Below are 55,752 nucleotides of genomic sequence, written 5' to 3'. Positions count from 1 at the left end.
CGTCCAGGTGGTGGCCGGACGGGAGGCCCGGCGCTGCTCCGGCGCGCCGGCTGCGGCCCGACGGCGCCGCGCGGTGGCGACCTGGTGCAGCTGCGCGAGCACCGCGGCGGAGCCGCCGACCGCGACGAGTCCGGCGACGGCGAGGATCCAGGCACCGGGTGCGGCGACGAGGACGACGATCGCCGTGAGGAGTCCGAGCGCGCCGAGGGTCGTGGCGCCGAGGCGCGAGCGACGCATCCGCATCGCGGTGAGTGCGGGCACGGACGACACCTGCTCGAGCACGGGCGCCTGCGCGGCCAGACGACGGGTGATCTCCCGCTGTCGTGCGGCTTCGTGGGCGCGGACGATGGCGGCGCGCTTGGCCTCTTCCGACCGGGCGACGCGCTGCGCCTCGGCGAGGGACTTCGCGTTCATCTCCACGCGGACCTCGTCGGGCAGTTCGGCGGTCTGCGCCAGGATGCGGAGGGTCTGCTGCAGGCGGATCGCGTTCCGCTCGGTCGCCAGGTACTGACGTCGCGCAGCCCATGCGGGCATCAGGTACACGACCCAGAGCACTGCCGCCACGAGCAGCACGACGCCGCCGCCCCAGGTCCCGAATCCCATGGGGCAACGGTAGGGGGAGCGCACCGCCGGGACGCCCATTGCCGGGAGCGTGTCGAGCGAGTCGCGACGGATCCGTCGAACGGGGGACGGGCCTCCTGCCCGGCAGCGGCGCGACGCGGACCGTCGGCCGCAGGCCCGGTCAGCCGCGCGGGGAGATGGGCAGCGGCACGGCCGCTTCGTCCCAGGCCTCGTCCGGCACACGGCCCGCGCCGAGCGGGACCTGCCCACGGACCCAGCGGTCCAGGACGCCGTCGCGGACCTCTTCGGCGACCAGGCCGAAACAGAAGTGGTCACGCCAGTCGCCGTTGATGTGGATGTACCGGCGGCGCAGGCCCTCGTAACGGAAGCCGAGCTTCTCGACGACCCGGAGGCTCGGGGCGTTCTCCGGCCGGATGCAGATCTCGAGGCGGTGGATGCCGACGACGCGGAAGCAGTGGTCGGTCGCGAGGGCGACCGCGGTCGGGGTCACGTTGTGACCGGCCGCGTCCTGCACGACCCAGTACCCGATCGACGCGCTCGCGAGCGAGCCGTACGTGATCCCGGACACGTTGAGCTGGCCGACGAAGCGACCGTCCAACTCCATGGCGAACGGGAGGCCCAACCCGGCCCGGGCGTTCGCCTGCAGTGCGCGGATGCTCCCCCGGACGTCGGAGGACGCCATGCCGGAGGGGTTCGTAGCCTCCCAGGTGCGGAGCCAGGAGCGGTTGCCGGCGAGCGCGAGGTCGAGGTCGCGGGAGTCACGGACCCGGAGGGGGCGGATGGTGACCCGCCCGTGGGTGAGGGTCGGGATCGTCGTCATCGCTTCTGGTTCCTCCGGGGTCCCGATCTGGTCGGGACGGGTGTCCCGTACGGGTCCGGGTGCACCGGCCCCGTACGGGATGGGTCGACTCATTCGCCCGCGTTGAACTCCTTGAGCCAGGACTTGAGGTCCGGCCCGAGGTCCTCGCGGTCCGAGGCGAGCTGCACGATCGCCTTGATGTAGTCGAGTTTGTCACCGGTGTCGTAGCGGCGTCCACGGAACACGACGCCGTACACGCCACCTGTCCATTCCTCGGCGCTCGCCATCTTCATGAGCGCGTCGGTGAGCTGGATCTCGCCGCCCTTGCCGGGCTCCTGCTTCTCGAGGACGTCGAAGACCTCGGGGCGGATGACGTAGCGGCCGATGATGGCCAGGTTCGACGGGGCCTCACCCTGCGCCGGCTTCTCGACCAGGCCGGTGATCTTCACGACGTCGTCGGTGTCGGTCGGCTCGACCGTGGCGATGCCGTAGAGGTGGGTCTGCGACTCCGGGACCTCGAGGAGCGCCACGATCGTCGCGTTCTTCTCACCCTGGACCTCGATCATGCGCTTGAGGAGCGGGTCACGGGCGTCGATGATGTCGTCGCCGAGGAGCACGGCGAACGGTTCGCGGCCGACGTGCATCTTCGCGCGGAGCACCGCGTGGCCGAGGCCGAGCGGGTCGCCCTGGCGGACGTAGTGCATGTCCGCGAGGTCGGTCGACTGGTTGACCTTCTGCAGCTTCTCGTGGTCGCCCTTCTTGCGGAGGGTCTCCTCGAGCTCCGACACGTGGTCGAAGTGGTTCTCGAGCGCGTTCTTGTTGCGCCCGGTGATCATCAGGACGTCGGTGAGACCCGCATCGACGGCCTCTTCCACGACGTACTGGATGGCCGGCTTGTCGACGACGGGAAGCATCTCCTTCGGCATCGCCTTGGTCGCGGGGAGGAAGCGCGTGCCCAGCCCTGCAGCGGGGATCACGGCCTTCGAAATCTGGAAGCCCATGCAGCGACCGTATCCGATCCCCATTTCCAGGGCATGTCAACGGATAGGGGGACAGCGAGATCGGCGGGAAACCGCATCGCCCGCGATCGCTACAATCGTCGCCATGACCGCCGATCTCGGGAACGAGAAGCGTGCCCTGCGAGCCGACCTCCGGCAGCGGCGGCGCAGCCGGACCTCGACCGAACGGGACGCCGACTCGCTGTCCCTGACCGCGACGTTGCAGCGGTTCGTCGAGGAGCGCCAGATCACCTCGGTCGCCGTGTACCTCTCCGCGCCCGACGAACCCGACGTGCGCCCCTTCCTCAACTGGGCGTTCGACCGGGGCCTCCGCGTGCTGCTCCCGGTCACCCGCGAGGACGGGCTGCTCGACTGGGCGGTCGGCGACGGCTCCTCCGAGCGCGAAGGGCTGTTCGGCATGCCCGAGGTCGTCGGCGAGGTGCTCTCCCCCCTGGCGATCAACGACGTCGACGCGATCCTCACCCCCGCGGCCGCGGTCGGCCACGACGGGGTCCGGATGGGATGGGGTCGCGGGTACTACGACAAGACCCTCGGGTCCATGGCGAAGCGCCCGCCCGTCTATGCTGTGGTGTTCGATGCGGAGTACCTCGACGAGGTCCCGCGCGAAGCCCACGACGAACCCGTGGACGGCATCATCACGCCGTCACGCATCATCACGTTCCGGAGCTGACGTGCCCACCTACTCGTACCGCTGCACCGAGTGCGGCAACGCGTTCGACATCAAGCAGTCGTTCTCCGACGACACCCTGACCGAGTGCCCGGTCTGCGGCGGAGTCCTGCGCAAGGTCTTCTCGCCGGTCGGCGTGACCTTCAACGGGGGCGGCTTCTACCGGACGGACTCGCGGCCGACGCCGAAGAGCGAGGGCGGGTCCGGGTCGAGTTCGTCCGGGTCCGGGTCAGGCGCGGGCTCGTCGGGCTCCGGCTCCGGCTCCTCCGGCTCCTCCGGCTCCGGCTCGTCCGGCTCCGGCTCGTCGGGCTCCGGCTCGTCCACGAGCACGTCGAGTTCCGGCTCCTCGGGGTCGTCGACCTCCGGATCCTGACCGACGCCGCGCCCCCTGGATAGGTTGGAGCGGGCCGCTGCACGGTGGTCGTCCACGACAGAAGGGGGCCCGCGTGAAGGGCTTCAGGGAGTTCCTGCTCCGCGGGAACGTCATCGACCTCGCGGTCGCGGTGGTCATCGGCGCCGCGTTCACCGCGATCGTCACGACGATCGTGAACTCGCTCATCAACCCGCTCATCGGTGCCGTGTTCAACGCGTCGAGTCTCGACAAGGCGTTGGTCTGGGAGATCCCGACCGTCTCCGGGGGTAGCGCGCCGATCCTGTTCGGCGCGATCATCGGCGCGGTCCTGAACTTCGTCATCGTCGCCGCCGTCGTGTACTTCGCACTCGTGGTCCCGGTGAACCACCTGAAGAAGGTGGCCTTCGACCGGGTGAAGAACAACGAGGAGCAGACGCCGCAGGACGTCCCGCCGACCGACGTCGAGGTGCTGCTCGAGATTCGCGACCTGCTCCGCCGTCAGGGTGGCGACGACGCAGCGGTCCCGACCGGCGGCGGCACACACGTCGCACCGTCCGACACCTCCGAGGGTGCCGGCATCGCCGGCTCGACGAAGCTGTAGGACTCAGCCGCTCCCGCCGAGCGGTCACGACACCCCGCGGGCCCGTCGCCGACCGGTCACGACACCCCGTTCCGCCGGAAGGTGAACAGGGTGTTGTGACCACTCGAGGGTGGGCGCGCGGTGTGGCGGGCGTCAGCCGGACCTCCCGTGGGTCACACGACAGGCCGTAGCCACCCCCGCCGAGCGGTCACGACGCCCCGCCAGCGTTGCGCCGAGCGGTCGCGACAGCCCGCCGAGCCGGAAGATGAACGGGGCGTCGTGACCGCCTGGTGGAGGGACGCCGGGCGCGCCGGGAAGCCGGGCCGACGGCCAAGGGCCAACGCCTACGCCGGAGCGCGCTGGGTCCGGTGCTTCCGGGACATCTCGGCCGCGTACTGCAGCCCGGCCAGGACGTGGCCGATCGTCCCGAGCCAGACGAACACGAGCGCCACGTTCCGGATCCAGTGGTGGTCCACCGCGACCGACGTCGACGAGAACAGCAGCACCGGCAGCCCGACGAACAGCAGCGCCGACCGGATCTTGCCGGTCCACGTCACGCGCAGGTCCGGGTTGCCGCGGAACCACGCGCTCGACAGGGCGAGGAGCGCCAGGTCGACGGCCACCACGATCGCGACGACGATCCACGGCAGCAGCCCGACGAGCACGAGCGAGAGCACGATCGCGACGATCGCCAGCCGGTCGGCGATCGGGTCGAGGGCCTTGCCGAGCGCCGACTCCTGGTGCAGCCGGCGGGCCAGGAACCCGTCCGCCCAGTCGCTGACGCCGAGGACGACGAGCGAGGTCAGCGCCCATCCGGGGTGGCCGGCGACGACGAGCGCCACGTAGACCGGGATGAGGACGAACCGCACCATCGTGATGAGGTTCGGCCACGTCTGCCAGTCGGGCCGGGTCCGCCGGGAGGGCTCCGTCATCACACGCTTCCGTTCGGGGTTCGCTGACCCTCAGCGTACCGGTCAGCCCCAGTGCGGCGGTCGGTCGCGGAGGAGACGGTCGTCGTTCTCCCCCGTCCCGTGCCGCGGGGGCTCGGGTGACGGCGTCGGGTCACTGCCCGGGACGGGCGTCGTGGTGACGCGACGGCCGGACCGGACGAGACCACGGGTCGGTGCCGATGCGGTGTCGACCGCCACCCGCGGGACGGGAGGCTCGGCTGCGGTCGGCTGCGTGCCTCCCGTCCGCGAACTGGTCGCCTCGGGCGTCCACGCGCCGGTCAGCTGTTCCGTGGTCGGCGTGACCGGACCAGCGGGCCGGGCGGCCCGACGTGCGGGCCGCGATCGCCGATCGGTCATCGGCGTGCGGGCACCGGGGGGATCGAGATCTCCTGCGTGGCGCCGCGGTCGACGCCGAGCACCTGCGCGACCGTGTTCGCGACCCGGTCCGGGTCGGAGAACAGCTGGAACGCGTGCACGCGGACGTAGTGCCAGCCGAGTCGGCGGAGCACCTCGGGGCGGAGGCGCAGCGACTCGCGGAGCGACCCCTTCACCAGGGACGCGTCCGTCTCGATCGTCACGCAGACGCCGCCGTGCGCGGCGACCAGGCCGAGCTTGCCGCGGTGCCCGAGCGCGACCGGGATGCCGCGCATCTCGAGCCGACGGGCCAGGTCGACGAGCAGCGGGTCGGAGTCGTCCGGCACGTACTCGGCGGTGGTGCGGGCGCGGACCTCGGCCAGGATCTCGGCGAGGGCGACCGTGCCGTGGCCCATCCGCTCCGCTTCGATGTCGGACGGCTGGAAGCAGGTGACGATGACCATCGAGCGACGAGCGCGGGTCATCGCGACGGCGAGCAGGCGCTCCCCGCCGGGCTTGCCGAGCGGACCGAAGTCGCGGAGAACGCGGCCGTGCGGGGTGCGCCCGTAGCCGATCGAGAACACGACGCGGTCGCGGCTCTGCGCCACGGACTGCTCGAGCGTGGCGACGATGAACGGCTCGGGACGGTCACCGATGACGAACTCGGTGAGGTCCTTGTGACCCTGTGCTGCGGCGAGGACGGCCTGCTCGACCCGGACCGCGTGCTTCGCCGAGGCCGTGATGACCATGAGCGACTCGGTCGGTCGGGTACGGGCGTGTTCGATGACGTGGCGGACGACACGGTCCACCTCGGCGTCGACGCTCTCGACGGCACCGGACTCGGGGTCCGGCACGGCCTTGCCCTCGCTGACGTAGTCGAGCGCGATCGACCCGTGACCGAGGAACGACCCGGCCCACGGCAGGGACTCGATCCGGCCGCCGTAGAAACGACGGTTGACCAGTTCGGCCAGGTCCTCACCGCCAGCCCGGTACGAGCGGGTGAGCGACAGGGTCGGCAACAGCGTGGACAGCTTCGCCAGGGCGGAGTCGGCGTGCAGGGCGTCGAGGGTCTCCTCGTCGACCTGCAGGGCGCGGTGCTCCGGGTCGACGGCGATGCGGAACGGCGACGGCGTCTGGGTGACCGGGTCGCCGAACACGACCGTCTGGCGGGCCCGGCGGACGGCGCCGACGGTCTCGGCGATGGTGACGGCTCCGGCGTCGACGAGGATCACCGTGTCGAACGGCATGGTGTCCGCGATCTGTGCGACCTCGTACGGCGAGGCAAGCCAGACCGGTGCGATGGCGCGGGACAGGTGCGGTGCGGAGTCGTGGAGCAGGCGCGAGGTGATCGCGCCGTCCCGGAGCTGGCTCTTCAGCGCGGCGGACTCCTCCGGCCAGTCCACGAGCCCGACCTTCCAGTTCTCGGCGAGCTGCCACGCCAGGCCCTGGGAGACCCCGGCCGCGTGCGCGTCGTCGACGAGTCGGAAGTCGGCCTCGACCCGGTCGAGCATGTCGGTGTTCGCGCCGAGGAGCGCACGGTCGGACTCGAGCATGGTCTCGAGCGCGGACTGCCACCAGGCGAGCTCGAGCTCGGCGGGCACCTGCACGTCGGGGACGTGCCGGTTCGCCAGGTCGGTGAGGAGCGGCTCGAGCTGCAGGTCGCGGAGCGTCTGCATGAGCTCGGTGCGCTCCTGCAGGTTGTGCAGGACGTCGGACTCGGCGGCCAGCTCGGCGATCGTCGGTACGAGCCGCTCGATCGGCAGGTTCGCGAGCTGCTGGTCACGGCTGGTGCGGCCGAGCGGTTCGTCGAGGCGCGCGAGGTCCTCCACCACGTTCGAGAACAGCACCTGGACGTCCGCGATGCCGGTGGGCACCTCGGGGTTCACACCGGCGGCGACGTAGCGCTGCCAGAGGACGCGCTGCTGCTGGACGCGGGTGAGCGCTTCGTGCAGGTCGGACACGTGGACACCCGGACGGACGTACTCCCGCGCGAGCTTCTTCAGGCGGCGTCGGTTGGTGCTGGACATCGGCGCGCCCTCGCCCCGGGGTGCGGTGGCGGCGACGAGCTCGGACACCGACCGGTCGAAGACGATCGGCAGGAAGCGGTCGAGGGTGTCGCGGATCTCGGTGAGCAGGCGCAGGTAGATGCCGAGCTCGTTGATCGTCGTGAACTGCCGCATGTGCGTCGAGGCGACCAGGTCGTGCGCACGCTGCAGGAGGGCCGGCAGTGATCCGCCGTCGAGCTCCTGCGCCGTCGCGTGGGCGCGCTGGGCGCCGTCGCTCGAGCTGAACTTCGCGCCGTACCAGGGCGAGTCGTCCGGCCCGTAGCGGAACTCGCCCAGGTTGGCGGCGCTGACCATGGTCTCGGCGACGCGGGCACGGCCGGACACCATCGACACGACGGACTGCTTCGAGAGCCGGGCCGTGGTGGAGGGGGCGACGGGCAGCAGGGACAGCCGCGAGAGCTCGACCAGGCAGTCGAGCACGCTGACGCCGAAGTCCGGGTCGGTGCGGGTGAGGGCGCCGCGGTAGTCGGTGAGGACCTTGCGGAGCCGGACCAGGGCGTCGTCGACCTCGCGGAGGTTCGGACGGCTCGACTTCTCGTTGCGGGCGATGGCCCGGACGACGTCTCGGCGCAGGGTGCCCGGCGTGACGGCGACGCCCGGCAGGTGCACCTCGCCGAAGCGGGCGGCGATGCCACGGAGCGTGGCGCGACGGGGGCTGACCACCAGGACGCGCTTGTTCGCGGCGACCAGGCCACCGAGGGCGTTCACGATCGTCTGCGTGCCACCGGTCCCGGGCAGCGTCTTCACGACGATGGAGTTGCCGGCCGTGATCTGTGCGATCACGTTCTCCTGCTCGTCGTCGGCGTCGAGCAGCAGGGTGTCGGTCTCCGGCGAGCGCTCGTCCGACGGGGTCTGCTCGACCGGGTGGTACGACTGCTCGACCTGCCACTTGGCGCTGGGGTTGCCGGCGAGGGCGTCGAGCACGGGGTGGGCCAGGTCGTCGGTGTCCTCGACGAGTCCGGTGGCGACCTCGGCGAACGTCGACACGACGAGCCGGGCGTGCACGGTGAAACCGGGGATGTGTGCGGTGAGGCCGCGGAGGCGGTCGATCACCGGGTTGGGGGTGAACGAGCCGTCCTGCTGCGCGAGGGCGACGAAGGACTGCGCGTCGAGTGTCACACCGAACTGCTCGCGGAGCGCGTCGGACAGCCCGGGGTTGAGCACGGGTTCACCGAGCAGGCGGACCTCGAAGTCCCGGCCGTGGCGGCGGATCGCCAGCGGGCGGAGCAACACGGGTCCGCGGAAGTGCTCGTCCCCGTGCTGCCAGTCGGCGATGCCGATGCCGAGCTTCACCGCGTCGATCCCACGGACCGTGGCGAGCTCGGTGCCCTTCGCCTCGACGTGCCCGGCGGCGACGCGAGCGGCTCGGAGTGCCACCTCGTCGCGGATCAGGCTCGACAGCAGGGTCGTCTTGCCGGTGATGAACTGCGCCAGACCGCCGGGATGGGTCGTCGAGAGCTCGATGCGCCCGCGCGGGTGGTCGGTGAAGTGCACGAGCGGGCTGGTGCCACCGACGCCGGCGAGCTGCTCGCGCCAGGCGTCCCACGCGGGCTCGGCCGCGTTGCCCGCGGTCAGGCGCGGGTCGCCGAGGCTGATCGCGTGCGGGCTGGTGACCTGGAGTTCGGGGCGCAGTGCGGACCGTTCGTCGGGCAGGTCCGTGCCCTCCGCCGCTCCGCCGTCGACCGAGGCGTCGTCGTTCGTCACGTCGTCCTCATCGCCGGTCGTCCTGTCCACTCGCCACACACGCCCACTGTAGGCGGAAGCGCAGTGGCACTCCGGCAATGAGCCCGCGGTTCCGGGTTTTCGCCCGGTCACACCGTCGGCCACACCGAGCCCGGACGCCAGCGTGTGGTACCAACGGTGCATGGCCACCGACGACCGCCCCGCTCCGTCCACCCCTGCCGTCTCCCGGCGTCGATCGGTCCCCGCCGAGATCTCGCGTTCGTGGCTGCTCGTCGCCGGCACCGCCGAGGACCGGTTCGACGGTGCCACCCGCTCCCGCGCCGACCAGGTGATCCTGGACATCGAGGACGCCGTCGACCCTGCGGTGAAGCCCGCTGCCCGCGCCACGGTCGCCGCGTGGCTGGCGGGCTCCGGGGAGGCCTGGGTGCGCGTGAACGACGTCACGACCGACTTCTGGGAGGACGACCTCGAGGCGCTCCGCGGCCTGCCTGGCCTGCAGGGTGTGATGCTCGCGAAGACCGAGAGCCCTGCCCAGGTCACCGACACCTGGCACCGCCTCGGCGGCCACACGCCGGTGATCGCCCTGGTCGAGTCCGCGGTGGGGATCGAGGAGGCCACGAGCATCGCCAAGGCGCAGGGCGCCTTCCGCCTGGCGTTCGGCAGCGGGGACTACCGCCGCGACACCGGCGCCAGCGCGGACACCCTGGCGATGGCGTACCCCCGCTCGCGTCTGGTCGTGGCGTCCCGCGTCGGTGACCTGCCCGGCCCGATCGACGGCCCCACGGTCGGGTCGTCGCACCCGATCCTCCGCGAGCAGTCGCAGGTCGCGGTGTCGCTCGGCCTGACCGGCAAGCTCTGCCTGGACACCGAGCAGCTGCCCGTCATCAACGAGGTCATCTCCCCGACGCCGACCGACGTCGCGTGGGCGCAGGACTTCCTCGACGACTTCGAGGCCCGTGGGCGGGTCATCCGTGACGGATCCGACCTGCCGCGCCTCGGTCGCGCGCAGAAGATCCAGCGCCTCGCCCAGGCGTTCGGGGTGGAGCCCCGGTAGGACGGACACATGACCTGGTCGAACGTCCCCGGAACCGGACCGCAGCGGCACTCTGAGGCAGAGCGTGTGGCGTGGGAGCAGGGTGCCACGTCGCTGTTCCCGCCGGGCAGGATCGCCGACCGCGTGTCGACCGTCCTCCTGCTGGCCGCCGGCGCGGTCCTCACCGTGGTCGCGGCCGTCGCCGGCGTCATCGCGGTCGCGTCCGCGGCGACCTCCTGCGGCTCGTCCGGGGTCTCCTGTGCGCCCGGCGGGTTCATCGGCGGTGCCGTCCTGGCCGTCGGCGGGGCCTTCGTCGTCGGCGTGGTCACCCTGGTGTTCGCGATCCGGGCCTGGATCCGTCGTCGCACGTCCTGGTGGATCGCCGGCATCGGGTTCGTCCTCACCGTCGCCGTCGTCACCTGGGGCACGGTGCTGTTCGCACAGGCCCTCGACCAGCAGGGCTCCGGCCGTGACGGAGGCGCCGGGACTGCGGAACTGCGGACCTCCTGACCTCGAGCGGTGAGCCCGCTGGACGCCGGATCCGCCGGCCGGCGCATGCTGGGCGGATGAAGCAACGAGTCATTGGAGACACGTCCGTCAGCGCCATCGGACTCGGCGGCATGCCGATGTCCATCGAGGGGCGGCCGGACGAACGGCGCTCCGTCGCCACCATCCACGCCGCCCTCGAGGCCGGCGTCACCCTCATCGACACCGCGGACGCCTACCACCTGGCCGCCCACGACGAGGTCGGGCACAACGAGGAGCTCATCGCGAAGGCCGTCCGGGAGTACTCGGGCGACACCTCCGCGGTCCTCATCGCGACCAAGGGCGGGCACCTCCGACCCGAGGCGGGCGCCTGGGCCCAGAACGGCGACCCGGCGTACCTCAAGGAGGCGGCGAAGGCCTCCGCGAAGCGCATCGGCGTCGACGCGATCGGCCTCTACCAGTTCCACCGCCCGGACCCCGCCGTGCCGTACGCGGACTCGGTCGGGGCGCTCGCCGAGTTGCTCGACGAGGGCGTCATCCGCATGGCGGGCATCTCGAACGCCACCGTCGACCAGATCCGGGAGGCGAACGAGGTCCTCGGCGGTCGGCTCGCCTCGGTCCAGAACCGGTTCTCCCCCGTGTTCCGCTCGAGCGAGCCGGAACTCGAGCTCTGCGACGAGCTCGGCATCGCGTTCCTGCCGTGGAGCCCCCTCGGCGGCATCGGCGGCGCGGCGGACCTCGGCACGACGGCGGAGGAGTTCGCCGTCCTCGCCCGCGAACGCGACGTCACCCCGCAGGTGATCGCCCTGGCGTGGGAGCTGGCGAAGAGCGACGTCGTCGTCCCGATCCCGGGAGCGTCGCGTCCGCAGTCGATCCTCGACTCCGTCACGGCGGCCACCGTCAAGCTGCGGCCGGAGGACGTCGCCCGTCTCGACGCGTCGCGACCGGACCAGGCGGCGTAGTCGGCCGGTCCACCGGACGCACCACGGGCCTCCAGGCTGCTCGGCCTGGAGGCCCGTAATGCGTCACCGACGTGCGTCGCGGCTCAGGACGCGCAGGTCGAGTCGAAGTCGGTACCGGCGGTCTGGACCGCGGTCGCGGAGTCCTGGAACGCCGACAGGTCGGCGGACTTCGGGTCCTTCGTGATCGCCTCGAGACGGGTCACCATGTCGCCGTAGGCGCTCTGGAACGCCTCGGCCTTGCCCTTCACCTCCGTGTTCGTCACCGCGTCGACACCGTCGTCGATGCTCGAGTCGAGCTCCTTGAGCTTCGCGACCGCGGCCGCCGGGTCGGACTGCAGCTTCGCGGCCTGGGACTGCAGCCCCTCGGCGGCGGACCGGACCTTGCTCTCGAAGGCCTGGCACGCGTCCGCCTTCGACTGACCACCCGAGGCACCGGCGGCCTTCGTCGGGGCGCTCGACGACCCGCCCGAGCTCGCACCGGTCGTCGCCCCCTGCGACGACGAACCCGTCCCCGTCGTGCTGCCGCCACCGGAACAGCCGGTGAGCAGGACCGCGGCGAGTGCGGCGGTCGCGAGGACGGTGAGGTGCTTCGTGGACATGGGATCCCCCTGGGTTCGCGACGTGTCCCTGATCGGACACGTTCGCGACCGACAGTACCGACGGCTCCCTCCGGGCGGCCGGTCGCGCGACGGGAGCCGGACGGGCGGGCGCGTACGGTCGAGGGATGCGTGCGATCACGATCACCAAGCCCGGCGACGTCGACGTCCTGACCCTCGGCGAACTGCCCGACCCGGTCCCCGGTGACGGCGAGGTCCTCGTCGAGGTCGCCGCCGCCGGCGTCAACAACGCCGACCTGCAGCAGCGACAGGGGAACTACCCGCCGCCGCCCGGAGCCTCGGACGTGCTCGGGCTCGAGGTGTCCGGCACCGTCCGTGCCCTCGGCGTGGGCGTCACCGAGTGGGCGGTCGGCGACCGGGTCTGCGCGCTCCTCAGCGGCGGCGGGTACGCCTCGCTCGCCGTCGTCCCGCAGGCGCAGCTGCTGCCGGTGCCGGACGACCTGGACCTGGTGTCCGCGGCCGGGCTGCCCGAGGCGGCCTGCACCGTCTACTCGAACATCGGGATGCTCGCCGGACTCCGGCCGGGTCAGACCCTGCTGGTGCACGGCGGGACCGGTGGGATGGGGTCACACGCGGTGCTCTGGGCGAAGGCCCTCGGCGCCCGGGTGGTCGCGACCTCCGGTGGCGAGCGGAAGGTCCGGGCCTCCCGCGAGCTCGGCGCGGACCTCGTCGTCGACCACCGGGAGGAGGACTTCGTCGAGCGGGCGCTGGCCTTCACGGACGGTGTCGGCGTGGACGTCGTCCTCGATGTCGTCGGCCCGTCCTACCTGCACCGGAACCTCGAGGTCCTCGCGCCGAACGGCCACCTGGCGATCATCGCCGCGGGTGCCGGACCGGACGCGACGCTGCCGATCGGGCCGCTGATGCGGAAGCGCGCGACCGTCAGCGGCACGACGCTCCGGGCACGTCCCGCTGCCGAGAAGGCGGAGATCGTCGCCGCCGTCCGTCGGGACGTGTGGCCGTTCGTGGCGGACGGTCGGGTGCGACCGGTCGTCGACGCGGTGCTGCCGATCGGCGACGCGGCCGAGGCGCACCGCCGACTGGCGTCCGGCGACGTCATCGGCAAGCTGCTGCTCGCGCTGTAGCGGGGCGGCGGCGGTTCCGGGGAGGTCGGCGAGGCCGCCCCGCTACGCCCGGACCCGCGCCAGGAACGTGCGGAGCGCCGGGTGCTGCGGGTCGTCGAGGACCGCCGCGGGAGCGCCCTGCTCGACGACCTCGCCACGGTGCAGGAACACGATCCGGTCGGCGACGTCCCGGGCGAAGTGCATCTCGTGCGTCGTCATGAGGATCGTCGAGCCCTGCTGCTTGAGTTCGGTGACGAGGTCGAGCACCTCGCCCACGAGCTGCGGGTCGAGCGCACTCGTGACCTCGTCGAGCAGGAGCAGCTCCGGGTCCGACGCGATGGCGCGGACGATCGCCACGCGCTGCTGCTGCCCGCCGGACAACCGGTCGGGGAACGCGCCGGCGAAGTCACCGAGTCCGATCCGGTCGAGCAGGCGGCGCGCGTTCGCCTCGGCCTCCGGACGGGAGGCCCGGTGCACCTTCCGCGAGGCCAGGGTCACGTTGTCGAGGACGCTCATGTGCGGGAACAGGTTGAACTGCTGGAAGACGACGCCGATCCGGGCACGGGTGGCGTCCACGTCGACGCGGGGGTCGGAGACGTCCTCGCCCTGCAGGAGCACCTGGCCGTCGTCGATCCCCTCGAGCAGGTTCACGGTCTTCAGCAGCGTCGACTTGCCCGAGCCTGATGCCCCGATGACGCAGATCACCTCGTGGCGGTGCACGGACAGGTCGATCCCGCGCAGGACCTCCTGGCCGCCGAAGGACTTGCGGAGGCCCCGCAGTTCGAGGACGGGAGCGGTCTCGTCGGTCACACCGCGCCTCCGATCTGTTCGCGCTGCTGCTGCTTCCGGGCGATCGCATCGGTGACCCGGATGAGCGGCAGGCTGATGAGGACGAAGAGCAGGCCGGCGACCAGGTAGGGCGTGAAGTTCGTCTGCTCCGCCTGGGCGATCTGCGCGCTGCGGACCGCGTCCACGGCACCGAGGATCGAGACGAGCCCGACGTCCTTCTGCATCGACACGAAGTCGTTCATCAGCGCGGGCGTGACCTTGCGGATCGCCTGCGGCAGCACGACCAACCGCAGCGTCTGGGCGTGGGACAAGCCGAGCGACCGGGCGGCCAGGCGCTGGGACGGGTGCACCGCCTCCATGCCGGCACGGAGCACCTCGGCGACGTACGACGAGTAGGTCAGCACGATCGCGATCGTGCCCCAGAACTCCGGTGCCAGGCGCGGGAAGACCCCGAGCCCGGGCAGGCCGAAGCCGACCAGGTAGAGCACGATGATGAGCGGCAGTCCGCGGAACAGGTCCGTGTAGCCGGTGGCGAGCATCCGCAGCGGGAAGAACACCGGGTTCCGCAGACCACGGACGACCGCGAGCAGGGTGCCGAGGACGGCGACGCCGATGCTCGCGAAGAACAGGATCCGGACGTTCAGCCAGAGCCCGAGCAGGACCTCCGGCAGGGTCTCCCACGCCACCTGCGGGTCGAAGAAGGACTGCTGCACCGCCGCCCACCCAGGGGTGTTGACGACGCCGAACCAGACCAGCGCGACGACGACCAGCGTCGAGACGACGGAGACGGTGACCGATCGGCGACCACGCTGCCGACGGTAGAGCTGGCGTTCGCGCTCGACCTGGCTCGGCGCCGGCATGACCAGCGGTGTGCCGGCCCCTGCGGAAGAGGTCATGCCCGCGTCACTTCAGGACCGGGGTGTTCGTCTCGGAGGACAGCCACTTCGTCTGCAGGTCCTGCAGCGTGCCGGCGTCGTCGAGCGAGTCGAGCGCCTCGTCGACCTTGCTGGTGAGATTCGAGCCCTTCGGCAGCACGATGCCGAACTGGTCGCCCTCGCCGTCGGCGGGGAACTGTGCCGACACGGTGCCGCCGTCGACCTGCGAGGCGGCGATGTAGAAGGCCGTCGGCAGGTCCGTGACGATGGCGTCGATCTGACCGGACTTGAGGGCGAGGACGGCGTCGTCGTTGGAGTTGAAGACCTGCGGCGTCACGCCGAGGACGTCCTTGACGCTCTGGATGCTCGTCGACCCGGCGGCCACGCCGATGGTGTCCTTCTTCAGGGCGGCGACGGTGGTGTCCCCGGCGGCGGCGGACGACTTCTTCGTCACGACCGCCTGCGTGGTCGTGTAGTACGCGGAGGACATGTCGACGGCCTTCTTGCGCTTTGCGTCGATCGAGAACTGCTGCAGGTTCAGGTCCCAGTCCTTCGCACCCGGTGCGATGGCGCTGTCGAAGGTGCTGCGCTTCCAGACCACGTCGCCCTTGCTGTAGCCCATCTCCTTCGCGACGGCGTACGCCAGGGCGGCCTCGAAGCCCTTGCCGGACTGCGGCTCGTCGTCCTCGACCCAGGGCGAGTACGCGGGCTGGCCGGTGGCGATCGTGAGCTTGCCGTCGGTGACGGTGCCGGCTGCGTTGTCACCACCGCCGGACGAGCAGCCGGCGAGGGCGGTCGCGGCGACGAGGGCCGTGGCGAGGGCGATGGTCAGGCGGAGGGGTCGGGTCACGGTCTGGCCTTCGTCAGGGGGAACAGGGCAGGACCCGAGTGTACGGGCTTTGGGATACCAGCCGTTTGTCACACTCGGGTCCCGCGTCACTTCCGAGCCGGACAGGATCGCCTCACCGACGTCGCCGATCGTCGATCGACGCGCCGGTGTACACGATGGCGAGGAACAGCGCCACGGCCCCCACCAGACCACTCGCCCAATGCCTACCGGTCGGCGGACTGGTCATGGTCACGACACTGAACGCGACCAACGCGGCGCTGACGGGGACAGCGACTCGGAGGCTCAGGAGCAGGTTCCAGCGGTCACGCACAGCGAGGGGACCGAGAGCCGTTGAACGGGTAGACCCGGAGCGACTTCGATCCACAACGGATCCCGTTCGTGCTCACCGCGAAAGTGGCAGCAGCGAGGATCGCTCCGGCCACGACACAGAAGGTTCCTGCGCTGACCGCGCAGAGACCGGCTCCCAGCGCCCACCCGGCACCGTTGATGATGGCTGCCTGGTCCGTGGCGTTGAACGAGACATAGGCACCGTACTTGTCAGAGCCTGCTCCGAGTCGCGCTCCGGCTGGCTCCTGCACCACGTCGAACCGTACATCGTGACCGAGGTCGATGGTGGTCGTACGAGTGCCCGAAGCATCGGTCCTCCGGCCAGCGACGTACCCGAGTGCAGTCGCTTCTGCGAGCGCTTCATCAAGTTGCTGCGGCGTGATGGATGTGAGGTCGGTGGCCTGCGTCGTCGGCTGCGCGGTGGTCGGCGCAGCTCCGGCCCCAGCCGTGGTTGCGGACGCCGGCGAACCGACGGCGATTCCGGCGACGACGAGTGCTCCTGTTGCGAGGACGGCGCTTGCCGCCCGGGTTCTCGACACGATCTGGTCCCTTCGTTGTTGGGTCGGCCGCGCGTTCAGCCGACGCCATCATCTTAGGAACCCACATTCCAGATCACAATGGTGATGTATCAGTCTGCGAGGGTGAAGTCGTCGAACGAGAACCCGGGCGACACCAGGCAGCTGAGGAGCACCTCGCCCTCGTGCGGGATCGTCCGCTGCCAGACACCGCCGCGGACGAACGCCTGTGCGTCGTTCACCCGGTCGCGCCCGGCATCCGGCCCGAGGGTGATCCGTGCGCCCGGCTCCGGCTGGTCCCCCGACCCGCCGAGTTCGAGCTCGACCGAGTCCGGCCCGTGCCACATCCAGATCTCGTCGCTCGTGACCCGGTGCCAGGCAGAGGCCTCGCCCGGGGGCAGGAGGAAGTGGATGAGCGTCGCCGCGGGTCGCTCCCCCGCCGCGGTCTGCACGTTTGCGGGCGAGGTCCACGTCCGGACGTACCAGCCGCCCTCGGGGTGCGGCTCCATGCCGAGCGCTCGCGCCCGCTGCGGGACGTCGAGCCACTCGATGAGCTCCCCCGAGACGGTGCGGCGGGCGACCATGCCGGGGCGGGGTGCGGTGTCGGTCATCGGGACTCCTTGCTGGGGGTGGTGGAGGGGCCCGGGGCGACCCGGGCAGAGTCGGCTGTCCGGACGACCCCGCGGATGACGGTCGCGACGGCACGACCGGCACCGTCCTCGACGAGTTCGGCGAGCGCGTCGGGCACCGTGCGCGAGTCGACGTCGAACACGGCCAGGTCGGCACGGGCACCGACGGCCAGGTGCCCGATCCGGTCCGGTCCCACCGCCAGACCCATCGCGTGCGCCCCGCCGAGCGTCGCCGCCGCGAGCAGTCGCTCGTGCAGGTCCCGCCCGGAGTACCCCTGGGCGCGGGCGATGCGGTGCAGGGCGGTGACGTCGGCCATCGGGTCGAGGGATGGCGACGACGACAGGGAGTCAGTACCGACGGCGATCGGGCTGCCCTCCCGCAGGTAGTCCGCGACGGGCGGCGGATCGAGCCCGATGACGGCGTTCGACCGTGGGCAGAGCGCGACCGCGGTGCCGCGGGCCCGGAGCAGCGCCCGGTCGACCGCGGTCATGTAGACGCCGTGCGCGATGTGGCAGTCGGGGCCGAGCACGCCGAGCCGGTCGACGAACGAGGTCGCACTCGCCCCGAACCCGAGTGCCCGCATCGCCCGGAAGGACGGCACGTTCGCCAGGTGCCAGTCCGCGCCGTGGCCGACCCCGACGACGCCCTCGAACCCGGGGACCGGCTCGACGGCGGCACGCTCCCCCTCGAACGCTGCTTCACCGAGGTGCAGATGCAGACGGAGTCCCCGCTGCCGGACGATATCGGGCAGTTCCAGGAGCGGCGCCACGTCGAGCGAGTAGGGCGCGTGCGGGGACAGCCCGGCGCCGGGGGTGGTCGGCATGCGTGCGAGTTCGCCGAGCACCTGGTCGCGGCCGTGCTGCTGCCAGGCCGCGTTCTCCCAGTCCATCACCTCCCAGTAGGCGATGCCGCCGAGGCCGGCGTCCTGGAGGGCGCTCGCCGCTTCGAGGTCGGTGACGACGTCGGCGATGCTCGTCACACCGGCGGCGATGGACTGCACGGCACCGGCCGCGGCTTCGGCCCGCCAGTCGTGCGGCTCGGCGTAGACGGTGTTGAACGCGGACGCCCAGTCCTCGAATCCGTCGTACTGGGCTCGCCCAACACTGGCCATGCCGGTGTACTGCAGGTGTGCGTGCGCGTTGACGAGTCCGGGCAGCAGCGCCCCACGCCAGCGCCGCTCGGTGAACGGGGTGCCGTCGAGCTGGTCGACCACCCAGGACCGTTCACCAACGTGCAGGATCCGCCCGTCGCGCACGGCCACCGCCCCGTCGGCGATCGGCGGTGCGGTCATCGGCACGACGATCCGCGCCGAGTGCACGGTCGTCGTCGAGTCGGCCACGACCGGCGTGCCCACCCGCTGGTCGGTCACGCCGGGTCCCCGAACCGTCGGGTCCGGACGTCCGGCGCACGGTCCACGGGCTGCGCCGTGGGCCAGGTCGTGCCGACCGGACTGCCGGGAGGCTCGACCACCGTCCCGAACGCGGCGAGCGCCGCGCGGGCGGTCACCGCGTCCACCTCGGGGTCGATCGGCACGACGGCCCGCTCGAGTTCGTCCCCGCGTTCGACGAGCATCCGCACCGCCCCGAGCTGTGCCGCGAAGGACAGGTCCATGATCTCGATCGGGTTGCCCTCGGCAGCGGTGATGTTGATGCAGCCTCCGCCGTCGAGCAGCAGCACGTGCGCGCCGTCCGGCAGGCTGACCCGCTCGACCTTCCGCCCGATCTGCGTCCGGACGGCTCCCGCGGCGACGGCGTCGCCGATGGCGACCTCCTGGTCCACCCCGCCGGCGACCGCGACGACCGTTCCGGGAGCGCACGCCTGCAGAACGGCGAGGCTGATCGTGTCCGGCACCCCGGAGGCGCTCATCACCAGGTCGGCGTCGCGCACGGCCTCGGTGAGCGGGGCCACGGTGTACCCGGCGAACAGGGCCTGCAACGCCCGGACCGGGTCGGGGTCCGCGACGGTGACCCGGAACCCGAGTGCGCGGAGCACCAGGGCGACCCCCTCACCGACGTGGCCGTACCCGGCGACGACGGCCGAGCCTCTCCCCACCGGCACGGCCGGCCCGTCGCTGACGCGTCGGTCCGGAACCGGCGGCGTGGGCCCAGGCACGAGCGCCCGCACCGTCATGTCGAGGCCGTCGAGCAGGTCGAGCGCGGCGAACACCGTCGATTGTCCGGTGCCGTACCGGTTGTCGAAGAACGTCTTGGTGCGGGCGTCGTTCACAGCGACGACGGGGATCCCGAGTTCGCCACCCGACGCCATGACGCGCAGCGGGCGGAGGCCGCTCGTGGTCTCCTCGGCGGCCCCGAGCATCGTCGGCAGCAGCTCCGGTCGTTCCTGGTGCACCAGCCGGATGACGTGCGACCCGTCGTCGAGGAGCACGTGTGGGCGGGTGTCGAGCATCGCGAGCGCCAGGTCCCGCTGTTCCGACACGGACGCCGTGCTGCTCGCGTGCACCGGGATGCCGGTGCGGCGGAGGACGTCCGCGACGGCGTCGTCGGTCTCGTCCGCGTGGGCGTAGGCGACGACCTCGGCGCCGGCGTCCTGCAGGAGCAGGGCGAGCACCGCGGTCTTCGGCTCGAGGAACAGGCTGACACCGATGCGGGTGCCGCGGAGCAGGCCGCCCTGCCGGAGGTCGTCCGCGACCGCGCGCGAGACGGGCATGGAGCGGCGGGCCCAGCGGATGCGGGCCTCGGCGGCGGGGTCGTCCTCGGGGTCCCGGCCGGTGGAGACGAGGAACACGTCGTCCGAGGTCGTCGGCACGCCGAGCACGCCGGGTCGGGCGAGCGCGGTCGGGCCGAAGGCGTCCTCGTCGACCGCGGGTACGTGGCGGCCGGCGTCGATGACGAGCAGCGTCGAACGGCGCGGGCGGTCAGCGGTGGCCTGCTCGACGGCCGTGACCGACTCTTCCGGGGTGCCGAGGCACCAGAGCTGGTCCACGCCCGTCGCGTCGTCAGCAGGACGGGCGCCGAGCCCCGTCAGCAGGTCGTGCAGGACGGCCACGTCCCGCGGGTCACCGCCGACGATGCGGAAGCGCCGGGCCGCGAGGAGCATGTTCGTCACCCGGGCGGTGTGCCTGACGGCAGCGGAGGCCCAGGCCAGCACGGCCGGGTCGACGCGGGCTGTCGGGTCGGCGCGCGGCATGCGCCCATCGTAGGGCGCTGCGGGCCCCTCAGCGGAGCGGGTGCGGCGGCGGCGACCCGGCCCAGGCACCCAGCTTCGCGTACTGCCGGGCGTCGAGGCGTCGAGCCTGCCGCCGGTAGTGCAGCAGCACGCCGACGAGCACGCCGACGCCGATGACGGACACGACGGCGAGCCCGGCGATGTACAGCGTCGTCACGACGCCGGCGAGCGACGACGGCACGTACCCGTTCTGCGCCGCCGAGAACGGCGTCCCGGTGAACACGAACGCCAGCAGGGTCGAGATCGTCGAGTTCGAGTCCCACAGCCCGTGCAGCACCGACACGACCACGTACGCGACGAGCACCGACCACGTCCACCGGAACTTCGGCCGCCCGTGCGCCACCCCGAACAGGACGGCCCCGAGGATCGCGGTCCAGAGGACGTGGCCGACCGGGGACAGCACGGCGCGGGCGACCTCGGTCTGCAACAGGGACGACAGGTCGATGCCGCGGGTGGTGATCGCGGCGTTGAAGGCGTAGCCGGCGGACTCGAACGCCGAGAACCCGGCCCCGACGGTCGCACCGAGGAGCGCCCCCTGCCGAGCGGTCTTCGGGCGGACCCGCCACCCGACGATGACGAGCAGCACGCCCTTGACCAGTTCTTCGACGAAGCCGACGAGCAGGTAGAGCCCGGCCCCCGGTCGCAGGTCGGACTCCAGCAGCGACGCCCCGAGCACCCCGAGGACCCCGCCGACGAAGAACGCGGTGATCAACTGCATGGTGCTGACCGTGCCGGTGACCCGTTCGATGACGAACAGCACCACCGTGAACGGCACCAGGAAGCTGCCGATCAGGATGATCGTCGGCACCAGGTTCGTGTTCTCGGTGGCGATGGTGACGATGATCGTCACCACCCACAGCAGGAACCCGCCGAGAAGGGTCTTCCACCACCAGCCGTGCCGGTGGTGCGGGTGTGCGACGACGTGCACATCGGTCTCGAGCGTCATGGACCCCATCGTGCTCCCGCGCACACGGAGCCGGTCACCGGGAATACGGAAGGCGCGGTGGACGTAGTGACCGACATGACTGACGAGACGTTCGACAAGGTGACCATGTTCGGCGCGGACTGGTGCCGCGACTGCCGTCGTTCGAAGGCGCTGCTCGACCGCCTGGGCGTGGACTACGAGTACGTCGACGTCGAGGCCGACCTCTCGGCGGCCGACCGTGCCGAGGCGATCAGCGGCCGCAAGAACATCCCCGTCGTGGTCCTGCCGAACGGCAAGCACTTCGTCGAGCCGTCGGACGCGGAGTTGCAGGGCGAACTCGAGGCGTCCGGCGCGCTCTGACCCGGCCGGCGGCTTCCCTGGGAGGCCGCCGAGCCGAGCCCGTGTTGACTCGGGCCTCGGCCCTGAGCTCGGCGAACTGTCGCAGCATCGGACCGGCCGCAGAACAAGGAGAACAACATGGGTGTACTCGGCACCATCATCGGCCTCATCGTCGTCGGCCTCATCGCCGGCGCCATCGCACGGCTGGTCATCCCGGGTCGGCAGCACATGTCGATCCTGATGACCATCATCCTCGGCATCGTCGGTTCGTTCGTCGGCGGCTTGCTCGGCTTCCTGATCTTCCGCCATGACCTGGCGGACGGCTTCTTCCAGCCGTCCGGCCTCATCGGGTCGATCATCGGCGCGATCATCGTGGTGCTCATCTACACGCGCGTCGCAGGTCGCGGCAACCGGCGCTGACCAGCGGCACGCCGGCGCTGACGCGCTGACCACACGACGGGAGGCCCGGTACCAACTGGTACCGGGCCTCCCGTCGTCATGTGCACCGGTAGTCCGGAACGCGCGCAGGCGCCGAGCGTACGGTCCACCACATGACTGACGCGAACGACACCCGTCGCCCGGAGCAGGACGCCGCACAGCTCGGCCTCGTCGTGGTCGGTGAAGCCGCCGCGCTCCAGTCCGGTGACGGAGCCGCGATGGACGCGAGCGAGGCGAACATCCGGGAGACCATCGACGAGCTCGTCGACGTGCCCCTGACCGACCGTCAGGAGGAGGTCATCGAGCGGCTCGCACAGGCCGGTGGCACACTGACGGCCGGACTCAGCGGCGCACTCGCCGCCCGGACCGGCAACAGCGTCGACGACGTCCTCGAGGGCGCTGCCCGGAGCATCCTCCGGCAGGAGCGCCTCGCCGAGGAGCGCGAGGACGCCGGCCCGCAGGACATCGGCCGACAAGACACCGGTCGCGACGACCAGGACGACCATCCGTCCGCCTGACGCCCGGACCGCCGATGGACGGACGGGAGGCCCGTCACCAGCTGGTGACGGGCCTCCCGTGTTTCCCCGGTCGTCTCCGCGACCGCGGCGCGAGGTCAGCGGCGCCACCACTCATCGAACGGTGTCGCCGGCACCTGACGCTTGTGCTCCGTGGCGCGGTAACGGGCCTCGATCGCCTCGGCGACCTCGACGGGGACGTCGTGGCCCTGCAGGTAGGCGTCGAGCTCGGCGTAGGTGAGGCCGAGGTTCGCCTCGTCCGTCTGGCCCGGCAGGTCGTCGAGCAGGTCGGCGGTCGGGGCCTTCTCGTACAGGCGGGCCGGTGCGCCGAGGTGCTCCAGCAGCTGGCGACCCTGGCTCTTCGTCAGGCCGGTCAGCGGGGTCAGGTCGACACCACCGTCGCCGTACTTCGTGAAGAAGCCGGTGACGGCCTCGGCGGCGTGGTCGGTGCCGACGACCAGGTAGCCGCGCTGCCCGGCCACGGCGTACTGCGCGACCATCCGCATCCGGGCCTTCACGTTGCCCTTGACGAAGTCGCTCAGGGCGACGCCGGCGTCCGCGGTGTCCTGGACGACCCCGTCGACTCCGTGCTCGATGTTGACGACGATGCCCGGGTCGGCGGCGATGAACTGCAGCGCGAGCTGGGCGTCGTCCTCGTCGGCCTGGACGCGGTACGGCATCCGGACGGTGGTGAACTCGGCAGCGTGTCCCTCGGCCCGGAGCGACTCGATGGCGAGCTGCGTCAGACGTCCGGCCAGGGTGGAGTCCTGCCCGCCACTGACGGCGAGGACGTAGCCCTTCGCGCCGGTGGTCAGCAGGTAGTCGCGCAGGAAGCCCACGCGCCGGGTGACCTCCTGCTCGGGGTCGATGGTCGGCTGGACGTTGAGGTCCGCGGCGATGGCGGCTTGGAGTTCTCGCACTCCCCCAGTATCCGCCCACGCCACCGTGATCCGCACGGGTTCTCGGCACCTGCTCGTGAACGGCATCCGGCCACTACGGTGACCGTGACGACGGAGGTGCGACTGTGACGGACGGACGCCGCACCGGCCTGCTCGCGATCACGGTCACGTCGCTGCTCTGGGGCACCACCGGGACCGCGGCGACCTTCGCCCCGGACGTCGGCCCGTTGGCGATCGGGGCCGCGGCACTCGGGGTCGGCGGTCTGCTGCAGGCCGTGGTCGGCGCCCGGGTGCTGCATGGTGCGCGCACGCAGCTCCGGCACCGCCGCGGCCTCGTCATCGTCGGTGCCCTCGCGGTCGCCGTCTACCCGCTCGCGTTCTACAGCTCGATGCACACGGCCGGGGTGGCTGTCGGGTCGGTCGTGTCGCTCGCGTCCGCGCCCTTGGCCTCCGGGGTGCTGGAACGCGTCGTCGACCGACGCCCGCTCAGTCGCTGGTGGGTCCTCGCCGCCCTGCTCGGCGTCCTGGGCAGCGTGCTGCTCGGCCTCTCCGGACTCGACGACGCCGCGCGTCCGGCCGGGGAGACGCTCCTCGGGGTCCTGCTCGGGCTCGTGGCCGGTGCCGCGTACGCCGTGTACTCCTGGGTCGCACACCGCCTGATGGACGAGGGCGTCCCGCGGGCAGCGGCGATGGGGGCGGTGTTCGGTGGTGGCGGGCTCCTCCTCATGCCGGTCCTCGCCGTCACCGGGGCGCCGCTGCTGGCGACCCCGCAGGACCTCGCCGTCGGGGTGTACATGGCCCTCGTGCCGATGTTCCTCGGCTACCTGCTGTTCGGCCACGGCCTGACGACGGTCTCCGCGAGCACGGCGACGACGGTCACGCTCACCGAACCGGCCGTCGCCGCGGTGCTCGCCGTCCTGGTGGTCGGCGAACGGCTGACGGCGGTCGGCTGGGTCGGGCTCGGGGTCATCGCGGTCGTGCTCGTGGTGCTGGCGGTCGCCCCGACGAACGAGTCGGGCGACGCGGGCGACCCAGGGCGGCCGCCCGTCGACACAGGGTGGCCGCCGGTCGATCGGTCCTGACCCGCTGCCCTGGTCTCGTTCCGCGCGACCCGGCTGCCCGGGTCTCGCCCCGTGCGATCAGTGCTGCACCGAGAAGACGTTGCCGGCCGGGTCCGTGAACCAGGCGATGTCCGGCCCCATGTCGCGGGAACGCCCGCGGAGGACCTGGCGATCGTCCGCCCACTGTCCGCCGTCGATCGGCCGGACGCCGAGCGCTGCCAGGTCGTCGAGCGCCGTGTCGATGTCGTCCACCACGAAGTTGAGCACCGTGAAGGTCGCCGGGGCGTGGTCGGGCTTGCCGTACAGCAGCACCGGGACGTCCGAGCCTGGCAACAGGAGCTGCATCATCCGGCCGGGGACGAGGACGCGGACGTCCACGCCGAGGACTCCGGCGTAGAAGGCCACGGCAGCGTCGACGTCGTCGACGCTGAAGCCGCTGTAGGCGCTGGTGGGTCGGAACACGGGGCCTCCTCGTTCGGGTGCAGCAAGTGTGCACCGACGACGGTCCGACCGCACCAGCCGAGGCGTGCGACTGCTCGACGGCACGGAACGCCGAGCACGACCGCGACAGCGACAGCGGACAGCCCGAGAACCGGCTGACCCGACGGAGCACGGTCAGCGCGCCCCTCCGGAGGCGGTGCCGCGGAGATCCACCCGGAGGCCCTCCGGGGTCTCACGCGTTCGGCCGCGCACCCGGAACACGCGCTCCAGCAGGTCCGGTGTGAGCACGGTCCGCGGTGCCCCTGCCGCCGCCACACGTCCCTCCGACAGCACCACCACGTGGTCGCAGTAGCGAGCCGCCATGTCCAGGTCGTGGAGGACGACCACGACGGTGCGGGACCCGTCTCGGAGCAGGTCCAGGAGCTCGAACTGGTGGTGCACGTCGAGGTGGTTGAGGGGTTCGTCGAGGACGAGCACCTCGGGTTCCTGCGCGAAGGCCCGTGCGATCTGGACCCGCTGTCGTTCGCCGCCCGACAGTCCGTTCCAGCGGCGTTGCTCGGTCCCCGCCATGCCCACCGCTGCCAGTGCCTCCCGGCAGATCCGGTCGGAGTCCGTGTCAGGACCGCCCAGGCGTGAGCGGTACGGCAACCGACCGAGGCGCACCACGTCGAGCACCCGGTGGTCGATCTCGGTGTGCCCCTGCTGTTCGACGAAGGCGAGACGGCGGGCCACCGACCGGCGCGGCAGCGCGTGCAGGTCCGCCCCGTCGAGCAGGACGGCCCCGCTGTCCGGAGGCGTGACCCCGGCCAGGCACCGGGCGAGCGTCGACTTGCCCGACCCGTTCGGGCCCACGATCCCGGTGATCGACCCGCGCGGCGCGACCAGGTCGACCTCCGCCAGGAGTCGCACGCCGTGGACGGAGCGCCCCACTCGTCGCGCCACGAGCACACCGGGTTCGGACCCGGCCGCGCGCTGGCCGGGCTCGGACCCAACCGCGGTCATGCGCGCTGCCCTCGGCGGAGGACCACCAGGAACGTCGGCACGCCGATGAGCGCTGTGACGACACCGACCGGGATCTGGTGCGGTGCGAACGCGAGTCGCCCGGCCAGGTCCGCGACGACGAGGAACACTCCGCCGGCGAGGGCGGACACCGGCAGCAGGAGGCGGTGGCCGGGTCCGACGAGCATGCGGGCGGTGTGCGGGACCACGAGTCCGACGAAACCGATCGCCCCGACGGCGGCGACGACCGCGGCGGTCGTCGCCGCTGCGCCGACGAGCACGACGACCCGCAGGAGCCGGACGTCGATGCCGAGGGCCACGGCGGCGTCGTGCCCGAAGACGAACGCGTCCAGCGCCGGCGCGACGGCGACGAACACGGCGGTCGCGACCGCGACCACCACGGCGCAGACCACCACCGAGGACCACCGCGCCGCCGCGAGGGACCCGAGCAGCCAGTACGTGATGCCGCGCGTCGCGTCCGCGTCACCCCAGGCCGTGACGACGAGGGAGGTCACGGCGGCGAACAACTGCCCGACGACGACGCCGGTCAACACGACCCGGCTGGTGCTCGCGGTGTCCCGTCCCATCAACGCGAACACCAGCGCGAACGAGACGAGCCCACCGACCAGCGCGCCGCCGGCCAAGGTGACGGATCCCGCACCGAGACCGAGCACCAGGACGAGGACCGCCCCCGTCGACGCACCGGACGAGATCCCGAGCAGGTAGGGCTCCGCGAGCACGTTACGGGTCACGGCCTGCAACACGCAGCCGCACACCGCGAGTCCCGCACCCGCCGAGGCCGCGAGCAGGACCCTCGGTAGTCGCAGTTGCCACACCACGGAGTCCGCGAGCCGGGGCAGCGGGGTGACCGGCAGACCGAGGTGGGTGCCGATCGACCGCACCGTGTCCACCCAGGTGATCGAGCCTCCGGCCAGTGCCACGCCCGCGACGACGACCACGACGAGCACGGCCATGAGCACCGGCACGACCACGGCACCGCGGAGCGCGGTCGGGCTCACCGGCGGGCGAGCACGACGAAGTCGTCGAGGTACTGCCACACCGGACCGACCTCGGTGAAGCCGGCGACCTCGAGTGCCGCGACGTGGAAGCCGAGGCTGAGTTCGGGGTTCGGCGGTCGGTGCTCGAACCGGCGCTCCCGCTCGGCGGCGAGCCGGCCGTACCGGTCGACCGCGGTGACCTCCGCGAACCACTGGTCCCAGTCGAGCGCGCCCGCCGCCCGGTCGGCCTGCTGGGTGCGCTCGTCGTCGAGTGCGCTGAGCTCGGCGAACAGCGTGCGGCCGTCGAGGTGACGGAGGTGGTCGGCGTTCAGCACCACACCACCCGGCGGCACGATCGACCCGAGGTCGTTGTAGACACGGCTGAGGACGTCCGACGGCAACCAGTGCAGGGCAGTCGAGCTGAGGACCGCGTCGGGGGTCGCGCCGTCCAGGCCCGCCGTCCAGTCGCGGTCCCAGAGGTCGGCGTCGACGAAGCGCACCGGCTGCCCGGCGAGCGCCGTCCGCCCGAGTTCGAGGAGCACCGGGTCGTGGTCGAGCGCGATGCAGGTGATGTCCGGCCGCCGGGCGACGACCCGCTGGCTGATCGAGCCGGGTCCACTCGCCAGGTCGAGGACGATGCCACCCTGCGGCACGACGTGGTCGACGACGTCGAGCATGATCGCGAAGCGTTGCTCGCGGTTGGTGATGTAGGCGGCCTGCTGGGCATCCCAGGCCGCGAGGAGGCCGAGCGCCTGCTCGGTCTCGGCAGGGGTGGGCGTGGTGGTCGTGGTCATCGTCGGTCCTCCGAGTACTCGGTCAGGGCGGTGGAGACGGTCTCCAGGGCGTCGATGCTCCGCACCGAGGGGTCGAGTTCCGTCGCCGGGACGGCGATCAGGTGGTCGTCACGGACGGCGCTGAGGTCCTTCGTGACGGCGTCGGACCGGAGCTGGTCGATCTTGTCGTCGGCGCTGTCGCCGGGCAGACCGCGGGACAGGTCGGCGACGACGATGACGTCCGGGTCGCGCTGCGCGATCTCGTCCCAGCTGGTCTCGCTCCACTGCGCATCCAGGTCGTCGAAGGCGTTGATCGCGCCCGCCACACGGCCCATGGTGTCGGCGAGCCCGTTCGCACCGGCCACCACCGGCGCCCCGTTGACCGAGGAGTAGAGCCAGACGACGGACGGTGCCCCCGTGTCCGAGGCTGCTGCCGTCACCCGCTCGAGGGTGTCCCGCTGCTCGGCGACGAGGTCGCGGCCCCGCTGCTCGACGTCGAAGACCCGAGCGATGTCGGTGACCTCGTCGAGGATCGCGTCGAAGCCGACCTCGTCGGGGACGAGCGCCGGGTCCTCGCAGTCGTTCGCGGACAGGTAGGCCGGGACGCCGAGGTCGATGAGTTCCTGACGACTCCCGGCAGCGTCGGACGCGAACGCAGAGGCGCGCATCGAGTAGACGAAGTCGGGGTTCGCCTCGCGGAGCTGCTCGGTGCTCGGGTACTGCTCGGCGAGCACCGGCACGTCGTCGTAGGCCGATCGCCACTCTGGGGCCACGGCGTCGGTGAGGTAGCTGGTCCCCACCATCCGGTCCTGCAGGCCGAGCGCCAGCATGACCTCGGTCGCGCCCTGCTCCAGGGTCACCGCCCGTTCGGGAGGCGCGGGAACGGTCAGCTGCATGCCGCAGCTCGTCAGCGTGGAACCGGCCGACGGGGTCGTGGACGACCGACCGGACGCGGAGGAGTTCGCACACCCGGTGAGGGCGAGCGCCGCGACGACCACCGTTGTAGTGATAATGGTTTTCATGATCGTGACGCTAGAGGGAGACGGATCGGTCCGCCAAATCGCGCCGAGCGCGACGGCCGGTCTCAGCCTTGGCGCCCCTTGCCGCGCGGGTTCAGCTTGTTGATGACGAAGGTGCGACCGCGGCGGCGGACGACCTGCGCACCGGGCAGCTTCTTCAGGGACTTGAGTGAGTTCCGGACCTTCATGACGACTCCTTTTGATAATGGTTCTCACTAGAGTAGTCGCCATGGACCGTTCCACGGAAGCCCGAGACACCGCCCGCCCACCAGCCCCGGCCCTCCGGGTCGCCCTCGTCAGCGGATCGGACGCCGCTGCACGGTCCCAGGTTTCCCGGATGATCGCGGGAGTGCCGGCCGAGGACGCTCCGACCAGCGACATCACGGACGAGACCGAGGACAGCGGGGAGTTCGCCCTCGTCCTCGCGGAGCGTGTGCTCGCAGCCGCTCATGCCGGCGCCACCGGCCGAACCGTCATCGAGCTCGATGCGGAGGCGGACGTGATGGAAGTGGGCTTCGTGCTCGAGACCGAACTCGAGGGCCGACGCAACGAGGGCCCGCCGGCAGAACTGCACGATCTGGTGACCGTTGCGCGGGTCCGGGACGTCCACCGCTGGTTGCTGTCGGCGGCGCCGGCCCCCGCCGTCGACTTCGTCACCGCCGAGTCCCTGGCATCACAGCTCGAGTTCGCCACGGTCGTCGTGCTCGCCGACGCAGCGGACGTGTCCCCGGAGCAGCTCCGCAGCACCGTCGGCCTGGTGCAGCGTCTCAACCCGGACGCCGCAGTGGTCACGTCCGTCGCGACGGCGCGGCAGCCGACAGGATGGCCTGGAGGCCGGGGTTGCGCCCGCCGCATCGGGCGGCGGATGGGGTGGACCCGAGCCCTCGCCGAGCCCGCCCTCCCGGCAGCGTCCTGGAACGGGGTCGACGTCCTCGTGTTCCGGGACCCCCGACCGTTCCACCCGGACCGCCTGTTCGACGCGGTGCGGCATCGACTCGTCCCTGGCCAGGTCGGCCGTATCGCACGGTCGCGCGGGTTGGTCCAGCTCGCCACCCGCCCCGACCACCACGGCTCCTGGCGCAGCGCCGGCGACACGGTGTCCCTCGACCCCACGGGCATCGGGAGTTGGGATCCGGATGCGCCGGTCGGCCAGGAGATGGTCTTCTTCGGCGAGCACCTCGACCGCGAGGAGATCATCGCCGCCCTGCACGCGTGCCTGCTCACGGACGACGAACTCCTCGCCGGCCCGACCATCTGGAGGCGGTACGGCGACCCGTTCCCGGCATGGCCACTCCACCACGACCACTGACGACCGCACCTGCACTCATCCGTGCACATGACGGAACCGGTCGAGCGGTCAGCCTTCGTGTCAGCTTCTGAGCGAACTTGTCAGCGCTGATCGGCCGACTCGAGCAGTTCAGGTGAGGAAGAAGGAGCAATCACAACTGTCAGTTCTTGACGGGCCGTGCAGCCCCGTCCTCTGTCGGGCCCGTCGCATTGCTCGTTGCGGGTGGCGTCGAACACCGCTGCGAGGGGCGGCTCCCGTCGCCAGCCCCACGTTCCACCTCGGCATGGCCATCGTCGGGAACCGCGGCCGCGCCAGAGATGGGCCCGCTGGCACCAGAACTCGCCGCGCAGTAGCAGACGAGGTTCCGCTGATGTCGCTGGGAAGCTCAGCGGGCAGACCCGAACGGCCATCGCATTCCGTCATGGAACTGCCCGTCATGAAAAGGCGGAGCCAATGCCCCCTACCCGTCAGGAGTCAACCGAACCTGCTCCAGCTTCGGTGGTCGCTCTCCGCCTGGCATGGACGGATCCTCCCTCTCAGTGCCCGTGCATCGGACGGGAGCAGGCCCAGATCAGTGAGCTTCGGCGGACGCTGCCTTCCGGTCGTGCATCGTGCCAGGCATCGTCGGAGCACTTGTCTGCAGTCTGCTGGTCGTCCCGCTGTCTTCGGACGCTTCGCGATGGGGCGCAGCGATCGCTTTCGGGGCGGTGAGCGTGGGAACAGGCATCATCGCGTTCTTCTGAATCGCGATGATGCTCGCTGCTCAAGGAGCGACGACGCCGTTCCTGGTCGTCCTTGCCCCGCTCGGCCTGGGAGTGCTCGTGTTCGGCCTCTCCCTACTCGTCCAGACGAGGATCGCCCAGTAGACGATCGCGAGCTCGACTAGTTCGAGGCTGCAGATTGCATCGCAAGTGTTTTCCGGAAGGCATCCGCGGTCCCTTCCACCAGGTCGGCGGGGTCGCTGGCCAGGATCCGACCGCTGTAGTAGCAGGCGACCGCGAGTTGCCCTGCAATGGTGGCAACGTCAACGGGGGCGTTCTGCATGATGAGCGCCTTCGTGAACTCGTTCGCGATGTACTGGTGCTTGACCGCTTCGCGCGCCCGCAGCTCCTCGTGCGCGTCGAGAAGCATTGTGTGCCGCCGGTACGTGGCAAGGTCCGAGATCGCTTGTGCGCAGAGTTGGAGGACAAGCGGTTCGAGCGCGCTCAGGGCGTCTCCGAGGGTTTGCACGGGTGGCGCGGGGTCCCAAAGAGCGGATGCAACGGTAGTGATCGCGTCGAACATGGCCTGCTCTTTGGCGAAGACGACTTCCGTCTTGTCGCCGAAGTGTCGGAAGAACGTCGTCCGGCCGACCTCGGCCCGTTCGGCGATGTCCGTGACCGAGACCGCGTCGAAGCCTCGCTCGGCGAACAACTCATCTGCGGCGTCGATGATCCGACTCCGCGCGGCACGCTGCTTCCGTTCGACCAGGGTCAGCGGGGTCGTGTCCGCTTCGGCGGTTGGCTCGGTCATGGCTTCAGTGTACCAACATGTGCCGGACCGGGTCCCAACTTGGACGGGGTGTGTTACGGTACTGAGTACCAACCAAGGAGGAGCAATGCTCTCTGCACACGATCGCTTCCAAATCTCCGAGACTCTCTCGCGCCAGGCGTTCGTGGTCGACGAGAACGCCCTGGATCAACTCGGTGAGGTGTTCACCCCCGACGCCACGTACGACATGACCAGTTCCGGGATGGGCGCTTTCGAGGGTCTGGAGGCCCTGCGAACCGCGGCGGGGCAGCTGTTCGCCTCCGGGCACGCACCGCTGTCGCACTTCGTGACGAACATCGTCATCGCGGAGACGGGGGAGTCGACGGCGTCGGTGCGGTCCAAGGGACTGATGATCATGGCGCACGGCGGCGTGCACGGCGTCGTCTACGACGACACGGTCGTCCTGCACGAAGGCCGCTGGCTGATAGCGAGCCGCGTCATCCTGCCCCTCCGTACGACATCCAGCGACGAGCACTGATGCGCATGGCGACGCTGGGCAAGGCACTGGTCACCGCGACCGCGGTGGCGCAGATGGTCGGCCCGTACGTGTTCGACTTCAACGAGACGCACATCTACAACGACTCCTGGCCTCCGCACGCGAAGTTCCACAACGCGCAGACCATGAGTTCCGGCGTCGCGTTGTCGATAGCGACCCTGGCGAACTTGTGGCGGCCGGGCTCCGGCCGTGTGGGCGTGGACGCTGCCGCGTTCGCGGCAAGCACCTACTGGCTCAGTCAGCTCTCGGCGTTCTTCTACCCGGGAACGGCAAGCGTGGACCCGCCCGGTGAGGACGATTGGCCGCAGCTCAAGTTCACCATCCCCATGCTGACCGTGATCGGCGTCGGCTGGTTCCTCGCACGCCGCGGGCTCGCTGGGACCCGGCAGCGATGAGGCGCCTGCAGTACCACCGCTACGGCGGTCCCGACGTCCTGGTGTTGGAAGACGCGGCCATCCCGCAACCAGGTCGACGCCAGATCCTTGTTCGCGTGCGTGCAGCATCGGCGAACGCCATGGACTGGAAGATCCGCAACGGTGAGATGCGGGTCATGACCGGCAGGAGGTTCCCACGCGGTGTCGGCCACGATTTCGCCGGTGTCGTCGAACATGTCGGAGAGGGCGTCACCCGCTTTCGGGCAGGCGACGCGGTCCTCGGCGCGGCGCGCCTGCAGCATGCAGGAGCGTTCGCGGAGTTCGTGATCGCCAACGAACGATCCGTCGCTTCCAAGCCCGACGACCTCTCCTTCGAACATGCCGCGACCCTGCCGGTGGCCGGCCTCACCGCCTACCAGGCGGTCACGGCGGCCGGCAAGCTCCGACCTGGACAGCGCATCTTCATCAACGGCTGCCTCGGCGGAGTCGGACGAATCGCCGTCCAGGTCGCACTCACGGCAGGCGCGACCGTGGCCGGTAGCTGCAGGTCGGGAACGGAAGCCGAAGCTCGTCACCTCGGCGTCGACCCCGTCGTCACGTTCGACACAGATCCTGTTCCGCGCACCGGCCGGTTCGACGTGGTCTTCGACACGGCAGGGACCCTGCCCTACGGCGTCGCACGCCAGATGCTCACCCTCCACGGATGCATCATCGACATCGTCCCCGCGGCATCGAAGTTCGCCCGCAGCGTCCTACCCGGCCCCTTCAAGGCGTTCATGGCCCGCCCCGACAGCGACGACCTCCAGCGCGTCGCCGACGCCGCCGGACGAGGCGAGATCGTCACCCGCATCGCTCGTGCCGTCGCCCTCGACGACGCCATCCCCGCCCTCGCGGAGCTGGAAACCGCCCCCACCTCCGGCGGCGGAAAACTTGTCATCACCACCGACTGACCTGCGGGGTTCACCCGCGCCGCGTCGACGCTCCTCGATCGAGTACCCCGTTCGACACCATCACCCCACCTGGAGCTACAACGCATGGCCATCACTTTTTGGATCGTTGCCGGTCTCGCCGCAGTCGCCTTCTTCGGCGCAGGCCTGATGAAACTGATCCGCCCCATACAGGCCCTCAAGGAAGCCGGCATGGGCTGGATCGAGGACTACTCCAACACCACCGTCAAGCTCATCGCCCTCGCAGAAGTCGTCGGAGCAATCGGCCTCGTCCTCCCCATCGCGACCCGGATCGCCCCTGCCCTCAGCCCCGTCGCCGGCGTCGCCCTGACCGTGATCATGGCCGGAGCGATCGCCGTTCACGTCCGCCGCAAGGAATCTCCCATTGCGGCAATCGTCCTGACCGCGCTGCCCCTCGCCGCCGCGATCCTCGGCTTCATTCTCGTGTTCTCCTGAGCCTGCAGCCGGTGTGAAAGTGGCTGTCGCAGACAGACAGCACTGCCGCGTCGGCGCAGCTCCACGATCTGGAGATCGTACGCATGTAGCCATGTACGGCCGCCCGTCAGCCGGTCGTCCACCGATACACGGCGGCGGCGACAACCACGACAACTTGCCCGCATCCTGCTTGACCTGGGGATTCCCGCATGACTGTCCCGCCAAAAGGCCCGGTGAATCTGGGGGGGCGCTGAACGCAACACCGTCCACGTACCCGAGCAAGGGTGCGGCACTTTCCGTCGGGCGACGCCAGCGCGGGGTCCAGATCGTTGCACGCGTCCCGCTCGAACACGTCCCTGCCGAACGCCGTCTCCACCCCGACAACAAGCAAGCGCGCACGGCACGCTGCTCCTGACTCGCCGGGAGACGTTCGCTGACTGAGGCAGCACCGAGGAACGCCGCTCCGGCGACAAGTTGTGCGCGAAGGAGACAAGTTGTTCGCGCGGCGACACTCCGCTGTCGACGGACTCACTACTCGTCGCCAACTCCGCTCACGAGTCTCGGCGACGGCCCACGTGTCCCTGGATCTGACCGAACATCTTGTCGCCGTTTCACGGCGCTACGGCGGTCTCGATAGCCGATCGATGGGGAGGGACGGCAGCGTTCGCGCTGCCCGGGCGGAGTATCCCCGGGCGACGAGTAGCTGGTCAGCGGGGCGGTGCGGGCAGTACCGTCTCGACGAGATCCGCGACCAAGTTCTCAGCGAGCGGGCGACGCGTGACGAGGCACCACAGGACCATCGCGAGGAATACCTGCGTCACCGTGTCGACCTTGAGGTCGGAAGGAAGCGCGCCAGCCTCGATGGCCTGTTGCAGCCGTTCCGCAAGTCGCGTGCGGGCGACGGTCGTGATCCGGTCGTCGTAGTTCGCGGAGAGGTCAGCATCTTCTGCGACGGCTGCGACGATGGCTTGGAGTACCGCGGCCGCGTCGGGGTCGTCGTGCACACCGCCGACGGCCAGCATCCAGTCGGTGACGTCGGCACGGACGTCGTCGGTGACGGCGATGGGACCGACCGGGAGGATGCCACCTGCGGTGACCATCTCCGAAACCAGCGCCGCTTTCGTTGGCCACCATCGGTACAGGGTCTGCTTGCCGACACCAGCTACCGCGGCGATCCGCTCGAAGGACAGCGTGTCCCATCCACGGCTGGCCAGCTCGGACCGTGTCGCATCGAGGATCGCAAGGCGCGTCTCTTCATTGCGAAGTCGTCCTGTGCTCTTGGCCATACAGCCATCCTCGTGGTATTTCGACACTGACCGATGCGGCCAGCCGTAGCGTGGCGCTACTGAACCGAAACGCCGCCGTCGCTGGAGAGCACGGCGCCGTTGATGTTCACGCCGTCATCGCTGAGCAGGAACGTGATCGACGCAGCAAGTTCGGCGGGAGCGGCGACGCTGGGCAGCAGTGCGAAGAACGGTGCCAACCGCGCCTGGCCCGTCTCCGAGAGCTTCGAGGACGAGCCGATGTTCGTCGCGACCGCACCCGGGGCAACCGCGTTGACGCGCAGACCACGCTGCGCGTACATGAACGCCGAGGACCGGGTCAGGCCGAGGACGGCGTGCTTGGACGCGGTGTACGCCGCACCGGACGCGCTGCCGAGGAGAGCCGCTCCGCTGACGACGTTGACGACGGAACCGTGACCGGCTTCGAGCATGACCGGCAGCACGGCACGGGTGAGCTTGAAGGTGCCGTTCACGTTCACGCCCATCACGCGCTCCCACACGGCGTCGCTGGTCTCATCGAGCGGGGAGAAGTCGTCGGCGATGCCGGCGACGTTGGCGAGAGCGTCGATCCGCCCACCGGCGGCTGTGACAACCGCGTCCACGTCAGCCTGCGAGGTGATGTCGCCACCCACCGGCACGATGTCGGCCTCTGGGAGTTCCTCGAGCAGGCCGGAGAGACGGTCAACAGTGATGTCGACCGCCACGACCCGGCCGCCTTCTCGTGCGACGCGCGACGCGGTGGCGCGTCCGATTCCGGATGCGGCTCCGGTGACGATGACGGTCTGACCGGAGAAGCGACCCGGGGTGATCTGCTCATCCCAGGTCGAAGCCTGCGTGGACTGCGGAACCACGTTCGTGTGGGTGTCGGGGGCGGTGGAATCGGACATGGGGTCTCCTGTCGACGGTGACGAGGGCGAGCTAGGTGACGGACGCCTGGCTTGTCGAGACAAGACGTCTCGACATCGAGAAATCGTACGCCCATCGCAGTGAAGGCGCGTCATGCGGACGCCTTGCGGGAGCGGACCGACCCTCGCGTCGCGTCGTGGACCGGACGTCCTACCCCCAAACCGTTCGGCGACAAGTAGAACGCGGAGGAGACAGGTTGCGTGCGCGGCGACAAGAGGGGCTGCCCTGCTGGCATCGACGAACGCGAGGACATCCCGTGGAACGCCACCACGATGGTGTTCATCCGCAAGAGTCGTCATAGCGCAGCGCCGGTCAATCTCAGCGGGGCACCCGCTCGTGCCTCGACGAGCCGACGTCGGACGCTTCTTGAACGAGCAAGAGGCGACGGTCCGTGCAGATCCCAGCGATCGCGCCCCTGCAAGTTCCGGGTGCAAGCGGCTCTCGATCCACTGACACGATGCGTGGATCACTGGCAACAAGCCTTGCGGCTCGACAGAACCGGGCGGACCACCGTGGTGCCCCTGGAGGGACTCGAACCCCCAACCCTTTCCTTAGGACGGAACTGCTCTTCCATTGAGCTACAGAGGCCGGCCCCACCACTCTAGCGGGAGCCGCAGAACGCTCCTCCGTGGTGCCGTCTGCAACAGACCCTGGACGCACGACACGCTCCCAGCTAGCGTCAGCCGTGGCCCCCGGTCGGGGGCAGTCCCGGACCGAAGGACCAGCATGACCCTCCCCTCCACCGCGCGCCGTTCCGCCGCGGTCGCCGCCGTCACCGCGGCCGCACTCGCCGGCGCACTGCTCAGCGGCACGGCGGCGAACGCCACCACGACCACCCCGACGACGACCGGCACCTCGAGCACGGCGAGCACGGCGGCCAGCAGCAGCGCCACCAGCCGCGCCGACCGTCACCTCACGCCCCGGACGCACTTCACGATGGCGCCGGACGGCTCCTCCGGGAAGACCGAGGGCGGCGAGGGCATCCCGAACATCGACTCCGTCAAGAAGACGATCGCGACGTACTACGGCGACCCGGGCACCGGCATCGCCGACAAGGTCGACAGCCCGTACATCCGCGAGATGCGCTCGATCATCGAGAAGCAGACCCGGAGCCTGCAGCGCACCTACGACAAGGCGGTCCGGCACGGCGAGAAGCCGGCGATCGTCTTCGACGCCGACGACACCACGCTCGAGACCTACGACATGGAGGTCGCGGACATGCACTTCGTCTTCGACCCGTCCGAGCAGGACGTCTGGGTCCAGGGGCAGCGCTTCCCCGCGACGCCGTCGATGGTGGGCTTCGTGGCCGCCGCACAGAAGGTCGGCTTCACCGTCTTCGGACTGACCGGTCGGAACGACGACCAGAAGGCCGCGACGCTCGCCAACCTGGCGAAGGTCGGGTACTCGGGCTTCACCGACGACCGGTTCTTCACGAAGTGGACCGGCAAGGGTGCCTCGCAGCAGCCGAGCTACGTCACCTGCGCCACGGCGAAGTGCACGACGGTCGAGTACAAGGCCCTCACCCGCAAGCACATCGAGCAGGACCTCGGCTACGACATCACCCTCAACGTCGGCGACCAGTGGTCCGACCTGCAGGGTGGCTTCGCCGACGAGACCCTGAAGCTGCCGAACCCGACGTACTACCTCCCCTCGGCGGACCTCCCCGGCGTCCGTGAGCCGAAGCTCGCCCCCCAGACGCGCTTCCGCATGGCGGCCGACGGTTCGTCCGGCCTGACGCAGGGCGGCGAGGGCATCCCGAACATCGACTCGGTCAAGGCGACCATCGCCACGTACTACGGCGACCCCGGGACCGGCGTCGCGGACAAGACCGACAGCCCGTACATCCGAGAGATGCGGGCGCTCGTCGCTCGGCAGGTCCCCGTCATCGCGGCACAGTGCGCCGCCGCCGACCGACGGCACCGCAACCCCGCGATCGTGCTCGACGCCGACGACACCACCCTGTGGACGTACGACATGGAGGTCGCGGACATGCACTTCGTCTTCGACCCGACCGAACAGGACGTCTGGGTGCAGGACGAGCGCTTCCCGGCCACGCCGTCGATGACGAACCTGGTGTCCGTCGCCGAGCACTCCGGTTGCACCGTCATCGGCCTCACCGGCCGCAACGAGGCGCAGCAGGCCGCCACGATCGACAACCTGCACCGGGTCGGCTTCCCGCAGTTCGCCGCCGAGCAGGACGGCAACCGCACCTACTACACGAAGTGGACCGGCACCGGGACGTCCCAGCAGCCGTCGTACGTGCACTGCGCGACCGCCAAGTGCACGACCATCGAGTACAAGTCGCAGACCCGCGCACACATCGAGTCGCGGAGCGGTGGCGGCTACGATGTCGTCGCGAACGTCGGCGACCAGTACAGCGACCTCGTCGGCGGCTCCGCCGACCGGTCCGTGAAGCTGCCGAACCCGACGTACTACCTGCCCTGACCGACACCGTCACCCCTGACGGACGGGAGGCCCGTGGCAACCCCGCCACGGGCCTCCCGTCCGTCTCGGCCGGCGTCGTGCGCCGCGACCCTGCCGGTCAGGCCGGGGTGGCGCCCCGGAAGGCCTCGAGGAACCGGAGCAGCTCCGACACGAACAGACCCGGCTGCTCGACCGGGGCGAAGTGCCCGCCGCGTGGGGCTTCCGAGTACCAGACGAGGTTCGTCGTTCGCTCCAGCCACTCCCGCGGGGGTCGCACCAGGTCGACCGGGAACAGTGTGAAGCCCGACGGCACCTCCACCCGCCGGGCCTGCTCGCTCGGCGGCACCGCGGCGTTCGCGTGGTACATCCGCATCGAGGACCCGATCGTGCCGGTGACCCAGTACTCGGTGAGGAGCCCGAGCACGTCGTCACGGGAGTACACCGACCACAGGTCGCCGTCGCAGTCGCTCCACGAGCGCAGCTTCTCGACGATCCACGCGGCGAGTCCGGCCGGCGAGTCGGTCAGTCCCACAGCGGCGGTCTGCGGCTTCGTCCGGTGCATCGCCCCGTAGGCGCCCTCGGCGTCCCGCCACTCGCCGGCAGTGCTCAGGAACGTCCGCTCGGCGGCGGAGAGCTCCGCCGGGTCGCCCGCGAACACCGGCATGCCGGCGTCGACCCGGTGCACCGCGATGACACGGTCGGCGTGGTCGATCGCGAGCCACCGAGCGACACCGCTGCCGATGTCACCGCCGGCGACGGCGAAGCGGTCGTACCCGAGCTGCGTCATGAGCTCGGCCCACAGCTCGGCGACGTCCCGCGAGCTCAGGGGCTGCGGGGGCATCGCCGAGAACCCGTACCCGGGCATGTCCGGCACGACGACGTGGAGCCCCGCGTCGGCCAGGGCAGTCAGCACGCGCCGGTACCGCCACCCGGAGTCCGGCCAGCCGTGTGCCAGCAGGATCGGCAGGGCGTCGTCACGGTCCGCCCGCTGGTGCAGCAGGTGCACGTCGATGCCCCCGACGGTCGCCCGCCGGCTCGGCAGCGCCTCGATCGCCGCACGGTGCGCGGCGAAGTCGAAGTCCTCGGCCCACGAGGTGACGAGGGCTCGCAGCTCGTCGACGTCGACGCCGAGGGACCAGCCGGTGCCGACGGGCGCGTCCGGCCACCGGGTCGCCCGGAGGCGGGCTCGGAGGTCGTCGATGGTGGCGTCGTCGAACCGCGCGCTCTCGCTCATGCCGGCACGCTACCGCCGACGGCTGACGCGTCGGACGGCAGGCCCGTGGTGCGGTGACCACGGGCCTCCCGTCCGACGGTCGGCGACGCCGCCGCCTACGCGGCCACCAGGTACTCGTCCCAGTCCGGCTGCGGACGCTCGATGCCGCGCACCACCCACGCCGACCCGTGCGGCGCCTTCGGCGGGAAGCGCAGCGTCCACCCCATCTCCCGCGGGGTGCGGTCCCCCTTGACGTTGTTGCACGCCAGGCAGCAGGCGACCAGGTTCTCCCACGAGTCCCGGCCACCGCGCGACTTGGGCTGCACGTGGTCGATCGTGGTGGCGTTCCGGCCGCAGTAGGCGCACCGGTTGGCGTCGCGACGGAGGACCCCGCGTCGGGACACCGGGATGAGCCGGGACTGCGGGATCCGCACGTACCGGGTGAGGATGATCACGGACGGACGGTCGAAGCTGACGGCTGAGCCCGTGACGGGGTGCAGGGTGTCGGCGGCCACGACGGAGGCCTTCTGGTTCATGACGAGGACCAGGGCTCGACGGAACGAGATCACCGCGAGGGGCTCGTAACCGGCGTTGAGGACGAGAGTGCGCATGGGTTCCCTTCCGACGTGCCTGGACGGCTTCCAGGCGGTACGGGTACCGGCACACGCGGCGTCGAACAGGTGATCACAGCCGCCGACCCCCGTGGTTGGGCGTCGGCCGGACCGCTCCGCCCGGAGGCGGTGAGGTCCGCAAACACGAAGAGCACCACCCGTCAGGGCAGTGCTCTGGTCAGTCGCGCGCGTGCCGGGGCATGCAGGCTGTGGTCGTCCGTATGTCGACATGCGCGCGCCGACCCATGGTGCGGGTCGTGCGTGACGTCGACATGTGGTCTCCCGTTCGGGTCGAGTCGAACCGATGCGTGCAGGCTAACCCAGAAACCGGCCCCGCACGAGAGGTGCGGGGCCGGTTCTGATGGTGTTCACACGGTCGACGCCGGAGCGTCAGGCCGGGGCACCGGAGCGGTGTCGGATCGTCAGATGCCGAAGCGGACGATGTGGTAGTCGCTCGTCCAGATCGGGCGGATCGAGACGGCTCCACCGGGCTTGGGGGCGTCCATGATCATGCCGTTGCCCATGTAGAAACCGTCGTGCGCTTCGTTGTTGAAGATGACGACGTCACCGGGCTGTGCCTCCGACTCGGGGATCGTCGTGCCGGCCTGGTCCTGCAGCGGGACCGAGTGCGCCAGGTTGATGCCGTACTGGGCGTACACGTACATGACGTACCCGGAGCAGTCGAAGCCGGCCGGGGTGGCACCGCCGAAGACGTAGGGCGTACCGATGTACTGCTTGGCCGTGGCGACGACCGCCGGCAGCGAGAACGGGGTACCGGCGGCGACCGGGGTGGCAGCCGTCGCCGCAGCCGAGGTCGCCGTGGGTGCGGCGTTCGCGGTGCCGGTCTTCGCGGTGGCGAGGTAGTCCTCCGCGGTCTTGCCGTCGTAGGCGTACTGGGCGGCGGCCGCGGCGCGAGCGGCCTCGACCTCCTTCGCGTGCTCGGCGGCCTTCTCTGCGGTGAGCGTCGCGGTCGAGGTGGCACCGAAACCGTCGCGCGAGGTGTCGGCCGCGCCGGCGGCTGCCGACACGTCGAACTCCTGCGACTGGGCGGCGACGAGCGACTGCCGAGCGGTCTCGGCGGTCGTGCTCGGCTGTGTGCTCGCGAACGCGGCGGGGACGGCCATTGTGCCGAACATGCCGGCGGCGACGGCCAGGACCACGGGGGCCATGAACCGGCGCTTGCGCGAGGCGGCGGTCGGCTTCGGAGCCGTCGTCGTGGCGGTGCGGGCGACGCCGAGGGCGCTGCCGGCACGGACGGGGGTGGCCTGCGTGCGGGCCGGGGTGGACGCCGTGCGGGTGAGGGGGCGGCGGGTCGCGCGCTCCGCTGCTTCGCGTGCTGCCCTGCGGGTCAGGGGAGCCGGGGTGGCGTCACCGGTGTTCGTCGGGTTCGCGGTCGTCGAGTCGTCCGCGGCGGTTCCGGTGTGGGTCAAGGGGGAGTCTCCGGCGCCTCGTCATCACCCGCCAGGCGCGAGCCCGGCGTGTGCAACCCCATCCGTTCGTCATCGTTTCCGACTCAGGCAGGAGACGGGTTTCGAGACGTCCTGCCACGGGCCCCCGTGATCGCTGCTCCCGGGGACTCGTCGAGTGTACGGGTGCGTCGTCACCATGTCGAGATGAAACCGTGATCCGGTAACGATCCGGTGAAGAACCCCTGATCAGAGCCGACCGTCCCGCCCTGCCGTGTTCGCCGGCGAGCCTGTGGGTCCGCAAAGGGTCTTGTACCCCCGGCACGTACCCCTTATGGTTCGCCCTGCCCGATCAGTCGACGCTGATGTAGACGTGCTGCGCGACCTCGGTCGGCAACTCGATGCCCGAGTCCTCGCCCTCGACGCGGACCGACACGTACGCCCCGGCACGCTGCACACTCGCCGTCCGCCCCGGCATCACACCGGCCGACCGCAGCTGGTGCAGCAGCTCCGGCTCGAACTGCACCGGCTCACCCAGGCGACGGATGACCCCGGTCGCCACGGCGTCGGTGTCGTCGGTCGCGGCGACGATGTTGCGCACGCCGTCGAGGAACCCGGCAGCGGTCGGACCGCCGATCTCGGCGAGGCCCGGGATCGGGTTGCCGTAGGGCGACTCCGTCGGGTTGCCGAGCATCTCCAGCAGGCGCACTTCCACCTGCTCGCTCATCACGTGCTCCCAACGGCAGGCCTCGTCGTGGACGAACGCCCAGTCGAGCCCGATGACGTCGGCCAGCAGACGCTCGGCGAGCCGGTGCTTGCGCATCACGTGGGTGGCACGGGAACGACCGGTGTCGGTGAGTTCGAGGTGCCGGTCCCCCGAGACGACGACGAGACCGTCGCGCTCCATCCGGGCGATCGTCTGCGACACCGTCGGACCGGAGTGGCCGAGGCGCTCCGAGATCCGGGCACGCAGCGGCACGATCCCCTCTTCTTCGAGGTCGAGGATGGTGCGGAGGTACATCTCCGTGGTGTCGACGAGATCGGTCACGGTCCGCCTCTCATGGTCCTGGCCCAGCCCGACCAACCCTACTTGCTGGGACCGGCCAGACGGCACCGACACCGTGCGCTGTGCGCGGACGCCGGACGCCAGGCCCGCCCCGACCCCGACACGCAGCCGCCGCTGGCGCCGTCCCGTCCGGTCGGTCCACTCCAGGCGGCACCCCCGCCGTCGCTAGGATCGGTCCATGGCAGACATCGTCATCCCAGCCGACCTCCTCCCCACCGACGGCCGCTTCGGATGTGGTCCGTCGAAGATCCGCGGAGCACAGCTCGAGACCCTCGTCACCCGCGGCGCCACGGTCCTCGGGACCTCGCACCGCCAGAAGCCCGTCAAGGACCTGGTCGGATCCGTCCGACAGGGTCTCGCCGACCTGTTCCAGGTGCCGGACGGCTACGAGGTCGTCCTCGGCAACGGCGGTTCGACCGCGTTCTGGGACGCCGCCGCGTTCGGCCTCATCGAGCGCCGGGCCGAGAACCTGTCCTTCGGCGAGTTCGGGTCGAAGTTCGCCAAGGCCGCTGCCGCCCCCTGGCTCGAGGCCCCGCACGTCGTCGAGGCGCCGGGCGGCTCCCGCGCCGAGCTCGAGATCGTCGAGGGCGTGGACGTCTACGCCTACCCGCACAACGAGACCTCGACGGGCGTCATGGCCCCGGTCGTCCGCGCCGCCGGGGACCCGGGCGCACTGACCGTCGTCGACGCCACGAGCGCTGCCGGTGGCGCCGCGTTCGACGTGGACCAGACCGACGTCTACTACTTCGCCCCACAGAAGAACTTCGCCTCGGACGGCGGACTCTGGCTCGCGCTGTTCTCCCCCGCAGCGATCGAGCGGGTCGAGCGGATCGCCGCCTCGGGCCGGTACATCCCGGAGTTCCTGTCCCTCCAGAACGCCGTGGACAACAGCCGGTTGGACCAGACGCTGAACACCCCGGCGATCACCACCCTGCTGCTCCTCGACGACCAGGTGCGGTGGATGAACCAGTCCGGCGGTCTCGCGTGGGCCGACCAGCGCACGAAGACCTCGTCCGCGACGCTCTACGACTGGGCCGAGGCGTCGGAGTACGCGACGCCGTTCGTCTCCGACCCGGCGCACCGGTCGCAGGTCGTCGTGACGATCGACCTCGACGACTCGATCGACGCCAAGGCCGTGGCCGCGACGCTCCGCCAGAACGGCATCGTCGACACCGAGCCGTACCGGAAGCTCGGCCGCAACCAGCTCCGCGTCGCGACCTTCACCGCGATCGACCCGGACGACGTGCGGCAGCTGACGCGGGCGATCGACCACGTGGTGGCGGCCCTGGCGGCCTAGTCCACGCCCTCCCGCAACACGCAACGTGGGCGGCATCTCGCAGCGGTACTCCGTTGCGCGATGCCGCCCACGTTGCGTTGTGCGGAGGGGTCAGGACCGGTGGAAGCCGGGGTCGACCTCGCCGACGTCGAGCTGCTCGAGGTCCAGGTCGTCGTCGGGGTCGACCGGGCGGACGCGTCGGGTCCGACGGCGGCCACGAGCGGGCGGCGGCGGGACGTCGTCTTCGTCGTCGTCCTCGTCCTCGTCCTCGTCCTCGTCCTCGTCCTCGTCCTCGTCGTCATTGTCCTCGTCGTCGTCGGACTCGTCCTCGTCCGACTCGTCGTCGAAGTCGTCGTCCTCGTCCGACTCGTCTTCGTCCTCGTCCTCGTCCGACTCCTCGTCGTCCTGCGCCGCGCGGTAGTCCGCCAGCCGCTCGGACCACGGCACCCACTCCGGCGCGAGGAGCGATCCGTCGCCGGGCATCAGCTCGACCTCGAGGACGGTGGGCTCGTCACCGTCGACCTGGGCGATGCTGACCGTCCAGCGCCACCCCGGGTAGCCGGGCATGCGGTTCGCGAAGAGGACGGAGACGACGCCGTCCCCCTCGTCCACGGTGCCGACGGCGCTGCCGACGGTCGCTTCGGGGGTGATCTCGAGCAGTGCGCCGCGGGCGAGCTCGGTGAGGTCGGTGGTCATGTTCACGCGTCCAACTGGTCGGCGACGTGTCGCAGGATGGTGGCGATGCGCTCACCGTTCTTCGGGTAGCGGCCGCGCTTCAGGTCGCCGCTGATCCGGTCGAGTTCCTTCACGAGGTCCTCGACGATCACGGCCATGTCGTCCGCGGATCGCCGGGTCATCTTGGCGAGGGACTGCGGGGCTTCGAGGATCCGGACGGTCAGCGCCTGGGTCCCCTTCTTGCCCTGCACGACCCCGTACTCGAGCTTGGTGCCGGCCTTCACCGTGGTCACACCGTCGGGCAGGGAGGAGGCGTGCAGGAAGACCTGGTCGCCGTCGTCTCCGGAGATGAAGCCGAAGCCCTTCTGGTCGTCGTAGAACTTGACCTTGCCGGTGGGCATGCTGGGACTCCTCGTTACATGGACGGCCGCGGTGCGTCGGATATCCTGGGCCGATGGCCAAGCCGACCCGATCCACCGGGGACCCCCGCACTGCTGCGGAACCCCCGGCGACGTTCAATCGTACCGAACGCACGCTCGCGTTCATGGTCGGTGGGATCGTCTGCCTCATCCTGGCGTGCTTCATCGTCATGATCATCGGGTGGTTGACGATGCAGCAGATCCCCGGCAACGGCATCTGGCCGGTCGCGCTCGGGGTCGTCTACTTCGGTCCGCCGATCGCGTTCGTGCTCATGCTCACGCTCCTGGTCATCACCTGGGCGCGCAAGGCCCGGCAGCACCGCGCAGAGGCGCGCTGACGTCCGCCCCGGACGCCGGCGAAGGACGATGACGACCACGACGGACCTCGCCGCACGACTGCGCGAGCTCCCGGACGACGCGCTCGAACGACTCGTTCTGGCACGCGCCCTCCCGACCGCCGCACTCGGCGAGTCCGGTCCGCAGCACATCGCGGACTTCTTCGACCTGGCCGAAGCACTCCGGACCGACGACGCGGTGGACGCCGCGATCGAGCGGCTCCCTCGCCGGGCCCTCGTCGCCCTCCGCGACGGCGGCTCGCCGGACGACCTCGCACCGGCGGTCGCACTCGGCCTGGCCGACGGAACGGGCGCGGTCGACGATGCGGTCGCCGCACGACTCGCCGCGCGCCCGGAACTCGTCACGGACGCTCCGGGAGGCCCGACCCCCGCCCGCCCCGACACCTCGGACCGCCAGTCGGTCGCCGACGACGACCGGTCCCGCGCTGCCGGTGCCGAGCACGCCTTCGAGACCCTCACGGTGCTGGCCGAGCTCCTCCGCGCCGCCGATGCCGGGTCCGTGCGGGAACTCGCGAAGGGCGGCATCGGTGCCCCCCTCGCCCGACAGCTCGGTGAGCGGACCGGGGCGGACGCCGCGGTGGTGTCGGACCGACTCGCACTGCTCGACCGTGTCGGAGCCGCGCATCCCGAGGACGGGTCGTGGAAGGTCTCGGACGCCGGACACGCCTGGCTCCGGTCCTCGTGGCCGGACCGCTGGGCGACGGTCGTGCACGACTGGCATGCTGCGCTCGACCCCGCCGTCGCCGAGGTCCTGGACCTCGCCGACGACGACCTCGGTGACCTGGTGTCGCTCGGGCGGTGGGCCTACCCAGCCGGTTCACGCTGGCTCGACGCCGCACTGCTCGACGCGGCCGGCACGGCACGGATCCTCGGGCTCGCGGTCGACGGTCGCCTGACCTCCACCGGCCGGGTACTGCTCGGGGACGACCCGGAGGCAGCACGCACCGCCGCCGCGGCCGACCTGCCCGGCACCGTCGACGGGGTGTACCTGCAGCCGGACCTCACGGTCATCGCACCGGGGCCCCTCACACCGGCCGACGACGACGACCTCCGGGCCGTCGCCGATCTCGAGGCCCCGGGCCTGGCGGCGCGGTACCGCGTCTCCGAGGACTCGATCCGCCGGGCACTCCGCGACGGACGCACCCGCGACGACGTGGTGGCGCTGTTCACCCGCATCGGTGCGACCGAGGTCCCCCAGCCCCTCACCTACCTGATCGACCAGGTGGCGACCCGTGACGGCAGCGTCGTGGTGGACCGCGGCGAAGGCGACCTCGGGTCCGTGCTGCACGGCACACCGGAGCAGCTCGACCTCATCGGGGTCGACGCCGAGCTCCGCCAGCTGGCGTGGGAGCGGCCCGACCTGACCACCCTCGTCACGAAGTACCCGCCGCACGTCGTGGCCAGCGCGCTCGAGGACCAGCGGTACCCGGCCGTGCTCGCAGCGGGGGCGCGCCCGGAGACGCGATCCGCGCCTCCCGTCCGGCGACGCGCACCGAGCCGGTCTCCGGAGCAGGCGGCACGTGCGCTCGTGGAGCGCCTGCGACTGACGACGGAACGCGGCGACGCGGAGCCGGAGCAGGAGTGGATGGCTCGGCAGATCGACATGGCGGTGCGTGGTCGGACGCCGATCCGCATCACCGTGCGGATGCCGGACGGATCGGAGCGGCCGTTCTCGATCGTGCCGACCTCGGTCGCGGCCGGTCGGGTCCGCGGGAAGGACACCGCGGTCGATGTCGAACGGACCCTGCCGCTGTCGCTCGTCGTCAGCATCGAGAGCGACGCCTGACGGTCGTGCTGTGGACAACCGGGTCACGCACCAGCTGCGCCGCCTAGGCTGATCCGTCATGAACGGACCGCTGATCGTGCAGAGTGACCGCACCGTGCTGCTCGAGGTCGCGCACCCTCAGGCAGAGGACGCCCGACACGCGCTGGCGGTGTTCGCCGAGCTCGAACGGGCGCCGGAACACGTGCACACCTACCGCATCACGCGGCTCGGGTTGTGGAACGCGCGCGCTGCCGGGCACGACGCGGCGTCGATGATCGACACGCTCGAACGGTTCGCGAAGTTCCCGGTGCCGCAGAGCGTGACGGTCGACATCGAGGACACCGTCTCGCGCTACGGGCGGCTCGTCATCCGGCGGGAAGAGCGCGAAGACGCTCCCGTGATCGCGAACTCCCCGACCGAGGAACTCGAGCAGCAGCCTGCGCTCGTGCTCACCGCATCCGACCCGGCGGTCCTCGCCGAGGTCGTGCGGTCCAAGCGGATCCAGCCCCTCCTCGGCGAACGACGCTCCGAGAACGCCGTCGAGTTGCAGGCGTGGGCCCGCGGCCAGGTGAAGCAGGAGCTCGTGAAGATCGGGTGGCCGGCCGAGGACCTCGCCGGGTACACGCCCGGGCAGCCGCACCAGATCGACCTCGACACCACCGAGTGGGACCTCCGGCCGTACCAGCACGAAGCGGTGGACAGCTTCTTCCAGCAGGGCTCCGGCGTCGTCGTGCTGCCCTGTGGCGCCGGCAAGACGCTCGTCGGCGCCGGGGCGATGGCGACCGTCAAGGCGACCACGCTCATCCTCGTCACGAACACCGTGTCGGCACGGCAGTGGCGGACCGAGCTCCTCCGCCGCACGACCCTCACCGAGGACGAGATCGGCGAGTACTCCGGCAGCGTCAAGGAGATCCGGCCCGTCACGATCGCGACCTACCAGATCCTCACGGCCCGCCGGAAGGGCGTCTACACCCACCTCTCGCTCCTCGATGCGCTCGACTGGGGGCTCGTGGTCTACGACGAGGTCCACCTGCTGCCCGCGCCGGTCTTCAAGCTGACCGCGGACCTCCAGGCCCGACGTCGTCTCGGACTGACGGCGACGCTCGTACGCGAGGACGGGCGCGAAGGCGACGTGTTCTCGCTGATCGGGCCGAAGCGCTACGACGCTCCGTGGAAGGAGATCGAGGCGCAGGGCTACATCTCCCCCGCGGAGTGCTACGAGGTCCGGATCGACCTGTCGCACGAGGACCGTCTGGAGTACGCGGCATCGAGCGATGACGAGCGGTACCGGCTGGCGGCCACCTCGCCGGCGAAGACCCCCGTCGTCCGCGACCTCATCGAGAAGCACCGCGGTGAGCAGATCCTGGTGATCGGGCAGTACATCGACCAGCTCGATGAGCTCGCGGCGTCGCTCGACGCTGCCGAGATCACCGGCGCGACGCCGGTCGACGAGCGTGAACGGCTCTACCAGGCGTTCCGCGAAGGCAGCATCGACGTGCTCGTCGTCTCGAAGGTCGCGAACTTCTCGGTCGACCTGCCCGACGCGACGGTGGCGATCCAGGTGTCGGGCTCGTTCGGGTCCCGCCAGGAAGAGGCCCAGCGACTCGGGCGACTGCTCCGGCCGAACAAGGACGGCGTCCCGGCGTCGTTCTACACGCTCGTCACCCGCGACACGGTGGACCAGGACTTCGCGCAGAACCGACAGCGGTTCCTCGCCGAGCAGGGGTACTCGTACACGATCCTCGACGCCGACCAGGTGGCGGCACCCGTCGCCTGACGACGCCTAGCCGACACACGAACGGCTCCCAGGAATCGGCCAGGGAACAGCCAGATGATGGTCACATGACCGACGGACCCAAGATCCTCATCGTCGACGACGAGCCGAACATCCGCGATCTCCTCACGACCTCGCTTCGCTTCGCCGGTTTCGCGGTGCGGGCGGTCGGGAACGGGGCACAGGCGATCTCCGCCGTGCTCGAAGAGGAGCCGGACCTCATCATCCTCGACGTCATGCTCCCCGACATGAACGGCTTCGGCGTGACCAAGCGCCTCCGTTCCTCGGGCTACACCTCGCCGATCCTCTTCCTCACCGCGAAGGACGACACCGAGGACAAGATCACCGGCCTCACGGTCGGCGGCGACGATTACGTGACGAAGCCGTTCTCCCTCGACGAGATCGTCGCCCGCATCAAGGCGATCCTGCGTCGCACGATGAACGACGAGGAAGACGCGATCATCCGCGCCGGCGAGCTCACGATGGACCAGGACACGCACGAGGTCACCATCGGCGAGGCGCAGATCGAACTCTCCCCCACCGAGTTCAAGCTGTTGCGCTACCTCATGCTGAACCCAAACCGCGTGCTGTCGAAGGCGCAGATCCTCGACCACGTGTGGGAGTACGACTTCAACGGCGACGCCGGCATCGTGGAGTCCTACATCTCCTACCTCCGTCGGAAGCTCGACCAGTACTCGGCCGAGCCGATCATCCAGACCAAGCGTGGCTTCGGCTACATGCTCAAGGCGTCCAAGGCCTCCTGAGTCACAGCTGACTGTCGGCGGTCGTCGGGTTCTCCCCGGCGGCCGCCGCTTAGTGTTGGGGAAGCATGCACGCGCGAATGACTCACTGGTGGGACGCGATCTCCCTCCGCACCAAGATCACCGGGATCACCGTCCTCCTGGTCGCGCTCGGCCTGCTCGTCGCCGGGCTCGGCACGATGACGGTGCTGAGCACGTACCTGATGCGGCAACTCGACACCCAGGTGACGACCACCAGCTCGCAGCTCGAAGGTCAGAACGTCAGCGACGGTGAGCAGTACTGCAAGCTGTCGATGGTCCTCGAGAAGAGCTCTTACGTCGCCGCGTACGACGGCGGCGGCGAACAGATCTGCGACACGCAGTCGCCGTCGCAGCCGGACGTCTCACACGTCCGCTTCTCGTCGGCGGCCTCCACGGCGGCCCCCTTCAGCCTCTACGACAAGCAGCACAACCACGAGTGGCGTGCCCAGGTCATCCCCGCGAACCTGCAGAACCTCTCCACCGGAGCGACCGAGACCGGCTACGTCCTCGTCGCGGTCTCCAGCGCCGGCACCGACCAGACCATCGCGCAGTTCACGGTCATCTTCCTGCTGTTCGGCATCTCGGTGATCCTGCTCGGGGCGATGCTCACACGCCTCCTCGTCACCGCTACCTTCGACCCGCTGCGCAACGTCGAGGACACCGCGGCTCGCTTCGCAGCCGGCGACTTCAACCAGCGCCTCGACGCAGACACCCCGAACACCGAGGTCGGCCGACTCAACCGGTCCCTCAACGCGATGCTCGAGCGGATCGACGACGCGTTCGAGGACCGTGAGCGCACGATCGACCAGATGCGCCGGTTCGTCGGCGACGCCTCCCACGAGCTCCGGACGCCGCTGGTGTCCCTCCGCGGGTACGCCGAGCTCTACCGCATGGGTGCGCTGCGCAAGGAAGAGGACGTCGCGCAGGCGATGGACCGCATCGAGAAAGAGGCCAAGCGCATGGGCCTCCTGGTGCAGGACCTGCTGCAGCTGGCCCGCATCGACGAGTCGAAGCCGCTCGAACTCGGACCGGTCGACCTCGTCACCATCGCCCGCGACTCCGCGCTCGACACGATGGCGTCGAACCCGGACCGCGAGATCCAGGTCCTGGTCGAGGACGCCCTGACCGGGGAGAACGTGCCGCAGGCCGTGCGGCCGATGAGTTCCTTCGGCGCCGCGGCCGACGGTTCCGGCAGCCCGGCCGCCCCCGCGTCCCCGTCGCTCAACACCACCGGGCCGATCGCGTTCTCGCGGCAGACGATCGCGCGTCTCCGCGCTCGTCGCACCAGGGCGATGAGCCTCGACACGAAGAACCCGACCGACGAGACGACGCCCCTGCCGACGATCGTGCTCCCCAAGCGGCCGCCGATCGTCCTGGCGGAGGAGAACAAGGTCCGGCAGATCGTGACGAACCTGATGGGCAACGCCATGCGGTTCACCGAGCACGATGACCCGATCGAGATCGGCATCGGCGTGGACGACGAGCGCGAGATGGCGCACATCGACGTGATCGACCACGGCGAGGGCATCCCCCCGCAGCTGCGCGAGAAGATCTTCCAGCGCTTCTGGCGAGCCGACACCAGCCGCGCACGGGACACCGGCGGATCGGGCCTCGGGCTCGCGATCGTGTCGGGCATCGTGCACGCGCACCACGGGTCCGTCGAGGTGTTCGACACTCCGGGCGGCGGCGCCACCTTCCGCGTGTGGCTCCCGCTGCTGCCACGCGAGGGCGCTTCCGCCGCCACGCTTTCCTGACCTGAGACGGCGCGCGGCCCGAGGTCGCACGAAGTGCTGCCCGACCCCGTCCCGGGCAGCACTTCGTGCGACCCCGACGTCGGCCTGACGGCATGTCGAGCGACCTCGCGGGGAGCGCGGCTGCTCCCCGGCCGGGAGGCTCTCCCTGCGCCCGCCGTCCAGGTCGCCGGAACTGCCGCCGGCGCCCGTCTCGGTCAGCACGTCGTGCGACCTCGGCGAGCCGGACCTCCCCCGCGTCGCAGGAAAGTCGACTCACTGAGCCGACGCAGAGCTGCGCGCGGGACTGCTTCGCCGGATCGCGAACGCCTGGCGGAGTCGCTCGAAGACCAGCGCCGGACGAGACGCGTCGAGGGCAGTGGCATGCACGACGAGCCATCCGTTGACGACGAAACCGTTGTCTCGCCGTTGATCGTGCTGGAACACTTCGCGGTCACGATGGTGGTCACCGTCGTACTCGAAGGCGATCCGGTACTCGGGCCAAGCCATGTCCACACGACCGAGGAACGTTCCGGAAGGGTCCTCGACGTCGATGTTGAGCACCGGCTCCGGGAATCCGGCGTCGACCAAGGCGAGCCGGAACCACGTCTCCATCGCTGACTCCGAACCGACGCGGACGAGTTCGATGGCGGCTCGGGCCACGCGGACGTGACGGTGGCCCGGACGGATCGATGCGGCAAGCCCGTCGATGGTGGTCAGAGCGCTCCTCCCGACGAGGTGGTCACCGACCGCGACCAGGTCACGGAGCCCGAGCACGGAAGCGCACTCCCACCAGGCCTGTTCCGGGGTGCTGCACCGGACTCCTCGGACCGTGGTCATCGGGGCGTCCGCTCGGGCCCGGTGGCCGGTCACGCCCGGGCGGCGCATCAGCGGACCGCGGCCAGCCGTGGAGACGTGGTTCCGATCCTGTTCCCGCCCGGGCAGCGGTGCTCCCCAGAGGCGCGCCGCCGTGGTGTGACTGAAGAACTGGTGGGTTCCCAGGACGAGTGAGAGCGCGTCCACCAGCGTCCCCTCGCACCCGCGCCCGACGCGGACCCCGTGGACGGGTCGTCGCAGATCGTGGCGGCGAAGTCGTCCTGCGTCGAGGCCCGACGACAGCGCGTCGCGAACCCGGAAGGGCTGCGCGTCGAACGGGCTCGGAAGGGGTCGTGGCTGCACCATCTCGACAGTCTCGAGAACGCGGCGGCGGACCGAGCCGACGACTCCCGTTCCCTGTGGAGAACGACGTGACGCCAGCCTCCAGTGCAGGAGCCTGCAAGTCGCGCACTCGCGAGCCGCGCGATCGAGCGTTCCCGAGGTCGTGAGACGCGCCGCAGCCCGAGCGCCCAGGTCGCGATATGTGCCGCACGCCGCTCGGCCTGCCGGCAGTTCGAGCGACCTCGACGATCGGACGCCGGCCCGCCGGCCCGCCGGCCCGCCGGCCCGCCGGCCCCCCGGCCGGCGGCGCAGCCTTCAAGTCGCACAGCACGCCACGGACTACTCGCCGAGGTCGCACGAAGTGCCGCCTCGGCACCCGGCGGGCGGCAGTTCGTGCGACCTCGGCCGCCGCCCGCCTGCGCCGCCCGCCCCCGCCGGCCCCCGCCCCCGCCGCCCGCCCGCGCCGCACCCGCGCACGCGGAAGGGCCCCCGCACGCGAAGCGTACGAGGGCCCTTGCCGAGCAGGTCCGGACTAGAAGTCCATGCCACCCGTGGGGTCGCCGGCCGGCATGGCCGGGTTCTTCTCCGGCTTGTCGGCGACGACGGCCTCGGTCGTGAGGAACAGACCGGCGATCGACGCAGCGTTCTGCAGCGCCGAACGCGTCACCTTGGCGGGGTCGATGATGCCCGTGGCAATCAGGTCGACGTACTCGCCGGTCGCGGCGTTGAGGCCCCAACCGGACTCGAGCTCGCGGACCTTGGCGGCCACGACACCCGGCTCGAGACCGGCGTTGAGCGCGATCTGCTTGAGCGGGGCGTCGATGGCGACGCGGACGATGTTCGCACCGGTCGCCTCGTCACCCTCGAGGGTGAGCGAGTCGAGCGCGACCTTGCCGGCCTGGATGAGGGCGACGCCACCACCGGCGACGATGCCCTCTTCGACGGCTGCCTTCGCGTTGCGGACGGCGTCCTCGATGCGGTGCTTGCGCTCCTTGAGCTCGACCTCGGTCGCGGCACCCGCCTTGATGACTGCGACGCCACCGGCGAGCTTCGCGAGACGCTCCTGGAGCTTCTCGCGGTCGTAGTCGGAGTCGGTCGCCTCGATCTCGGAGCGGATCTGACGGACGCGGCCGGCGATCTGCTCGGCGTCGCCGGCACCCTCGACGATCGTGGTCTCGTCCTTGGTGATGACGACCTTGCGGGCACGACCGAGGAGGTCGAGCGTCGCGTTCTCGAGCTTGAGGCCGACCTCTTCCGAGATGACCTGGCCGCCGGTGAGGATCGCGATGTCCTGCAGCATTGCCTTGCGGCGGTCGCCGAAGCCCGGCGCCTTGACGGCGACGGACTTGAAGATGCCGCGGATCTTGTTCACGACGAGGGTCGCGAGGGCTTCGCCGTCGACGTCCTCGGCGATGATCAGGAGCTGCTTGCCCGCCTGGATCACCTTGTCGACGACCGGCAGGAGGTCCTTGATGTTCGAGATCTTCGAGTTGACGATCAGGATGTAAGCGTCCTCGAAGACGGCTTCCTGACGCTCGGGGTCGGTGACGAAGTACTGCGACAGGTAGCCCTTGTCGAAGCGCATGCCCTCGGTCAGCTCGAGCTCGGTGCCGAAGGTGTTCGACTCCTCGACGGTGACGACACCTTCCTTGCCGACCTTGTCGATGGCCTCGGCGATGAGCGCGCCGATGGTCGGGTCAGCGGCCGAGATCGACGCGGTGGCGGCGATCTGGTCCTTGGTCTCGATCTCCTTGGCGTCGGCGAGCAGCTGGGCCGAGACGGCCTCGACTGCCTTCTCGATGCCGCGCTTCAGGGAGATGGGGTCGGCACCGGCGGCCACGTTGCGGAGGCCTTCGCGGACGAGCGCCTGGGCGAGCACCGTTGCGGTGGTCGTACCGTCACCGGCGACGTCGTCGGTCTTCTTGGCGACCTCCTTGACGAGCTCCGCACCGATCTTCTCGTACGGGTCGTCGAGCTCGATCTCCTTGGCGATGGAGACACCGTCGTTCGTGATCGTGGGGGCGCCCCACTTCTTCTCGAGGACGACGTTGCGGCCGCGCGGGCCGAGCGTCACCTTCACGGCGTCGGCCAGCTGGTTGAGGCCGCGCTCGAGGCCGCGTCGGGCCTCTTCGTTGAAAGCAATGATCTTTGCCATGTGAGTTCTTCGTCCCTCCCGGACGTCGTCATCGGGGTCGTTCTGGCACTCAGTGTGACCGAGTGCCAAGCCCGATTCTGGCACTCGCCACCCGAGAGTGCAACACAGTCGGGAGGCTCGCCCCGCTTCCACAGGTCGGCCCACCCGACACCCGCCCGCGCTGCGACCGGGACGACGGCCGCCAGACGACGAACGCGCCGCCCCGGAGGGACGACGCGTTCGTGAGCGGTTCTGCGACTCAGGCGGGACGGACCGACTCGGCCTGCGGGCCCTTCGACCCGGTCCCGACGTCGAACGTCACTGCCTGGCCCTCCTCGAGGACCTTGTAGCCGTTCATGTCGATGGCCGAGTAGTGCACGAACACGTCCTGGCCCCCTCCATCCACGGTGATGAAGCCGAAGCCCTTCTCGGCGTTGAACCACTTCACGGTTCCGTTGGCCATGTTCCTTGCTCCCTGCGGTACTGCTGGTGCGAACGACGCCACCATCGCAAATGGTGCCGTCGGGTCCGAGGCCGTGTCGCCTCTCCCGATCTCGCGACATCCCCTCTGGAATGAGGACCTGTCGCGACCACGGGATGACCACTCGTGACTCTGACCGAGTGTCACGATTTCGGCAAGGGGTGTGACACGTATTTCACGGAGCGATCCACCATCCGCAACGTGCCGGAAACACAGAGCCCCGGATCAGCGGTCTCAGCCGGTGTAGTCGGCCCCGAGGACGACCGACACGTCGGCGTTCGGGAAGGCCGCCGACTGCTGCACCGCGGAGGTCCCGAGCGACTGCGCGATCCCCTCCGCGAGCGCTGCCTGCGACTCCTGCTGGTAGTAGACGATGGTCTGCGTCGACCCCGTGGTGCCGGCGTCGCCCGTGGAGGTCACCTTCCACCCG

Annotated in this window: 56 protein-coding genes and 1 tRNA gene (2 of these 57 running past the window's edge); 23 read left to right on the top strand and 34 right to left on the bottom strand. The window is 70.6% G+C overall.

Annotation, left to right across the window (positions count from 1 at the left end; genetic code table 11):
* The 3 genes from DEJ31_RS07170 to galU form a co-directional block, all read right to left on the bottom strand.
* Positions 1–603, bottom strand: the 5' portion of a protein-coding gene (locus tag DEJ31_RS07170; protein ID WP_110904962.1) for a hypothetical protein. Its footprint begins 531 nt before the window's first position; 603 of the gene's 1,134 nt are visible here — the first part of the coding sequence; its start codon is at positions 601–603; its stop codon lies beyond the left edge, outside the window.
* 139 nt (positions 604–742) lie between these two features.
* Complete coding sequence (locus DEJ31_RS07165; RefSeq protein WP_110904985.1) at positions 743–1,402, bottom strand: GNAT family N-acetyltransferase; 660 nt, start codon at positions 1,400–1,402, stop codon at positions 743–745.
* Positions 1,403–1,491: 89 nt separating this feature from the next.
* A complete protein-coding gene (gene galU, locus DEJ31_RS07160) occupies positions 1,492–2,382 on the bottom strand; it encodes a UTP--glucose-1-phosphate uridylyltransferase GalU (protein ID WP_110904961.1) in 891 nt (296 codons plus the stop codon).
* 103 nt (positions 2,383–2,485) lie between these two features.
* Here galU and DEJ31_RS07155 point away from each other — a divergent pair, with 103 nt between their 5' ends.
* From DEJ31_RS07155 to mscL, 3 genes are all read left to right on the top strand, one after another.
* Positions 2,486–3,070, top strand: coding sequence for a 5-formyltetrahydrofolate cyclo-ligase (locus DEJ31_RS07155; protein ID WP_110904960.1), 585 nt, complete (start codon positions 2,486–2,488; stop codon positions 3,068–3,070).
* A gap of 1 nt (position 3,071) precedes the next feature.
* A complete protein-coding gene (locus tag DEJ31_RS07150) occupies positions 3,072–3,440 on the top strand; it encodes an FmdB family zinc ribbon protein (protein WP_111121520.1) in 369 nt (122 codons plus the stop codon).
* 73 nt (positions 3,441–3,513) lie between these two features.
* The gene (gene mscL, locus DEJ31_RS07145; RefSeq protein ID WP_111121519.1) at positions 3,514–4,020 is read left to right on the top strand and encodes a large conductance mechanosensitive channel protein MscL; all 507 of its coding nucleotides are present in this window, start codon (positions 3,514–3,516) and stop codon (positions 4,018–4,020) included.
* Positions 4,021–4,343: 323 nt separating this feature from the next.
* Here mscL and DEJ31_RS07140 read toward each other — a convergent pair whose 3' ends face one another.
* Together DEJ31_RS07140 and DEJ31_RS07130 are read right to left on the bottom strand one after the other, a co-directional pair.
* Entirely contained in the window at positions 4,344–4,931 is a 588-nt protein-coding gene (locus DEJ31_RS07140; RefSeq protein ID WP_110904957.1) for a CDP-alcohol phosphatidyltransferase family protein, read from the bottom strand.
* Positions 4,932–5,302: 371 nt separating this feature from the next.
* Positions 5,303–9,073, bottom strand: coding sequence for an ATP-binding protein (locus DEJ31_RS07130; protein WP_110904955.1), 3,771 nt, complete (start codon positions 9,071–9,073; stop codon positions 5,303–5,305).
* Positions 9,074–9,233: 160 nt separating this feature from the next.
* On the opposite strand from DEJ31_RS07130, the gene DEJ31_RS07125 reads away from it, so the two are divergent.
* The 3 genes from DEJ31_RS07125 to DEJ31_RS07115 are packed head-to-tail and all read left to right on the top strand — an operon-like array spanning position 9,234 to position 11,533.
* The gene (locus tag DEJ31_RS07125; protein WP_111121518.1) at positions 9,234–10,106 is read left to right on the top strand and encodes a CoA ester lyase; all 873 of its coding nucleotides are present in this window, start codon (positions 9,234–9,236) and stop codon (positions 10,104–10,106) included.
* A gap of 9 nt (positions 10,107–10,115) precedes the next feature.
* Positions 10,116–10,595, top strand: coding sequence for a DUF6264 family protein (locus DEJ31_RS07120; protein ID WP_110904953.1), 480 nt, complete (start codon positions 10,116–10,118; stop codon positions 10,593–10,595).
* 56 nt (positions 10,596–10,651) lie between these two features.
* Positions 10,652–11,533: an aldo/keto reductase gene (locus DEJ31_RS07115; protein WP_110904952.1), complete on the top strand. Its 882-nt coding sequence runs from the start codon at positions 10,652–10,654 to the stop codon at positions 11,531–11,533.
* Between the two features lie 83 nt (positions 11,534–11,616).
* Here DEJ31_RS07115 and DEJ31_RS07110 read toward each other — a convergent pair whose 3' ends face one another.
* Entirely contained in the window at positions 11,617–12,132 is a 516-nt protein-coding gene (locus DEJ31_RS07110; protein WP_110904951.1) for a hypothetical protein, read from the bottom strand.
* 125 nt (positions 12,133–12,257) lie between these two features.
* Here DEJ31_RS07110 and DEJ31_RS07105 point away from each other — a divergent pair, with 125 nt between their 5' ends.
* Positions 12,258–13,235 (top strand): NAD(P)H-quinone oxidoreductase, encoded by a 978-nt coding sequence (locus DEJ31_RS07105; protein ID WP_111121517.1) that lies wholly within the window; start codon positions 12,258–12,260, stop codon positions 13,233–13,235.
* Between the two features lie 42 nt (positions 13,236–13,277).
* Here the strand turns inward: DEJ31_RS07105 and DEJ31_RS07100 are convergent, their stop codons facing one another.
* The 7 genes from DEJ31_RS07100 to DEJ31_RS07065 form a co-directional block, all read right to left on the bottom strand.
* Positions 13,278–14,024, bottom strand: a complete 747-nt coding sequence (locus DEJ31_RS07100) for an amino acid ABC transporter ATP-binding protein (RefSeq protein ID WP_111045127.1) — start codon at positions 14,022–14,024, stop codon at positions 13,278–13,280.
* Positions 14,021–14,899 (bottom strand): amino acid ABC transporter permease, encoded by an 879-nt coding sequence (locus DEJ31_RS07095; protein WP_111045126.1) that lies wholly within the window; start codon positions 14,897–14,899, stop codon positions 14,021–14,023. The genes DEJ31_RS07100 and DEJ31_RS07095 overlap by 4 nt, the downstream gene beginning before the upstream one ends.
* Positions 14,900–14,906: 7 nt before the next feature.
* The gene (locus DEJ31_RS07090; protein WP_111121516.1) at positions 14,907–15,728 is read right to left on the bottom strand and encodes an ABC transporter substrate-binding protein; all 822 of its coding nucleotides are present in this window, start codon (positions 15,726–15,728) and stop codon (positions 14,907–14,909) included.
* 955 nt (positions 15,729–16,683) lie between these two features.
* Positions 16,684–17,181, bottom strand: a complete 498-nt coding sequence (locus tag DEJ31_RS07080) for a cupin domain-containing protein (RefSeq protein WP_258366206.1) — start codon at positions 17,179–17,181, stop codon at positions 16,684–16,686.
* The gene (locus DEJ31_RS07075) at positions 17,178–18,569 is read right to left on the bottom strand and encodes an amidohydrolase family protein (protein WP_309147275.1); all 1,392 of its coding nucleotides are present in this window, start codon (positions 18,567–18,569) and stop codon (positions 17,178–17,180) included. The genes DEJ31_RS07080 and DEJ31_RS07075 overlap by 4 nt, the downstream gene beginning before the upstream one ends.
* Entirely contained in the window at positions 18,566–20,347 is a 1,782-nt protein-coding gene (locus DEJ31_RS07070) for an adenosylhomocysteinase (RefSeq protein ID WP_111121514.1), read from the bottom strand. Before DEJ31_RS07070 ends, DEJ31_RS07075 begins: the two co-directional genes overlap by 4 nt.
* Positions 20,348–20,375: 28 nt before the next feature.
* Entirely contained in the window at positions 20,376–21,332 is a 957-nt protein-coding gene (locus DEJ31_RS07065) for a PrsW family intramembrane metalloprotease (protein WP_258366205.1), read from the bottom strand.
* Between the two features lie 75 nt (positions 21,333–21,407).
* Here DEJ31_RS07065 and DEJ31_RS07060 point away from each other — a divergent pair, with 75 nt between their 5' ends.
* The 3 genes from DEJ31_RS07060 to DEJ31_RS07050 all read left to right on the top strand — a co-directional run bounded on the left by DEJ31_RS07060 (position 21,408) and on the right by DEJ31_RS07050 (position 22,606).
* Positions 21,408–21,671, top strand: a complete 264-nt coding sequence (locus DEJ31_RS07060; protein ID WP_111045146.1) for a glutaredoxin domain-containing protein — start codon at positions 21,408–21,410, stop codon at positions 21,669–21,671.
* Positions 21,672–21,788: 117 nt separating this feature from the next.
* On the top strand, positions 21,789–22,070 hold the full coding sequence (locus tag DEJ31_RS07055; RefSeq protein WP_110905077.1) for a GlsB/YeaQ/YmgE family stress response membrane protein: 282 nt from the start codon (positions 21,789–21,791) through the stop codon (positions 22,068–22,070).
* Positions 22,071–22,201: 131 nt separating this feature from the next.
* A complete protein-coding gene (locus DEJ31_RS07050) occupies positions 22,202–22,606 on the top strand; it encodes a hypothetical protein (protein WP_111045124.1) in 405 nt (134 codons plus the stop codon).
* 95 nt (positions 22,607–22,701) lie between these two features.
* Here the strand turns inward: DEJ31_RS07050 and nadE are convergent, their stop codons facing one another.
* Positions 22,702–23,523: an ammonia-dependent NAD(+) synthetase gene (gene nadE / locus DEJ31_RS07045; RefSeq protein WP_110905079.1), complete on the bottom strand. Its 822-nt coding sequence runs from the start codon at positions 23,521–23,523 to the stop codon at positions 22,702–22,704.
* Positions 23,524–23,627: 104 nt separating this feature from the next.
* Here nadE and DEJ31_RS07040 point away from each other — a divergent pair, with 104 nt between their 5' ends.
* On the top strand, positions 23,628–24,584 hold the full coding sequence (locus tag DEJ31_RS07040; protein ID WP_111045123.1) for a DMT family transporter: 957 nt from the start codon (positions 23,628–23,630) through the stop codon (positions 24,582–24,584).
* Between the two features lie 57 nt (positions 24,585–24,641).
* Here the strand turns inward: DEJ31_RS07040 and DEJ31_RS07035 are convergent, their stop codons facing one another.
* The 6 genes from DEJ31_RS07035 to ykgO form a co-directional block, all read right to left on the bottom strand.
* Complete coding sequence (locus DEJ31_RS07035) at positions 24,642–25,025, bottom strand: VOC family protein (protein WP_111045122.1); 384 nt, start codon at positions 25,023–25,025, stop codon at positions 24,642–24,644.
* 153 nt (positions 25,026–25,178) lie between these two features.
* The gene (locus tag DEJ31_RS07030) at positions 25,179–26,006 is read right to left on the bottom strand and encodes an ABC transporter ATP-binding protein (RefSeq protein WP_111045121.1); all 828 of its coding nucleotides are present in this window, start codon (positions 26,004–26,006) and stop codon (positions 25,179–25,181) included.
* Positions 26,003–27,022 (bottom strand): iron ABC transporter permease, encoded by a 1,020-nt coding sequence (locus tag DEJ31_RS07025; RefSeq protein ID WP_220034849.1) that lies wholly within the window; start codon positions 27,020–27,022, stop codon positions 26,003–26,005. Before DEJ31_RS07025 ends, DEJ31_RS07030 begins: the two co-directional genes overlap by 4 nt.
* A complete protein-coding gene (locus tag DEJ31_RS07020) occupies positions 27,019–27,795 on the bottom strand; it encodes a trans-aconitate 2-methyltransferase (RefSeq protein WP_111045120.1) in 777 nt (258 codons plus the stop codon). The genes DEJ31_RS07025 and DEJ31_RS07020 overlap by 4 nt, the downstream gene beginning before the upstream one ends.
* The gene (locus tag DEJ31_RS07015) at positions 27,792–28,796 is read right to left on the bottom strand and encodes an ABC transporter substrate-binding protein (RefSeq protein ID WP_111045119.1); all 1,005 of its coding nucleotides are present in this window, start codon (positions 28,794–28,796) and stop codon (positions 27,792–27,794) included. Before DEJ31_RS07015 ends, DEJ31_RS07020 begins: the two co-directional genes overlap by 4 nt.
* 62 nt (positions 28,797–28,858) lie before the next feature.
* A complete protein-coding gene (ykgO, locus tag DEJ31_RS07010) occupies positions 28,859–28,981 on the bottom strand; it encodes a type B 50S ribosomal protein L36 (RefSeq protein WP_110905085.1) in 123 nt (40 codons plus the stop codon).
* A 41-nt stretch (positions 28,982–29,022) separates the two neighbouring features.
* Here ykgO and DEJ31_RS07005 point away from each other — a divergent pair, with 41 nt between their 5' ends.
* Positions 29,023–30,102 carry a GTP-binding protein gene (locus DEJ31_RS07005; RefSeq protein WP_181433468.1) on the top strand — a complete coding sequence of 360 codons (1,080 nt, stop codon included), beginning with the start codon at positions 29,023–29,025 and terminating at the stop codon, positions 30,100–30,102.
* Between the two features lie 861 nt (positions 30,103–30,963).
* Here the strand turns inward: DEJ31_RS07005 and DEJ31_RS07000 are convergent.
* Positions 30,964–31,593 carry a TetR/AcrR family transcriptional regulator gene (locus tag DEJ31_RS07000; RefSeq protein ID WP_111045118.1) on the bottom strand — a complete coding sequence of 210 codons (630 nt, stop codon included), beginning with the start codon at positions 31,591–31,593 and terminating at the stop codon, positions 30,964–30,966.
* 85 nt (positions 31,594–31,678) lie between these two features.
* Between DEJ31_RS07000 and DEJ31_RS06995 the strand changes: the two genes are divergently transcribed.
* From DEJ31_RS06995 to DEJ31_RS06980, 4 genes are all read left to right on the top strand, one after another.
* Positions 31,679–32,089 carry a nuclear transport factor 2 family protein gene (locus DEJ31_RS06995; RefSeq protein WP_111045117.1) on the top strand — a complete coding sequence of 137 codons (411 nt, stop codon included), beginning with the start codon at positions 31,679–31,681 and terminating at the stop codon, positions 32,087–32,089.
* The gene (locus DEJ31_RS06990; RefSeq protein WP_111121511.1) at positions 32,089–32,502 is read left to right on the top strand and encodes a DUF6640 family protein; all 414 of its coding nucleotides are present in this window, start codon (positions 32,089–32,091) and stop codon (positions 32,500–32,502) included. The genes DEJ31_RS06995 and DEJ31_RS06990 overlap by 1 nt, the downstream gene beginning before the upstream one ends.
* On the top strand, positions 32,499–33,431 hold the full coding sequence (locus DEJ31_RS06985) for an NAD(P)-dependent alcohol dehydrogenase (protein ID WP_110905090.1): 933 nt from the start codon (positions 32,499–32,501) through the stop codon (positions 33,429–33,431). The genes DEJ31_RS06990 and DEJ31_RS06985 overlap by 4 nt, the downstream gene beginning before the upstream one ends.
* 84 nt (positions 33,432–33,515) lie before the next feature.
* Positions 33,516–33,884, top strand: coding sequence for a DoxX family protein (locus DEJ31_RS06980; protein WP_111121510.1), 369 nt, complete (start codon positions 33,516–33,518; stop codon positions 33,882–33,884).
* 686 nt (positions 33,885–34,570) lie between these two features.
* Here DEJ31_RS06980 and DEJ31_RS06975 read toward each other — a convergent pair.
* From DEJ31_RS06975 to DEJ31_RS06965, 3 genes are all read right to left on the bottom strand, one after another.
* On the bottom strand, positions 34,571–35,149 hold the full coding sequence (locus DEJ31_RS06975; protein WP_110905092.1) for a TetR/AcrR family transcriptional regulator: 579 nt from the start codon (positions 35,147–35,149) through the stop codon (positions 34,571–34,573).
* A gap of 56 nt (positions 35,150–35,205) precedes the next feature.
* Entirely contained in the window at positions 35,206–36,033 is an 828-nt protein-coding gene (locus DEJ31_RS06970; protein ID WP_258366203.1) for an SDR family NAD(P)-dependent oxidoreductase, read from the bottom strand.
* Positions 36,034–36,565: 532 nt separating this feature from the next.
* Positions 36,566–36,640 (bottom strand) — tRNA-Arg (locus DEJ31_RS06965).
* Positions 36,641–36,778: 138 nt separating this feature from the next.
* Between DEJ31_RS06965 and DEJ31_RS06960 the strand changes: the two genes are divergently transcribed.
* The gene (locus DEJ31_RS06960) at positions 36,779–38,497 is read left to right on the top strand and encodes an HAD family acid phosphatase (protein WP_111121508.1); all 1,719 of its coding nucleotides are present in this window, start codon (positions 36,779–36,781) and stop codon (positions 38,495–38,497) included.
* 97 nt (positions 38,498–38,594) lie between these two features.
* Here the strand turns inward: DEJ31_RS06960 and DEJ31_RS06955 are convergent, their stop codons facing one another.
* From DEJ31_RS06955 to DEJ31_RS06940, 4 genes are all read right to left on the bottom strand, one after another.
* On the bottom strand, positions 38,595–39,710 hold the full coding sequence (locus tag DEJ31_RS06955; RefSeq protein WP_111121507.1) for an epoxide hydrolase family protein: 1,116 nt from the start codon (positions 39,708–39,710) through the stop codon (positions 38,595–38,597).
* 95 nt (positions 39,711–39,805) lie between these two features.
* On the bottom strand, positions 39,806–40,300 hold the full coding sequence (locus tag DEJ31_RS06950) for an HNH endonuclease (RefSeq protein ID WP_110905096.1): 495 nt from the start codon (positions 40,298–40,300) through the stop codon (positions 39,806–39,808).
* 422 nt (positions 40,301–40,722) lie between these two features.
* Positions 40,723–41,730, bottom strand: coding sequence for a C40 family peptidase (locus tag DEJ31_RS17715; protein WP_111121506.1), 1,008 nt, complete (start codon positions 41,728–41,730; stop codon positions 40,723–40,725).
* 328 nt (positions 41,731–42,058) lie between these two features.
* Positions 42,059–42,754 carry a metal-dependent transcriptional regulator gene (locus DEJ31_RS06940; RefSeq protein WP_110905098.1) on the bottom strand — a complete coding sequence of 232 codons (696 nt, stop codon included), beginning with the start codon at positions 42,752–42,754 and terminating at the stop codon, positions 42,059–42,061.
* 196 nt (positions 42,755–42,950) lie between these two features.
* On the opposite strand from DEJ31_RS06940, the gene serC reads away from it, so the two are divergent.
* Positions 42,951–44,069, top strand: a complete 1,119-nt coding sequence (serC, locus tag DEJ31_RS06935) for a phosphoserine transaminase (RefSeq protein WP_111121505.1) — start codon at positions 42,951–42,953, stop codon at positions 44,067–44,069.
* A 90-nt stretch (positions 44,070–44,159) separates the two neighbouring features.
* Here the strand turns inward: serC and DEJ31_RS06930 are convergent, their stop codons facing one another.
* Both DEJ31_RS06930 and DEJ31_RS06925 read right to left on the bottom strand, forming a co-directional pair.
* The gene (locus DEJ31_RS06930; protein WP_111121504.1) at positions 44,160–44,744 is read right to left on the bottom strand and encodes a DUF3027 domain-containing protein; all 585 of its coding nucleotides are present in this window, start codon (positions 44,742–44,744) and stop codon (positions 44,160–44,162) included.
* Positions 44,745–44,746: 2 nt separating this feature from the next.
* Positions 44,747–45,124 carry a cold-shock protein gene (locus tag DEJ31_RS06925; RefSeq protein ID WP_110905101.1) on the bottom strand — a complete coding sequence of 126 codons (378 nt, stop codon included), beginning with the start codon at positions 45,122–45,124 and terminating at the stop codon, positions 44,747–44,749.
* A 53-nt stretch (positions 45,125–45,177) separates the two neighbouring features.
* Between DEJ31_RS06925 and DEJ31_RS06920 the strand changes: the two genes are divergently transcribed.
* The 5 genes from DEJ31_RS06920 to DEJ31_RS06900 all read left to right on the top strand — a co-directional run bounded on the left by DEJ31_RS06920 (position 45,178) and on the right by DEJ31_RS06900 (position 51,573).
* Complete coding sequence (locus tag DEJ31_RS06920; protein WP_111121503.1) at positions 45,178–45,480, top strand: multidrug ABC transporter ATPase; 303 nt, start codon at positions 45,178–45,180, stop codon at positions 45,478–45,480.
* Between the two features lie 28 nt (positions 45,481–45,508).
* Positions 45,509–47,284, top strand: coding sequence for a helicase-associated domain-containing protein (locus DEJ31_RS06915; protein ID WP_111045108.1), 1,776 nt, complete (start codon positions 45,509–45,511; stop codon positions 47,282–47,284).
* A 58-nt stretch (positions 47,285–47,342) separates the two neighbouring features.
* Entirely contained in the window at positions 47,343–49,040 is a 1,698-nt protein-coding gene (locus tag DEJ31_RS06910; protein ID WP_110905104.1) for a DNA repair helicase XPB, read from the top strand.
* A 65-nt stretch (positions 49,041–49,105) separates the two neighbouring features.
* Positions 49,106–49,801, top strand: coding sequence for a response regulator transcription factor (locus tag DEJ31_RS06905; protein ID WP_110905105.1), 696 nt, complete (start codon positions 49,106–49,108; stop codon positions 49,799–49,801).
* A 77-nt stretch (positions 49,802–49,878) separates the two neighbouring features.
* Positions 49,879–51,573 (top strand): cell wall metabolism sensor histidine kinase WalK, encoded by a 1,695-nt coding sequence (locus DEJ31_RS06900; RefSeq protein WP_258366200.1) that lies wholly within the window; start codon positions 49,879–49,881, stop codon positions 51,571–51,573.
* Between the two features lie 252 nt (positions 51,574–51,825).
* Here DEJ31_RS06900 and DEJ31_RS06895 read toward each other — a convergent pair whose 3' ends face one another.
* The 4 genes from DEJ31_RS06895 to DEJ31_RS06875 form a co-directional block, all read right to left on the bottom strand.
* Positions 51,826–52,572: an endonuclease domain-containing protein gene (locus tag DEJ31_RS06895; protein ID WP_146243110.1), complete on the bottom strand. Its 747-nt coding sequence runs from the start codon at positions 52,570–52,572 to the stop codon at positions 51,826–51,828.
* A 667-nt stretch (positions 52,573–53,239) separates the two neighbouring features.
* On the bottom strand, positions 53,240–54,862 hold the full coding sequence (groL, locus tag DEJ31_RS06885; protein WP_110903409.1) for a chaperonin GroEL: 1,623 nt from the start codon (positions 54,860–54,862) through the stop codon (positions 53,240–53,242).
* Between the two features lie 238 nt (positions 54,863–55,100).
* A complete protein-coding gene (locus DEJ31_RS06880; RefSeq protein WP_056120541.1) occupies positions 55,101–55,304 on the bottom strand; it encodes a cold-shock protein in 204 nt (67 codons plus the stop codon).
* A 252-nt stretch (positions 55,305–55,556) separates the two neighbouring features.
* Positions 55,557–55,752 carry the final stretch of a LytR C-terminal domain-containing protein gene (locus DEJ31_RS06875; protein WP_110903410.1) on the bottom strand. The gene runs 404 nt beyond the window's last position, so 196 of the gene's 600 nt are visible here — the last part of the coding sequence; its start codon lies off the right edge, out of view; its stop codon occupies positions 55,557–55,559.

Origin of the sequence: Curtobacterium sp. MCPF17_031, assembly GCF_003234035.1 — a bacterium.
In the GTDB taxonomy this organism is placed as follows: domain Bacteria; phylum Actinomycetota; class Actinomycetes; order Actinomycetales; family Microbacteriaceae; genus Curtobacterium.
Note: the sequence above shows the minus strand (reverse complement) of the source record. Positions and strands in the feature narration are given on the sequence as shown.

Excerpts from the sequence above, each read along its gene's own strand:
- DEJ31_RS06985 (WP_110905090.1), top strand. The coding sequence starts at position 32,499 with ATGAGGCGCCTGCAGTACCACCGCTACGGCGGTCCCGACGTCCTGGTG.
- DEJ31_RS07095 (WP_111045126.1), bottom strand. The coding sequence starts at position 14,899 with ATGACCTCTTCCGCAGGGGCCGGCACACCGCTGGTCATGCCGGCGCCG.
- DEJ31_RS06990 (WP_111121511.1), top strand. The coding sequence starts at position 32,089 with ATGCGCATGGCGACGCTGGGCAAGGCACTGGTCACCGCGACCGCGGTG.
- DEJ31_RS06920 (WP_111121503.1), top strand. The coding sequence starts at position 45,178 with ATGGCCAAGCCGACCCGATCCACCGGGGACCCCCGCACTGCTGCGGAA.
- DEJ31_RS07080 (WP_258366206.1), bottom strand. The coding sequence starts at position 17,181 with ATGACCGACACCGCACCCCGCCCCGGCATGGTCGCCCGCCGCACCGTC.
- DEJ31_RS07115 (WP_110904952.1), top strand. The coding sequence starts at position 10,652 with ATGAAGCAACGAGTCATTGGAGACACGTCCGTCAGCGCCATCGGACTC.
- DEJ31_RS06980 (WP_111121510.1), top strand. The coding sequence starts at position 33,516 with ATGGCCATCACTTTTTGGATCGTTGCCGGTCTCGCCGCAGTCGCCTTC.
- DEJ31_RS06910 (WP_110905104.1), top strand. The coding sequence starts at position 47,343 with ATGAACGGACCGCTGATCGTGCAGAGTGACCGCACCGTGCTGCTCGAG.
- DEJ31_RS06950 (WP_110905096.1), bottom strand. The coding sequence starts at position 40,300 with ATGCGCACTCTCGTCCTCAACGCCGGTTACGAGCCCCTCGCGGTGATC.
- galU (WP_110904961.1), bottom strand. The coding sequence starts at position 2,382 with ATGGGCTTCCAGATTTCGAAGGCCGTGATCCCCGCTGCAGGGCTGGGC.
- DEJ31_RS07105 (WP_111121517.1), top strand. The coding sequence starts at position 12,258 with ATGCGTGCGATCACGATCACCAAGCCCGGCGACGTCGACGTCCTGACC.
- DEJ31_RS06925 (WP_110905101.1), bottom strand. The coding sequence starts at position 45,124 with ATGCCCACCGGCAAGGTCAAGTTCTACGACGACCAGAAGGGCTTCGGC.
- DEJ31_RS06995 (WP_111045117.1), top strand. The coding sequence starts at position 31,679 with ATGCTCTCTGCACACGATCGCTTCCAAATCTCCGAGACTCTCTCGCGC.
- DEJ31_RS07125 (WP_111121518.1), top strand. The coding sequence starts at position 9,234 with ATGGCCACCGACGACCGCCCCGCTCCGTCCACCCCTGCCGTCTCCCGG.
- DEJ31_RS07030 (WP_111045121.1), bottom strand. The coding sequence starts at position 26,006 with ATGACCGCGGTTGGGTCCGAGCCCGGCCAGCGCGCGGCCGGGTCCGAA.
- DEJ31_RS07020 (WP_111045120.1), bottom strand. The coding sequence starts at position 27,795 with ATGACCACGACCACCACGCCCACCCCTGCCGAGACCGAGCAGGCGCTC.
- serC (WP_111121505.1), top strand. The coding sequence starts at position 42,951 with ATGGCAGACATCGTCATCCCAGCCGACCTCCTCCCCACCGACGGCCGC.
- DEJ31_RS07140 (WP_110904957.1), bottom strand. The coding sequence starts at position 4,931 with ATGACGGAGCCCTCCCGGCGGACCCGGCCCGACTGGCAGACGTGGCCG.
- groL (WP_110903409.1), bottom strand. The coding sequence starts at position 54,862 with ATGGCAAAGATCATTGCTTTCAACGAAGAGGCCCGACGCGGCCTCGAG.
- DEJ31_RS07060 (WP_111045146.1), top strand. The coding sequence starts at position 21,408 with ATGACTGACGAGACGTTCGACAAGGTGACCATGTTCGGCGCGGACTGG.
- DEJ31_RS06880 (WP_056120541.1), bottom strand. The coding sequence starts at position 55,304 with ATGGCCAACGGAACCGTGAAGTGGTTCAACGCCGAGAAGGGCTTCGGC.
- DEJ31_RS06970 (WP_258366203.1), bottom strand. The coding sequence starts at position 36,033 with ATGTCCGATTCCACCGCCCCCGACACCCACACGAACGTGGTTCCGCAG.
- DEJ31_RS07005 (WP_181433468.1), top strand. The coding sequence starts at position 29,023 with ATGGACCGTTCCACGGAAGCCCGAGACACCGCCCGCCCACCAGCCCCG.
- DEJ31_RS07070 (WP_111121514.1), bottom strand. The coding sequence starts at position 20,347 with ATGCCGCGCGCCGACCCGACAGCCCGCGTCGACCCGGCCGTGCTGGCC.
- DEJ31_RS07155 (WP_110904960.1), top strand. The coding sequence starts at position 2,486 with ATGACCGCCGATCTCGGGAACGAGAAGCGTGCCCTGCGAGCCGACCTC.
- DEJ31_RS07120 (WP_110904953.1), top strand. The coding sequence starts at position 10,116 with ATGACCTGGTCGAACGTCCCCGGAACCGGACCGCAGCGGCACTCTGAG.
- DEJ31_RS06960 (WP_111121508.1), top strand. The coding sequence starts at position 36,779 with ATGACCCTCCCCTCCACCGCGCGCCGTTCCGCCGCGGTCGCCGCCGTC.
- DEJ31_RS06975 (WP_110905092.1), bottom strand. The coding sequence starts at position 35,149 with ATGGCCAAGAGCACAGGACGACTTCGCAATGAAGAGACGCGCCTTGCG.
- ykgO (WP_110905085.1), bottom strand. The coding sequence starts at position 28,981 with ATGAAGGTCCGGAACTCACTCAAGTCCCTGAAGAAGCTGCCCGGTGCG.
- DEJ31_RS07050 (WP_111045124.1), top strand. The coding sequence starts at position 22,202 with ATGACTGACGCGAACGACACCCGTCGCCCGGAGCAGGACGCCGCACAG.
- DEJ31_RS06905 (WP_110905105.1), top strand. The coding sequence starts at position 49,106 with ATGACCGACGGACCCAAGATCCTCATCGTCGACGACGAGCCGAACATC.
- DEJ31_RS06955 (WP_111121507.1), bottom strand. The coding sequence starts at position 39,710 with ATGAGCGAGAGCGCGCGGTTCGACGACGCCACCATCGACGACCTCCGA.
- DEJ31_RS06900 (WP_258366200.1), top strand. The coding sequence starts at position 49,879 with ATGACTCACTGGTGGGACGCGATCTCCCTCCGCACCAAGATCACCGGG.
- DEJ31_RS06915 (WP_111045108.1), top strand. The coding sequence starts at position 45,509 with ATGACGACCACGACGGACCTCGCCGCACGACTGCGCGAGCTCCCGGAC.
- DEJ31_RS07065 (WP_258366205.1), bottom strand. The coding sequence starts at position 21,332 with ATGACGCTCGAGACCGATGTGCACGTCGTCGCACACCCGCACCACCGG.
- DEJ31_RS07000 (WP_111045118.1), bottom strand. The coding sequence starts at position 31,593 with ATGACCGAGCCAACCGCCGAAGCGGACACGACCCCGCTGACCCTGGTC.
- DEJ31_RS07015 (WP_111045119.1), bottom strand. The coding sequence starts at position 28,796 with ATGAAAACCATTATCACTACAACGGTGGTCGTCGCGGCGCTCGCCCTC.
- DEJ31_RS06930 (WP_111121504.1), bottom strand. The coding sequence starts at position 44,744 with ATGACCACCGACCTCACCGAGCTCGCCCGCGGCGCACTGCTCGAGATC.
- DEJ31_RS07110 (WP_110904951.1), bottom strand. The coding sequence starts at position 12,132 with ATGTCCACGAAGCACCTCACCGTCCTCGCGACCGCCGCACTCGCCGCG.
- DEJ31_RS07165 (WP_110904985.1), bottom strand. The coding sequence starts at position 1,402 with ATGACGACGATCCCGACCCTCACCCACGGGCGGGTCACCATCCGCCCC.
- DEJ31_RS07055 (WP_110905077.1), top strand. The coding sequence starts at position 21,789 with ATGGGTGTACTCGGCACCATCATCGGCCTCATCGTCGTCGGCCTCATC.